We start from the raw sequence: 57671 nt of genomic DNA, 5'->3' as shown, positions 1-57671 counted from the left end.
ATGTTGGTTTCGGCGATGTAGTAATAGGCGACGATCGTGGTGAACGCAAAGAACAGCAGGGCGATGGCGACGAACAGGGAGCCGAAGCCCGGCAGGATGTTTTCCAGCGCGGTCTGCACATAGCCCGGGCCGGCGGCCACGCCCTGGATGCCGGTAAACATCGGGCTGCCGTCCGGCGCCTGCACGTTGTACTGGCCGGTGATCAGGAGCATGAAGGCAGTGGCCGAGCATACGAACAGGGTGTCGACATACACCGAGAAGCCCTGCACCAGGCCCTGCTTGGCCGGGTGGCTCACTTCCGCGGCCGAGGACGCGTGCGGGCCGGTACCCTGGCCGGCTTCGTTCGAGTACACGCCGCGCTTGACGCCCCACTGGATCGCCAGCCCCAGGATGGCGCCGAAACCGGCTTCCAGGCCGAAGGCCGACTTGAAGATCAGCACCAGCACCGACGGCAGCTGCTCGATGTGCAGGGCGACGATGATGCAGGCCACCACGATGTAGCCGAGCGCCATGAAGGGCACGACATATTCGGCGAAGGTGGCGATGCGCTTGACGCCGCCGAAGATGATGAAGGCCAGTGCGATGGCGAGCAGTACGCCGGTGATGGTGGTGTCGACGCCGGCCGCGGTCTTCAGGCTTTCGGCGATCGAGTTGGCCTGCACGCCCGGCAGCAGCAGGCCGGTGGCGAAGATGGTGACGAAGGCGAACAGCAGGGCATACCACTTCATGCCCAGGCCCTTCTCGATGTAGAAGGCGGGGCCGCCGCGGTACTGCCCGTTGATCGATTCCTTGTAGACCTGGCCCAGGGTGGATTCGACGAAGGCCGAGCTGGCGCCGAGGAAGGCCACCATCCACATCCAGAACACGGCGCCGGGGCCGCCGAAGGTGATGGCGGTGGCGACGCCGGCGATGTTGCCGGTGCCGACGCGGCCGGCCAGGGTCATGGTCAGGGCCTGGAAGGAAGAGACACCCTGGTCGGAGCTTTTCCCGTCCATCATGAGGCGCGTCATTTCGCGCAGGTGGCGCACTTGCAGGAAGCGCGAGCGGATGGAGAAATACAGGCCGGTGCCCAGGCACAGCGCAATCAGTGCCGTGCTCCAGACATATTCATTCAAGGTGTTGACCAACTCGTTCATGTACTTGGTTCCCCGTAGCTAGGAGACGCGGGCCGTGCGGCCCCGCTTTCGTGTTGTGGACACGGCCGGAAACGCTGCCCGGCCTCTCGTGGATAGCAAAGATACATGAAGCCTTGGGCGATTCCTACCGTTATTTTTGGAGCGGTCAGGCAGGCTTCGCCATGGTGCGCGCAGTGCCTCAATGCAGTGCAATCGGCGCCACCGTCGTGCCATCGCGCACCTCGATGGCGGCCTCCTCGAATTCCGGCGGCCCGAAGCGGCCGACGGCATCGCGGCTGAAGCCGTAGTTTTCGGTGGGAATGCCGATGAAGTTGCGGTCGAGCTGCCTGTTCTCGTTCCCGTCCTGGTAAGCCAGCACGGCCCAGGTGCCGGGCGGGATGTCCTTCAGGGTGACGGTGGTCTGGCCGGCCTGGGGCGCGACCGAGGCGCTGTAGGGGCAGGTCTTGAGGTAGCGCTCGCGGTCGCACACGGCGACCCTGAGGGTTCCCTTGGCGCCGACATTGGTGACCCGCACCTCGATGGTGGCCGCGTTGGCGGCGCCAAGGGGCAAGGCCGCCAGCAGCAGGGCGCAGGAAAGCAGGAGGTGACGCATGGATGTCCTTTCGTTGATGTGATGTCGATCGTTGCTGTGTACCGCCGCTGAACCGCGCCCGGGCGGTCTGCGCGCCCGTGCGGCCCTTGCGTGGCGGGCCGCCTGTGGTAGTCTCGGCGTATTCCGTTTACCGTGCACCCGCCATGCTGCTCAATGCCTTCATCGTCCTGCTCACCGTCGTGCTGATGGAAGTGTTTTCCATTCTCGCGCACAAGTACGTGATGCATGGCTTCGGCTGGGGCTGGCATCGCTCGCACCATGAGCCGCGCACCGGCTGGTTCGAGAAGAACGACCTGTACGCCGTGGTGTTCGCGGGCGTGGCGATCGCCCTGATCTGGTTCGGCACCGAGGGCGCCTGGCCGCTGCAGTGGATCGGCGCCGGCATGACCGCCTACGGCGCCCTGTACTTCGTCGCCCACGACGGCCTGGTGCACGGGCGCTGGCCCTTGCGCTACACGCCGCGCAGCGGCTACCTCAAGCGCCTGTACCAGGCCCACCGGATGCACCATGCGGTCGAGGGCAAGGAGGGTGCCGTGTCCTTCGGTTTCCTGTATGCGCCCCCGGTCGCCCGGCTCAAGCAGCAGTTGCATGCGCTGCACGGTGGCCGCCCGCTGCGCCGTCGGGACGCCGCCACAGGGCCGGATCACGCTCCTGCCCGGCAGGATCACGCCCACTGAAACGCGAGCCGAGCGCCATCCCGGCGCCCCGCGCGAGCAACAGCAGTTTGGCCGCCTTGCTGGTGCCGGCGCGCGTATCCCAGGCATGGGCGCCGCGCCGTTTCACTTCGATGCCGATCTGGCGATACACATTGCGCGCGCTGGCGATGGCCCAGGCCGAGCGCAGCGGCAGGGCCGCGATGCCGGCGGCGGCCGAGTCGTAGTACGGTTCCGCATGGTCCACCAGGCGCGCCGCCAGCGTCGCCAGCTGCGCGCGGTGGCGCGGCTCGGCCAGTTCCTGCGCGGGAATGCCGGCCTCGCGCAGCCACTGGGCCGGCAGGTAGCAGCGGCCCATGCGGGCATCCTCGACGATGTCGCGTGCGATGTTAGTCAGCTGGAAGGCCAGGCCGAGGTCGCAGGCGCGGTCCAGCACGCGCGGGTCCTGGGCGCCCATGATCGAGGCCATCATCAGGCCGACCACGCCCGCCACGTGGTAGCAGTAGCGCAGCGTATCGTCGATGGTCTCGTAACGGGTTTCCCGCACGTCCATGGCGAAGCCGGCCAGGTGGTCGAGCGCGTAGCGCGGCGCGATGCGGTGGCGCAGCGCCACTTCCTGGAAGGCGGCGAAGGCCGGGTCCTGCATCGGCTCGCCCGCGTAGGCGCGCCGGGTCTGTTCTTCCAGCACGGACAGCTTGGCGGCGGCGTCGCGCGGCGCGCCGGCCGCGGTATTGAAGCCGAGTTCCTGGCCGTCGACCACGTCGTCGCAGTGGCGGCACCAGGCATACAGCATCAGCACGCTGCGCCGCGTGGCCGGGTCGAACAGGCGCGCCGCCGCGGCGAAGCTTTTCGACCCGACCTCGATGCTGCGGGTGGCGTGCTCCATCAGCGCTTCGCTCATGCGCGCAGCTCCTGCACCGACGGGGAGAACGCGGGCGCCTGCGCGGCCGTGCCGAGCATCAGTCCGGCGGTCGCCTTGGCCGAGCCGATCACGCCCGGCACGCCGGCGCCGGGGTGGGTGCCAGCGCCCACCAGGTAGAGGTTGGACAGTTCGCTGTCGCGATTGTGCGGGCGGAACCAGGCGCTCTGGGTCAGGACCGGTTCGAGCGAGAAGGCCGAGCCAAGGTGGGCATTGAGCTGGTCGCGGAAGTCCAGCGGCGTGAAGAAGCGCGAGGTGACGAGCTGGCTGCGCAGGCCCGGCATGTAGCGCTGCTCGAGGTAGTCGAGGATGCGGTCGCGGTAGCGTGGACCTTCCACCGTCCAGTCGATCGGCGCATTGCCCAGGTGCGGCACCGGCGCCAGCACGTAGTGGCTGCCGCAGCCGGGCGGCGCCAGCGACGGATCGGTGACGCAGGGCGCGTGCAGGTAGAGCGAGAAATCCTCGGCCAGCTGCTGGCCCTGGAAGATGTCCTTGATCAGCTCGCGGTAGCGCGGGCCGAAGCACACCGTGTGGTGCTGCAGCTGTTCATGGTGCTTGTCCAGGCCGAAGTAGAGCACGAACAGCGAATTGCTGAAGCGTTTCTTTTGCAGCGCCGCGCCTTCGGCCCGGCCGCGCGGATGCTGGGCCAGCAGCTTGTCGTAGGTGTGCACCACGTCGGCGTTGGAGGCCACCGCGTCGGCCGCGAACAGGCGTCCGTCCTCGACCCGCACACCAGTGACGCGCTTGCCGGATGCCTCGATCTGCGCCACCGGGGCGTTCAGCTCGATGCGCCCGCCCAGGTCCTGGAACAGTTGCACCAGGCCGCGCACCAGGGCGCCGGTACCGCCGCGCGGGAACCACACGCCCCACTGGCGTTCCAGCGCATGGATCAGGGTGTAGATCGAGCTGGTCGCGAACGGGTTGCCGCCCACCAGCAGCGAATGGAAGGAAAAGGCCTGGCGCAGCTGCTCGTCCTCGATGAAGCGCGCCACCATGCCGTACACGCTGCGCCAGGCCTGCAGCCGGGCCAGCTGCGGGCCGGCCGCGATCATGTCGCGAAAAGAGAGGAAAGGCACGGCGCCCAGCTTCAGGTAGCCCTCGTCGAACACCGCCTTCGAATAGGCGAGGAAGCGACGGTAGCCTTCGACGTCGCGCGGGTTGCGCGCATGGATCTGGCGGTCCAGCGCCTCCTGGTCGTTGGCGTAGTCGAAATGGCTGCCGTCTTCCCAGCACAGGCGGTAGAAGGGCGCGACCGGCAGCAGCTCGACGTAGTCGCGCATGCGCTTGCCGGCCACCGTGAACAGCTCCTGGATACAGGACGGATCGGTGATCACGGTGGGGCCGGCGTCGAACACGAAGCCCTGGTCTTCGTAGACGTAGGCGCGGCCGCCCGGCTTGTCGCGCTTTTCCAGCAGCGTCACCTGGCGGCCGGCAGCCTGCAGGCGGATGGCAAGCGCCAGGCCGCCGAAGCCGGCGCCGATCACGACTGCCTGTTGTTGTTGCGAAGTGGACGGGTTCATGCGGGTTTCCTGATCTGGTCGGGGTGGATCTTGCATGCCGCTGCCATGGCTTGCGCCACCGGCACCGGCGGTTTGCCGCTGAGCAGGCGCGCCTTGTCGAGCAGGCCCAGCTGGCCAGCATAGAAGCGCGCGATCAAGGGCGCGGGCAGGCCGTAGAAGCGCTGCATCACGCGCCAGCGCCGGTCCGGCTCGCCGGCCAGGAACAGCATGCGGTTCAGCAGCCGGAAGAAGCGCTGCGCGCGCCAGGCGCTGCTCGCCTCGGCGCGGATCGCGGCGAACAGCGGCGCTGCATCGAGCCCGGGCAGGGCGGCCACGCGGTCGGCCAGGCGCACCGCGTGCGGCAGCGAATAGCCGGTGGTCGGGTGGAACAGGCCGGCCCGCAGGCCGCTGCTGGGCTGGCCGTGCAGCTCGTCCCAGAAGGCCTCGAACTCGCCGGCCAGCACGATCGGCAGCGAGCCCTGTTCTTCGCGCAGCACTTCGCTTACCCGCCAGCCGCGCTCCTGGACATAAGCGGCGATGTTGGCGCGCAGGCGCTCGGGTTGCCAGGCCGGGCTGTCCACGTAATGCGTGTCCTCGACCAGGATCCGGTCGGGCCCGAAGGGCAGCAGGTAGACGAAGCGGTAGCCGCCCTGCTGGGCGACGGTGGCATCCATGATCACCGGGCAGTCCAGGCCGTGCGGCGCGGCCAGCCGCAGTTCCTGGCCGAGGAAGGTCTGGTAGCCGAGCGAGAGGCGGCTGCTGTGCCGCATGCCGCGCCCGTCGATGACGGCGCGCGCGCGCAGGGTCGCGCCGTCGTGCAGGCGTACCGTGGTCGGGCCGAGGCTGTCGATGCGGGCATGGGTGCGCAGGGCGGCGCCGAGCGCGCCCTCGATCACGCGCGCGAAGTCGTTCGATGCGATGCTGGCGTAGCCGCCTTCGAGCGTGCGTGCGCGCTCCGGAAAGGCGACCTGGTAGCGTGGCCAGCGGTGTGACACCAGCGGCGCGATCCAGGCGCGCTGGGCGGGCGTGAGGTCGCTGTCATGGAAGGACCAGGTATGGTTGCCGCCGATATGCTCGCCGCCCTCCAGCAGCAGGATGCGCAGTTCCGGCCGCAGGCTGCGCAGGCGCCAGGCCAGCAGGCCGTTGGCCAGGCCGCCGCCGGCCAGTACCAGGTCGTAGTCGTACATTGCTTTATCCAAGGGCGTAGGCGGCCCGGGCGGCCTTGCTGCCTGGTGCCGGCTGCTGCAGGGGCAGCGCCGCTTCGATGATGTCGGCCGCGCGCCGGGTGCCGCCGGCCTGCGCCACGCCGGAAGACAGTGCTTCCAGCCGCGCGGCGAAGCGGTCCTCGTCGAGCAGGCGGCGCAGCAGGCTGGCGATGCGGGCGCTGCCGGCGAAGCGGGCCGACGCCTTCAGGCCGATGCCGGCATGGACCACGCGCGCCGCGATGCCCGGCTGGTCGAAGGCGATCGGCAGCGCCAGGATCGGGGTGCGGGCGGCGATCGCGTCCATGACCGTGTTCGAGCCGGCGTGCGAGACCACGGCGTCGGCGCGCGCCAGCACCGCTTCCTGGTTGGCGAAGGCGCATACCCAGGTGGCGCCGGCTTCCAGCAGCCGTGCTTCCTGGCGCGCATCCAGCCCGCCGCAGTGCGCCACCAGGAGCTGTGCGTCGAGCGCGCGGCAGGCGCGCGCGATGCGCCGGAACAGCCCGAAGCGCCCGCCCTGCATGGTGCCGAGCGAGGCGAACACGAACGGCCGGCCGGCGGCGATGGCGGGCATGCTGCGCCCGTCCGGACCCGGCGGCTGACCGGTCGGACGCAAGGGCCCCACGTGGTGGAAATGCGGCGGCAGCGCGTGGCGCGGGAAGTCGAAGGCCGCCACGGTCTGGCTCACCTGGGCCAGCGGCGACAGGCATTCGTGCAGCCCGTCGCGCGCGCCCAGGCCAAGCCTGCGCGCGTTGGCGGCGATGCTGCGCCGGTGCGGGCCCATCATCCAGTCGTAGACGCGGGTGCTGCCTTCGTACATGTGGCGCGCGCGCTCGTCCCCGGCATAGTCGAAGGGCATCACCGCCAGCGGGATGCCGGGCTCGCGGTTCACCGGCAGCGCGCAGGCCACCGAGACGAAGGGCAGCCCCATGGCTTCGGCGACCAGGCCGCCGGCCGCTTCCATCTGGTCCGCGATGAGGGCGTCGATGCCGAGCGCGGCGATGGCCGGCGGCAGTTCGCGGCACAGCATGTCGGTGCTGCCAGCCATGTCGAGGATCACGCGGCGCAGGCCGAGCAGTCCGCCGGGATTCGCGGCGCGTTCCAGTACGGCCGCCAGCGAGCCAGGGGGATGGCTGGCGGCGCCCACGGTATGAAAGCCGACGCGCGGGTCGCGCACGAAGGCGCCGGCGTCGGGACGGTGCAGGAAGGTGGCGCGGTGCCCGCGCGCCACCAGTTCGCCGGCGAGGGCGCTCAGGGCGCTGAAGTGGCTGTAGAACGCGGGTGCGACGATCCCGAAATGCGCCATGCGAGCGACCTCAGCTTACCAGCAGGGCGCGGCTGTGCGCGTCCTCGGCCGCCAGCACCGGGGCGGCAGGGGCGGCCTCGGCGCGCGCACGGGCCCGGCCCTGCGCGAACAGGCTGTCGAGGAACTGGCGGGTGCCCGAACGCGGGCCGAGCGCCGCGTCAAGGTGGCGCTGCGCATCGGCCAGGTGGCGCGCCAGCTGGTGCTGGGTCTCCTCGAGGCCGAGCGTGGCCAGCAGGGTGGCCTTGCCGAGGTCCTTGTTGCTGTCCTTGCCGCTGGCCGCGCCGGTCAGGACGATGTCCTTGCCGGGCAGGTCGATCAGGTCGTCGCGGATCTGGAAGGCATGGCCGGCCGCCAGCGCGAACGCGCGCAGCGATTGCGCCACGCGCTCGCCGGCATTGGCCACGATGGCGGCCATGTCGGCCGCCACACCGAGCAGCACGCCGGTCTTGAGTTCGTTGGTGGTGGCGATGGCGTCGGGGCTGCGCGCGCCGCCGCGCAGGTCCTGGAACTGGCCGCGCACCAGGCCCTGGCTGCCCACCGTCTCGCTCATGCGCGCCACCAGGCGCGAGCGCGTCACGGGTGCGATGTCGGCGGCGCCGGCCAGCACGCCGAACGCGCGGCTGAGCAGGGCGACGGCGGCCAGGATGGCGACGTCCTCGCCGAACTGCACGTGGATGGTCGGCTGGCCGCGGCGCAGCTGGGCATCGTCCATGCAGGGCAGGTCGTCCAGCACCAGCGAGGCGGCGTGCACCATCTCGACCGCGCAGGCGACGTCCACCAGGCCTGGCGAAGTGCAGCCAAGGTCGCGCGCGACCAGCATCACCAGCATCGGCCGCATGCGCTTGCCCGCGCCGAGCGCGCCAGCGCGCATGGCGGCGGCCAGCAGGTCCTTGCCGTCGCCGGATTCGGCCAGCAGCGCGGCCATGCGCGCTTCGATCAGTGCACGCAGGTCGTCCAGGCCGCCGGCACGCAAGGCGTCGTCGCGCGCCAGTTCGTAGCCATCCATTCCGACGCCGCGTGTCGGGTTGCGCGCTCTATCGAGCCGCCCTGCCATCGTTTTCATGCGCTGCCCCCATTGGTCGAAAGTTGAGAACGAGAATTGCCAGATTTGCCGACGATCATACCGGAAGCAATATTGAGTAATCGCCAATTTTTTCAATCGTGCGCGCCATGGCAATCGACAGCCGCCCGCGCGCCGTTTGCTGGCGCGGGGATCGGCCAAAGGAGGTATTAGACTTGATTATCTGACCATTTTCGCGTGCTGCACGGGAGGCCAGCGGGACAAACTTGGGTCGCGCCCTGCGCGCCGCGGCCGTACCCGGGCGCGATTCAGCTTGTCGCTTCTTCGCCGATCAGGTGGGCGGCCAGCGGCAGCACGATGTCGATGCAGGTGCCGGCATGCCTGCCGCCTTCGCAGCCGATGGCGATTTCGCCGCCCATGCCCCAGACGCGCTCGCGCATGCCGACCAGCCCGAGCGATTCCTTTTTCTCCATGTCTTCGTTGCGGATGCCGCGGCCATCGTCGCTGATGCGCACCTGCAACTGGTCTCCGCTGCGTTCGAGGCTGAGCAGGACCCGGGTCGCGCCGGCGTGGCGCGCGATGTTGGTCAGGGCTTCCTGCACGATGCGGAAGATGGCGGTGCTGGCAGTGTCGTCCAGGCGCAGTCCGGCCTCGTCGGCCAGCAGGGTGCAGGCGATGCCATGGCGCTCGGTGAATTCGTCGCGCAGCACCTGCAGGGCGAAGTACAGGCCGCCCTCGTCGAGGGCGCGCGGACGCAGGTTGGTGGCGATACGGCGCAGCGAGGTGATCGCGGTCAGCAGGTTCGCCTCCATGCCCGCGATCAGGCGCCGGCTCGGTTCGGGCAGGCGGTCGTTTCCTTGCAGCAGGGTGAGATCCATGCGCAGCGAGGCCAGCAGCTGGCCCAGGTCGTCGTGCAGCTCGCGCGCGATATGGGTGCGTTCTTCTTCGCGGATGGTCTGCAGTGCGGCGGACAGCTGGCGCAGCTGGTCGTGCGAGCGCGACAGCTTCTGCTGCACCAGGTGGCGTTCGGAGACGTCGCGCAGGATCACGGTGCACAGCTGGCGTCCGCCATGCTCGATGGTGGAGACCGAGCCTTCGATCGGGAACAGCTGGCCGTTGGCGCGGATGCCGGTGACGGCGTAGTCGGTGGCGCGCCGTCCCGCGCGGCTGCCGCCGGCCGGGAAGTAGTCGTAGGGCGAGCCGGCATTCGCCACCCGTGCCTGGATGAAACGCGCCAGTGGGCTGCCCTGCATCGCCGCCACGCTGCTGGCGAACATGTTGGCCGCGGCCGGGTTGGCGAACAGGATCACGGCCTGTTCGTCGAGCGTCAGGATGGCGTCGCTGGCGCTGTGGACGATGCGGCGGCCGTCGAATTCGCGCACCGGACGGTGCACGCCGCGCACCGGGCGCAAAGCGGCGGCCGCCGCCGCATGGCCGGCGCAATAGCCGCCCAGGAAGGAAAAGACGAGAACCGCCTTGCCGGACCTGCGCCGGCGCTGGCGTCGTTGTGGTGTCATGCGGAAACGCTGGAAGCTGGCCCGTGGGCCGGGAACTCTACATTACGGCCTGGGGCTAGGAGCTGGCTTGAGGCGAGACAAGGAGCGGCCGGCGCCCGGGCGCGCCGGCGTCGCAGCTCAGGAGGCGATGCGAAAGCGCAGACGGTAGTTGTCCAGCGTTCCCGGCAGCCGGGCCGGATCGAGCCGCGGGTCGCTATCGGGCGCCAGTGCGAGCCGGCGACCGTCGACGAGCGCGCCCAGCATCGCGCTGGACAGCATCAGTACCAGGTTGCGCCCCGGGCAGGTGACCGGCCCGTCGCTGAACGGGACCAGCGGCGCGTCCTGCCGCGCGCCATCGTCCAGCCATAGGGAGGGCGTGAAGCGGTCGGCCCAGGGCAGGCGCGCGTCGTCGCGGTGGAAGAAGGGCGCGTGGATCAGGATGCCGGTATCGGCCGGCATGCTGGCCCGGGCCCCGCCGGCATCCCAGCGCGTCTCGGCCGTGCTCTGGCGCAGGATCATCGGCGTGGTTGGCCACAGGCGCAGCGCCTCCAGCACGCAGGCGCGCAGGAAGGGCAGCGGCTGTCCTTGCTCCTGCTGCGGCAGCGCGCGCGTGGCCGCTTCCGCCTGCGCATGCCGCGCGTGCTCGGGATGGCTGGCAAGCAGGGCAAGGGCCCGAAAGCCGGCGATCGCGGCGGCGTCGAAGGCGAACAGCCACTGCGGCACCTGCTGCTGCGGCAAGGTCGTGGCGCTGCGCGGGATGGTGGCCATGTGGCCGGCCAGGCTGCCAGGCTCGGCGCGCTCGAGATAGGCCGCGATGCGCGTCAGGAAGCGGGCCCGCGTGGCCCGCATCCTGGGGTGGAAGCCGGCCCAGTTGGCGGCGCCGCGCAGGCGCACCAACATGTCCTGCAGTGCATGGTCCTCGGCGGCGCCGTCGCCCAGCACCACGCGCCGGACCAGCCGGTACCAGCCCTGGGAGTACAGCTCCCAGTCGAGCGCGCCGCGTTCACGGGCGCCATCGAGCATGCGCGCCGCTTCTTCCTCGACCAGCGGCAGGAAGCGCGCGGCGAGCCGGTGCATCGGATGCGCGCTGTCGAGCGCCGCCTCGTTGTAGCGGCGCCGCTCGGCGCGCCGGGCGCCGGTCGACAGCAGCACCCCTTCCGGCTCGAAATGCGAGAGCGCCGCGCGCTTCTCGGTGCTGGCCGCGGAGAACGGTTCGGGCGAAGCGTCCAGTACGCGCCGCACGTGGCCGGGGTCGAGCAGGACGGCCTGCTTGCGCAGCGGCAGCGGCAGCATCAGGGGACCGGCGCCATAGCGGTCGCGCAGTTTCTGCAGGCGGCGCACGGCGCGCCGGTCGAGGTCGAAGCGCTCGGCCAGCGCCACCAGCGGCGGACGGCGGATGATGACGCCCTGGGCCACGACCGGTGCGAACACCTCGAGTCCCAGGGCGAGCGTGTCGAGCAGGCTGGCGCGCGGCAGGCCGCCCTCGGTGACGCCGGGCCTGGCGGCCCGGCCGATGGCCTTGCCGGCCGCCACTCCGGCCCCAAAAGCGCCGAGCACGCCGGCCAGCAGCAGGGTATGTTTGCGCGTGTCCTTCATGGTGGTCCGTCCAGTGCAATGAAAACCCGACTGTACGGCCAGCGGCGCAAACGCCGCGCACGACTCTTCTACATCCCGCCTACATCTGCTTGAACAGGTGCAGGAAGCTGCGGCTTACTTCGAGCTTTTCCGGACGGCCCTTGACCAGGACCAGGTGACGGCCACGGATGTCGCGCGTCACGCCCTCGATCGCGTTGACGTTGACCAGGGTGGCGCGGTGGATCTGCCAGAACAGGGAAGGATCGAGTTCCTCGGCCAGGTCGCGCACCGGCTTGCGGATCAGGGCCTCGAAGCTGGCCGTCTGCACGCAGGTGTACTTTTCGTCGGAACGGAAGAACAGGATGTCTTCCACCGGGATCATGCGCAGGTCCTGGCCGATGCTGGCCTGGATCCACTGCAGGTGCTTCGGCTTGGGCGCGGCGATCTTCTCGGCCAGCTGCGACAGCATGGCCTGCACGCTGTCGTTGACCTTCTCGGCCGGGCGTTCCAGGCGCGCCTTGAGACGGTCCACGGTGACTTTCAGGCGCTCCGGCTCGGTGGGCTTGAGCACGTAGTCGATCGCGCCGCGCTCGAAGGCTTCCACCGCGTACTGGTCGTAGGCGGTGACGAACACGATCTGGCTGCGCTCGCCGATGTCGCGCGCCGCTTCCATCCCGGTCTTGCCCGGCATGCGGATGTCGAGGAAGGTCAGGTCCGGCTTGAGCTGCTCGACCAGTTCCACCGCTTCCTCGCCGTTCTTGGCTTCGCCCAGGATCTGCAGTTCCGGCCACACTTCGGACAGGCGCAGGCGCAGCTGGTCGCGCATCAGTCTTTCGTCGTCGGCAATGATCGCGGTCGGTGCGGCGTTCGGCATGGGCGTCTCGGTCAGGTTGAAAGGTGGAGGACTTTAATAATTATTCAATGAAACTGCGCGGCAGGCAAGCTGCGGCGCTTCACTTCGACAGCTGGTAGGGCACCTCGATCATCGCGATCACGCCGCTCGGGCTGTTGGCCGCGATGTGCAGCTGGCCGGCGTCGCCGTGCAGCAGCTTGAGACGGTCGCGGATGGTCTGCAGTCCCAGGCCGGTGCCGTCGCTCGGGACCACGCCAAAACCGACGCCGTCGTCGGTGACGGTCACGCGCAGCTTGTTGTCGGCCACGTCGGCATGGATCTTCAGGGTGCCGCCCTCCGGCTTGCATTCGAGGCCATGCTTGATGGCGTTTTCGACCATGGACTGCAGCATCATCGGCGGGAAGGCCGCGCTGCGCAGGCCGTCCGGCACCTCCATCACGACCGTCAGGCGTTCCTCCATGCGCATCTTGAGCAGGTTCAGGTAGGCCGTGACCATGTCCACTTCACGCCCGAGGCCGGTGACGACGGCGTTGTCGCGCATCTGCGGCAACACCGCGCGCAGGTACTGGATCAGGCTGCGCTGCATGGCCGAGGCGCGTGGCGGATCGACCTGGATCAGGTGCTCGACCGAGGCCAGGGTATTGAACAGGAAGTGCGGTTCCACCTGGGCTTGCATCATCTGCATCTTCGTTTCCGACAGCTGGCGCTGCATCGCCTCGCGTTCGGCGGCCGCGTTGGCCATCTGCGATTGCGCTTCCGCGCGCTTCTTGCCGCCGACCAGGGCCTTGGTGCCGAACAGGGCGAGCACGAACAGCACCACGAAGTTCATGAACCAGGTCGAGGCCTGCTTGTGGTAGCGCGAGACCTTCTGCTCGGCCGCGTCTTCCACCGCCGCTTCGATGGCATTCGACAATTCCTCGCCGATCTGCGGCGGCAGTTCGATGTGCACGGATTCGCCGCTGGCGCCGACGGCCGGCGGGGCGGATGGCGCCGGGGGTGCCGGGGGCACCGGCGTGGCCGGCGCATCCGGTGCATCGGGCGCGCCGTCCACGGGCGGCGGGTCGGCCGGGACGGGGCCAGGGGCGACAGCACCGCGCGGGCGGTTGCGCGGATGGAAGCGGATGCCGCTCTCGTCGATCAGGATCGCGGCCTCGCCGCGCCGGCCCGCCTCACGTTCGGCGCGGCTGATCTCTTCCTCGGCGGGGCCGGAAAACAGCTCTTCCTGCAGGATTGCGCCAGCCATCAGGGTCAGGATGGCAAACAGGAAAAACTTCCACCACGAGAGCTGGGTTACCCAGGTCGCCACGGCGTCGAAGCCGCGGTAAAGCCACGACAGGACGCTCGACAGAAAGTGGGGGCTGGTGTTCCTTGCTTGCATGGTCATTCGTTTCGCTCTCGGTGCAAGCGGCGAGTGTACCGCGCCGCTGCCTGTTCATGCCTGGAATACAAGATCCCTGGCAAAATGACTGTTGGGATGATGCAACTTTACCCTGTGCGCATCCCGGCGGCCAGTCGGCTGCGACAGCCTGCACGATTGGAGGTATGGATTGCGTCCTGCCGGGCCAGGGCAACTCTCCCAGGGCGTGCTGCCTAGACGTGGTGGCGCTGGTCGAGCATCTGGCGCACCGCGTCGGGCGCGAGCGGCTCGCTGAACCATTGTCCCTGCAGCTGGTCGCAGCCGTGCGAGCGCAGGAAGTCCACTTGCGCCTCGGTCTCGACGGCTTCGCCGACCACCGCCAGGTCGAGGTTGTGGCCGAGGTCGATCAGGGTCTTGGCCAGCGGGCTGCCGCTGCCCTCGGCGGCGATCTCGTGCACCGCCGCCTTCGACAGCTTCACCTGGCGCACCGACAATTGGCGCAGGAAGGCAATGTCGGACATCCCCTTGCCGAACTCGTCGAGCGAGAGCGCCACCCCGACCTCGCGCAGCTGCGTGGACAGCTCGCGGCCCAGAACCGGATTGCGGATCAGGTCGCCTTCGGGAATCTCGATTTCCAGGCTGCCCGGGGCCAGCCCGTAGCGCGCGATGCGGGCGGCAATGCCGGAAACGAAGCCGTGCTGGCTGTATTCGCGGTGCGACACGTTGACCGATACCGGCAGGCCGGTATAGCCGAGCTGGCGCAGCTCGCGCAGGAAGGCGCAGGCCTGGTCCAGCACCCAGTTGCCGATGTCGATCATCTTGCCTGATTCCTCGGCCTCGGCCAGGAAGGCGGCCGGCAGCATGATTCCGTGGCGCGGGTGGCGCCAGCGCAGCAGGGCCTCGAAGCCGCGCACCTGGCCGCCGAGCGCATCCATGCGTGGCTGGAACAGCAGGAACAGTTCGTCGTGCTCGAGCGCGCTGCGGATGCCGTCGGCCAGGGCGGCGCGCTGCTCGCTGGCCCTGCGCATCTCGGCCGAATAGAAATGCACGCCGCCGCCATTGCCCTTGGCGTGGTACATCGCCATGTCGGCGCAACGCACCAGCTCGGCTCCGACGGTTCCGTCCTGGGGGAAGACGGCCACCCCGAGGCTGGCGCCGACCGGGATCTCGTTGCCGCCGAAGGACACCGGCATGACGAGCGCCTGGCGCAGGCGCTCGGCCATGCGCAGGGTGAAGCGCACCGAGGGCTGGTCGACCAGCACCAGCACGAACTCGTCGCCCGACATGCGCGCCACCGTGTCGCTGTCGCGCACCGCGGCCTGCAGGCGGCGTGCCACCACCTTGAGCACCACGTCGCCGGCCTCGTGGCCGAAGGTGTCGTTGATGGCCTTGAAATTGTCGAGGTCGACCAGGATCACCGCCACCATCGCGCCGTGGCGCTGGGCCAGGTGCACCGCATGGTCGAGCCGGTCCCACAGCAGGTTGCGGTTGGCCAGGCCGGTCAGGGGGTCGTGATTGACCTCGTGCTCGAGGTGCTCGGTGCGCTGCTTAATCGCGGTCACGTCCTGCAGGATGCCGATGAAGTGGGTGACCTCCCCATGCTCGTCGCGCACCGGCGTGATGCGCAGGTCGTTCCAGAAGATCTCGCCGCTCTTGCGCATGTTGCGGAACACCACGCTGACCTGGCGTCGCTCGGCGATCGCCTGGCGTACCTGGCTGCGCTCGTGGGCGTCAAAGCCGGGGGCGGCCATGAAGCGCGGATCGCGCCCGATCGCTTCGTCGGCCGCATAACCGGCGATGTGCTCGAAGGCCGGGTTGACGTATTCGATGATGTTGTCGCGCCCGCTGCAGCGGGTGATCACGATGCCGTTGCTGGCCGCGTGCAGCGCCCGCTCGCTCAGGCGCAGCTGGCGCTCCTTCTCGCGGCGCCGGCTGATGTCGATGCCCATGCCGAACAGGTAGTGGTCGCCGTTGCAGGCCACGCGCGCGCCGCCCAGTACGGTCGGGGTTTCGCGTCCGCTGCGCGACACGCAGCTGATCTCCATCGACACCTCCGCGCCCTCGTGGAATACGCGGCGGATGTTCTCCAGCGCCTGCGCGCGCTCGCGCGGCTCGAGCATGTCGGTGACCCGGGCCGCGGCCAGCTCGTCCGGCGTCATTTCGGTGAGGCGTTCGAGGTTGTGGTTCCAGAGCAGCAGGCGGCCTTCGCGGTTGAGCGCATAGAAGGTGCCGGGCAGCAGGTCCACCACCTCGGCCAGCGGGGTGTTGCCGATGCGTTCGGCTTCGGACAGGGAATCGGCGGGGGCGATGGCGATGCTGGCGCTCCAGCCCTGCGGCGCGCCGCCGGCGCCGTACTGGCGCAGCAGGCCGAGGGTGGCGTCGGCTTCGCGTCCACCGGCAAAGCGCATCCGCAGGCGTCCGCCGCCAGTGGCGGCCAGGGCGGGCCAGCGGGCCTCGCCGGCCACCAGTTCCGTCAGGAGGCGCCCCGGCGCGCTCTCCGGCGTCCAGCCGAACAGGTCGGCGCAGGCGGGATTCCAGGTCACGACCTTGCCCTCGTCATCGGTCAGGAAGCACGCCTGCGCGGACGGTTCGATGGTGGACATGCCGGCACCCTTCGCGAAAAAAAGCGCTCGTCGAGATACGTCGGGCTTTTAGCTTACACGGGTTCGGCTACGGCAGGCGCAGCACAAAAAAGCCACGGCGAACCGTGGCTTCGGGGATACGGAACAGTTACGTGCCCACGCCTCAGGCGGCGGTTTCCTGCTTCGGCGGCAGCGCGATCGCGTTGTCCACGCTGAACTGGTAGTCCTCGAACACGTGCTGGGCCGACAGGATCTGGTAGCTGCCGTCGGCCAGGCGGTGGGTCGTGTCCTTCAGGCGGTAGGTGGTGTGGCCGCAGGTCCAGCAGTTGAAGTTGCGCATGTGGGTGCACAGGCAGGTCTTGTCGAACACGGCGATGTTCTTGCCGTCCGGGCTGGCCTGCACTTCGCGGTTGTACGAGTTGATGTAGGCGCAGTTGCCGGTCGCGTCCAGCAGGTAGCCATAGGACTCGCAGCCCGGGCGGATGCCGGAACCGATCGCCGGCGTGCTTTTCAGCATGCGCATCGGATAGCCGGTGGGCGAGACGCCGTTGACGATGATGTCTTCCTCGCTGGCGCGGAAGTATTCCTGCTTGACGTGGTCCGGCATGCCGCACTCGTGGGTGACGGTGAAGCGGGTCGCCACCTGCACGCCGCCGGCGCCTTTTTCCAGGAAGCCGACCGCGTCCGAACCGGTGAAGATGCCGCCCGCGGCGATCACCGGAATGTCCAACCCCTGCGCACGCATGAAGACGTGGATCTCGTCCATGATGGTGTGCAGGTCGTACTGCTTCCAGTCGTCGATGCCGAAGCCCAGGTGGCCGCCGGCCAGCGGGCCTTCGACGATGATGTAGTCGGGCAGGCGGTCCAGGCGCGAGACTTTCTTGAGGAAGAGCTGCAGCGCGCGCACCGAGGACACGATGATGCCCAGCTTGGTATCGCGGAAGCGCGGGTGGTCCTTGATCAGCTCGAACGAACCCAGGTGCAGGCCGGCCGACATCGTGATGCCGTCGATGCCGGCGTCCATCGCGGCCGACAGGCGGGTGCGCAGGGTTTCCTTGGGCGCGTTCATGGTCAGCTTTTCCATGCAGTTCACGAAGATCAGGCCATCGCCCTTCTTCGCTTCCATGGTCGAGCCCACGTGCAGGCGGGTCGCCTCGGCCAGGCGGTCGAGGTCGAACTGGACCACCGCCTTGTTCATGTTGTTGATGTTGAACTTGTAGAGCTTGGTCTTGTCCTTGACGAAGGTGGTATCGAACTTGCGGTCCGAGACGTCCTGCACCATGGCGTCGGAGATATGGCCGATGCCGCCCAGGCGCGCCGCCTCGAGCGCCAGTTCCGAGGTCGAGATGTCCACGCCCATCCCGCCGATCATGATAGGCACGTATTCCTTGTTGCCCAGCTTCAGGCGGAAATCATCAACACGTTTCATTGCAATCCTTAAACCGCGGTAGTTCCCTACGCGTACAAATGCACTGACAGGCCGTAGTGCACGGCCGTCATTCTACTCCCAGGCGCGGCCGCAGCCACGCCACATTGGATCATGGCGCGCCAGGCGCTCCTGTCAGTCCCGGAAATTATTGAAGGCGAGCGGCAGGTCCTGGATGTCCTTGCGCAGCAGGGTCATGGCGGCCTGCAGGTCGTCGCGCTTGGCGCCCGTCACGCGCACGGATTCGCCCTGGATGCTGGCCTGGACCTTCATCTTGCTTTCCTTGATGGCCTTGGTGATCTTCTTGGCGTCCTCGGTCTCGATGCCGTTGCGCACCTTGATCACCTGCTTGACCTTGTCGCCGCCGATCTTCTCGACCTTGCCTTCGTCGAGGAAGCGCACATCGACCTTGCGCTTCGCCATTTTGTTGATGAGCACGTCCTTGACCTGGCCGAGCTGGAAGTCGGAATCGGCAAACAGGGTCAGTTCCTTGTCCTTTTGCTCGACGTTGGCGGAGCTGCCCTTGAAGTCGAAGCGGGTGGTGATTTCCTTGTTCGATTGCTCAACGGCATTCTTGACTTCGACCATGTCTGCTTCGCAGACAACATCAAACGATGGCATGGCTATTTCCTTTTTCTGATGATGCTTATAGATGAATTCCTCTATTTTAACGGACAACGCCCCAAGGGGGATATCCGATGTGCCGGAAAGGCAAGCCGCCGCCCGGGCCCGCGGCCGGGGCCTGTTACTATAGCGGCCAACAACTCCTTCACGCCATGCCAGCTACGCTCCCCATCCTCCACGATTTCCCCCTCGCTTCCCTCAACACCTTCCGCCTGCCGGCGCGCGCCCGGCATTATCTGCGGGTGGAGGGGGCGGCCGAGCTGGAAGCGCTGCGGCGCCATCCGTCCCTGGCCGCACTGCCGCGCCTGGTGCTGGGCGGGGGCAGCAACCTGGTGCTGACGCGCGACGTCGACGGCATCGTGCTGCACATGGCCGGGCAGGGCAGGGAAGTGCTGGGCCGCCAGGACGGACGCATCCTGGTGCGTGCCCGCGCCGGCGAGAACTGGCATGGCTTCGTGGGCTGGACCCTGGCGCAGGGGCTGGGCGGGCTGGAAAACCTGTCCCTGATCCCCGGCACCGTGGGCGCCGCGCCGATCCAGAACGTGGGCGCCTACGGCACCGAGACGCGCGACGTGTTCCACTCCCTGAGCGCCTTCGACATGGCCAGCGGCGCACTCCACACGCTCACCGCGGCCGACTGCCGCTTCGGCTACCGCGACAGCCTGTTCAAGCAGCCGGAAGGACGCGCGCTGGTGGTACTGGACGTCACCTTCTCGCTGCCGGCCGACTGGCAGCCGAACCTGCGCTACGCCGAACTGGCCAGGGCGGTGGAGGCTGCCGGCCTGGCTGCGCCAACGCCGCGCGACATCGGCGCGATCGTCGAGGCGATCCGGCGCCGCAAGCTGCCCGATCCGGCCGAGATCGGCAACGCGGGGAGCTTCTTCAAGAACCCGGTGGTGAGCCGGGAACAGTGCGCGCAGCTGCTGGCGCGCCATCCCGACATGGTGCACCACGCGCAGCCGGACGGCAGCGAGAAGCTGGCGGCCGGCTGGCTGATCGACCAGTGCGGCTGGAAGGGGCGGGCGCTGGGCGCCGCCGGCGTCTATCCGAAGCAGGCCCTGGTGCTGGTCAACCTGGGCGGGGCCACGGGCGAGGACGTGCTGCGGCTGGCGCGCGCGATCCAGGCCGACGTGGCGGCGAAGTTCGGCGTCGCGCTGGAACCGGAGCCGGTATTCATCTGAACGAACAAGGGGAGGCAGGCATGATCAAGGCAGTCGTGACGGGCCATTCGCGTGGCCTGGGCGCCGCGGTCGCGGCGGAACTGATGGCGCGCGGCATCCCGGTACTGGGCGTGGCGCGCGGCCATGCGCAGGCCTGCGAAGGCATGGAGCAGGCGGTGGTCGACCTGGGCAATGGCGCGGCGCTCGGTGCCTGGCTGGCCGGGCCGGCGCTGCGCAGCTTCCTGGCCGGCTGCGACACCGCGCTGCTGGTCAACAATGCCGGCATGGTGACGCCGGTCGGTCCGCTGGCCGGCCAGGATCCGCTAGCCGTCCTGGCCGCGGCCACCCTGAACGTGGCCGCGCCGCTGGCCCTGTCGGCCGCGTTCGCGCAGGCGGCGCCGCAGGCCGAGCGGCGCATCCTGCACATCTCGAGCGGCGCCGGGCGCAGCGCCTATCCGGGCTGGAGCGTGTACTGCGCCACCAAGGCGGCGCTCGACCAGCACGCGCGCGCGGTGGCGCTCGATGGCGATGCGCGGGTGAAGTGCGTCAGCCTGGCGCCGGGCGTGATCGATACCGACATGCAGGCCGAGATCCGCGCGACGCCCGACAGCAAGTTCCCGCTGCGGCAGCGCTTCGTGGACCTGAAGGAGGGGGGCGTGCTGGTGGCGCCGCGCGATTGCGCGGTGGCGCTGGTGGACTGCCTGCTGGCGCGGGGCTTCGGGCGGGAACCGGTGTCCGACCTGCGCAGTCCGCGGGCCTGAGGGCGGGGCGGCCCCGCCGCGCCGCCGCCTGTCGATTCCTTATTTCCTTGCCAGCCGCTCTTCGACGCGGCGCGCGCGCGAAGCCGGATCCGGGTGGCTCGCCATCAGCGAGTTGCCGCCACCCCCGCCGTCCCTGGCCAGCTTGCGGAAGGCCGTGGCCAGTGCCGCCGGATCGTGCTTGTACTTGCGCATGAATTCGAAGCCATAGTCATCGGACGCGATTTCATCCTTCTGCGAGAACTGGGCGTTGGCGAAGGCCTCGATGGTCTCGGCATTGGCTGCCACCGCCTTGCCGACCGCGCTGTTGGTGGCGCCAGCCGCCTTGGTGCCGGCCGACATCAGGAGCGCGCTCTTCATCTGCGACTTGCTGTGCCCGAGCTTCGCATGGCCGATCTCGTGGCCGATGACGCCGCGCAGTTCGTCGTCCGTCATCATGTCCATCAGCCCCTTGAACACGCGCACGCTGCCGTCGGGCGTGGCGAAGGCGTTGACCTCGTCCACCATATAGACGGCGAAGTTCAGCTTGAGTCCATCCTCGTTTTCCAGGCCCCTGGTCAGCCGGGCCAGGCGCTTGGCGTAGTCGCTGCCGGGCGGGGCGACCGGGTTCATCTCGTCCATTTGCACCATCATGTCGCGCGAGCCGGCGATGATGTCGGCATCGCTCAGCGAGGCGGCCTTGGCCAGGTCGGCGCCGGCGCCGAGCAGGCCTTTCAGGTCGACGGCCTGGGCCAGGCTGGCGGAAGCGGAGAACGCCGCGATCACGGCGAATTTCGTGAGAGTTTTCATGTTGTCATCCTGAAAGAGAACGTTGGAAAAACGTCGCTAGGATGGCATGAAGAAAGGAGGCAGGATCGGGGGAACGATGCCTTCTTGACAGTCGTCAAGCAGGGACGGGCGCTTCTGTCGGGTGGGCAGATCCCGCCCACCCGACACGCCAGCTGGCTTACTGGCCGCGCTTGGCGCGCGCCTTGGCGGCGATGCGCATGCGCAGTGCGTTCAGCTTGATGAAGCCGCCCGCATCGGCCTGGTTGTAGGCGCCGCCGTCTTCGTCGAAGGTGGCGATGTTCATGTCGAACAGCGAATCGGTCTTCGAATCGCGCGACACCACGATCACGTTGCCCTTGTACAGCTTGACGCGCACCCAGCCGTTCACGGTCTGCTGGGTATGGTCGATCAGGGTCTGCAGCGCGACGCGCTCCGGCGCCCACCAGTAACCGTTATAAATCAGGCTGGCGTAGCGCGGCATCAGGTCGTCCTTCAGGTGCGCCACTTCGCGGTCCAGCGTGATCGATTCGATCGCGCGGTGCGCGCGCAGCATGATGGTACCGCCCGGGGTCTCGTAGCAGCCGCGCGACTTCATGCCAACGTAGCGATTCTCAACCAGGTCGAGCCGGCCGATGCCGTGCTTGCCGCCCAGGCGGTTCAGCTCCGTGAGGACTTCGGCAGGGCTCATGCGCTTGCCGTTCAGGGCCACGATGTCGCCCTTTTCGTATTCGATGTCGAGGTACTCGGCTTCGTTCGGCGCTGCTTCGGGCGACACGGTCCAGCGCCACATCGATTCCTCGGCTTCGGCGCTCGGGTTTTCCAGGTGGCGGCCTTCGAAGGAGATGTGCAGCAGGTTGGCGTCCATCGAGTAGGGCGCGCCGCCGTTCTTGTGCTTCATGTCGATCTCGATGCCGGCGTCTTCCGCGTACTTCAGCAGCTTCTCGCGCGACAGCAGGTCCCACTCGCGCCACGGGGCGATGATCTTGACGTCGGGTTTCAGCGCATAGGCGCCCAGCTCGAAGCGCACCTGGTCGTTGCCCTTGCCGGTCGCGCCGTGCGACACGGCGTCGGCGCCGGTTGCGTTGGCGATCTCGATCAGGCGCTTGGCGATCAGGGGACGCGCGATCGAGGTGCCCAGCAGGTACTCGCCTTCGTACACGGTGTTGGCACGGAACATCGGGAACACGAAGTCGCGCACGAATTCCTCGCGCACGTCGTCGATGTAGATGTTTTCCGGCTTGATGCCGAACTTCAGCGCCTTGGCGCGCGCCGGTTCCAGCTCTTCGCCCTGACCGAGGTCGGCGGTGAAGGTGACGATCTCGCAGTTGTAGTGGTCTTGCAGCCACTTCAGAATGACGGAGGTGTCGAGGCCGCCGGAGTAGGCGAGGACTACTTTTTTAATGTCGCTCATGGATGTTCCAGTGAAGGGGGAGGTGGGGAACTAAATGGTCAGCCGGCCCATGGGGAGTCCATCACGGCAAGGCCAGGGTGGACGGGTCGACGATCAAACATAGGATGGGTGCTTCGGGTAATTAATAAATACGATTGAACGGGCAGCTTAACCGGGTACGCGGCAAACGGCCTCGATATTGTGGCCGTCCGGGTCGAGCACGAAGGCGCCGTAGTAATCAGGATGGTAATGCGGGCGCGGACCGGGTGCGCCGTTGTCGCGCCCACCCGCCGCCAGCGCGGCCTCGTAGAAGGCGTCGACCAGCACACGGCTGTTTACGCGAAAGGCCACGTGTACCGGCGGATGGTTCACCGGCCGCGTCGCACTCGCGCCTGCGATCCAGAAGTCTGGCAAGGGCGGCTCGCCGAAGCCCGCCGCGTCGGTGCTGCCCGTCAGGGCCGCCGGGACTTCGACCAGCAGGCGATAGCCGATCGGCGCCAGCGCCCGGGTGTAGAAAGCGCGGCTGCGGTCGAAATCGGAAACGTTCAGGCCAGTGTGGTCGATCATTCACTGATCCTGGATGCGTCCGAGCAGCAGGTACTCGATCAAGGCCTTCTGCACGTGCAGGCGGTTCTCGGCCTCGTCCCAGACCACCGACTGCGGCCCGTCGATGACGTCGGCGGACACTTCCTCGCCGCGGTGGGCGGGCAGGCAGTGCATGAACAGGGCGCTAGGTGCGGCGCGCGCCATCTTGGCGGCGTCGACGATGAAGCCGTCGAAGGCCTTCATGCGCTCGGCGTTTTCCTTCTCGTAGCCCATGCTGGTCCAGACGTCGGTGCTGACCAGGTGCGCGCCCGCGCAAGCGTCCGACGGATTGTCGAACAGCGTGTAGCGCTGGGTGGACACCAGCTTCGGATCGAGTTCGTAGCCCTTGGGCGTCGACACGTTCAGGTGGAAGCCGAACACCTCGGCCGCCTGCAGCCACGAATACAGCATGTTGTTGGCGTCGCCGATCCAGGCCACCGTCTTGCCGGCGATCGGGCCGCGGTGCTCGTAGAAGGTAAAGATGTCGGCCAGCACCTGGCAGGGATGGTGTTCGTTGGTCAGGCCGTTGATCACCGGGACGCGCGAGTTCGCGGCGAAGCGCTCGATGATCTCCTGCCCGAAGGTGCGCACCATGATGATGTCGCACATGCGCGACATGACCTGGCCCGCGTCTTCGACCGGCTCGCCGCGGCCCAGCTGGCTGTCGCGGGTATTCAGGTAGATCGCGGCGCCGCCCAGCTGGTGCATGCCGGCCTCGAAACTGAGGCGGGTACGGGTCGAGCTCTTCTCGAACACCATCACCAGGGTACGGTCGACCAGCGGGTGATACACCTCGTAGGCCTTGAACTTGCGCTTGATGACCTTGGCACGCTCGATGACGTATTCGAATTCGTCCAGCGAGAAGTCGGAGAACTGCAGGAAATGCTTGATGGGCTTTGCGACTGGCATATCGTCTTTGCGTCTTTGCTGAATGTGTTATCCCTTGAATTATAAGGGTTTTTGCTTGACGTTAGGGAAGGCGCGGTTTTGTAGGGTGGGCGGCTATGCCGCCCACGCGTTCGACTCACGGCTGCGCTGCCTTAGGGCGGCACCATGTGAACGCGTGGGCGGGTGACCCGCCCACCCTACGCCAACGCCACGTTCCTGGTCAATACAGCGTCTGCGCGGACTCGTGCAGCAGCTGACCGTACAGCGCATGCCGCATCTTCGCGATCCGGCCTTCCTCGACCGCGGCCAGCACCGCGCACTGCGGCTCGGCCAGGTGGCGGCAGTTGTAGTACTTGCAGCCGCCGAGGTAGGGCTTGAACTCGACAAACGCGCGCTCGAGCATCCCTTCCGTCAGGTGGTACAGCCCGAATTCCTGGAAGCCCGGCGAATCGATGATCGAGGCCCGGCCGGACGACCCGCCGGGCAGCCAGTACAGGCGCGTGAAGGTGGTCGTGTGCTTGCCGGTGTCGAGCGCTTCCGAGATCTCGCGCACGGCGATGTCGGCATCCGGCACCAGGAGGTTGATCAGGGACGACTTGCCCATGCCCGACTGCCCGATGAAGATCGAGGACTGGCCCGACAGCAGCGGGATTAGGGTCTCGACCGCCTGTTCGGGGCATGCGCGCGCCGACAGTTCGTGCACCGGATAGCCGAGCGCGCCGTACAGGCCGGCCCGTTCGCGCGCGCGCGCCAGCGGTTCCTCGACGTCCACCTTGTTCAGGATGATGTGCGCTTCGATCCCGGCCGCTTCGGCCGCCACCAGCGCGCGCGAGACCAGGTCGTCGGCGAAGCTCGGTTCGGTGGCGACCACGATGAACAGACGCGAGATGTTCGCCGCCAGCAGTTTCGACTTGTACTGGTCCGAGCGGTAGAGCAGGGTGCTGCGTTCGGCGATCGTTTCGATCACGGCCTGGTCGTTCGAGGTACGCGCCAGGTGCACGACGTCGCCCACGGCCACGTTGGTCTTCTTGCCGCGCGTGACGCACTGCAGCTTCTCGCCGTCGGCATCGGCCAGGTAGTGGCGGCCATGGGCGGCGATGATGGTGGCGGTGAGCTGGTCCCCCTGCGCCTTCTTGCTGCCCTTCATGCGGCCTGTCCTTTCGCGTAGAGCGCGTCGGCCCGGGCCGCGCAGATGAAATCGTTGTCGGTCAGCGCGCCGCCGGCCGAATGGGTGGCGTAGGCGAGCGTACAGCGCCGGTAGCCGACCCGCATGTCGGGATGGTGGTCCTGGGCCTCGGCCATGTCCGCCACCGCGTTGACGAAGGCGATGGTGGCGCGGTAGTCGGGGAAGGCGTATTCGCGCGTCAGCGCGCCATCGGCCGCCTGCCAGTGCGGCAGCTGCGCCAGGCGCGCGCGCAGCGCATCCGGGTCCAGCGCCACGGCGCCCGCGCGGCACTGCGCCTGGGTCAGGGCGAGCGCCATCATGCGGCCGCCATGTTCAGGTGCTTCACCCGCACCGAAGCCGGCGGGTGCGAATCGTAGAAGGCCGAATGCAAGGGGTCCGGCGTCAGGGTCGACGCGTTGTCCTCGTACATCTTGACCAGGGCCGAGACCAGGTGGCCGCTATCGGTATGGCGCGCCGCGAAGGCGTCCGCCTCGAACTCGTGCTTGCGCGAGGTGATCGAGCCGAGCGGCGACAGCACGAAGCTGAATACCGGCAGCACCAGCGCGAACAGGATCAGGGCCATGCCGTCGTTCGGCGCGTCCATCATCGGAAGCACGCCCAGGCCTGTGTAGAACCAGGCCTGGGTCTTCAGGTAGCCGAGCAGAGCCAGCAGGCCAAGCGAGATGGCGAACAGTACGGCAATGCGCTTGACGATGTGGCGCAGCTTGAAGTGGCCCAGTTCATGCGCCAGCACGGCCTCGATCTCGTGCGGTTCGAGGCGCGTCAACAGGGTGTCGAAGAAGACGATGCGCTTGTTGCTGCCGAAGCCGGAAAAATAGGCATTGCCGTGCGCGCTGCGCTTGCTGCCGTCCATCACGAACAGGCCCTTCGAGGCGAAGCCGACGCGCGCCATCAGGCCTTCGATGCGTTCCTTCAGGCGGGCATCCTCGAGCGGCGTGAACTTGTTGAACAGCGGCGCGAAGACGGTTGGATAGAGCACCATCATCAGGAGCTGGAAGCCGCTCCACACGCACCAGGCCCACAGCCACCACAGGTCGCCGCTTTGTTCCATCAGGGCCAGGATCACCCACAGCAGCGGCAGGCCGATAACCGCGCCCACCAGCGCGCCCTTGGCCATGTCGGCCAGCCACAGGCCGGGCGTCATCTTGTTGAAGCCGAAGCGTTCTTCCAGTACGAACTGGCGGTACCAGTCGAAGGGCAGGTCGAGCAGGCTGGACAGCACGGCAAAGGCCGCCACCAGCGCGATCTGGTGCGCCATGCCTGGCCCGGTCAGGCCGAGCAGGGCGACGGACAGCGCCTGCAGGCCGCCCAGCAGGGTGAAGCCGATCAGCACCAGGCCGCCCCACAGCATGGCGGCGACGCCGAAACGGGTGCGCGCCACGGTGTAGTCAGCCGCTTTCTGGTGCGCCGCCAGCGCTACCTTGGGCGCAAACTCGGCCGGCACGCTGGCGCGGTGGCGCAGCACGTGACGGATGTGGCGGCTGGCCAGCCAGAAACGCACGCCCAGCGTCAGCGCGAAGAAAACCACGAACAAGACCGAAAACCCGAGTGAAGACATGCTGTGCCTGTGAGAAAATGCAGGATTAGTGCAAAGCAAATGCGCAACAACGAATGCAGCATCCGCATGCTGCACACATAAGCAAAGAGAGAATTATGTCACAAGCTACACAATCCGAAGGCGCAGGCGCGGCCGTGCGTCCGAACGAATTCAACCTGGTCTGGCTGGACATGGAAATGACCGGCCTCGACCCGGACACCGACCGCATCATCGAAGTGGCCGTGGTCGTGACCGACGCCGACCTGAACATCATCGCCGAAGGCCCGGTGTTCGCCATCCACCAGTCTGACGAAACCCTCGACAAGATGGACAACTGGAACAAGGGCACCCATGGCAAGTCGGGCCTGATCGACCGCGTCAAGGCCTCCACGGTGACCGAAGCCCAGGCCGAACAGGAGCTGATCGCCTTCCTGAAAAAATACGTGCCGGCCAGCAAGTCGCCAATGTGCGGCAATTCGATCTGCCAGGACCGCCGCTTCATGGCGCGCGGCATGCCGAAGCTGGAAGCCTTCTTCCATTACCGTAACCTGGACGTGTCGACCCTGAAGGAACTGTGCCGCCGCTGGAAGCCGGAGCTGGCGTCGGGCTTCAAGAAGCACCAGAAGCACACGGCGCTGGCCGACATCGTCGAGTCGATCGAGGAACTGCGCTACTACCGCGAGCACTTCATCAAGCTGTAATGCATCCGGCATAAACCAGCTCCGCCGCCGGAGGCAATTGCACTTTTGCAATATGCTTGATGGGCAACAGGGTATGCGACAATCGGTCCATGGCTCACCTACCGCGCCCCGACGGCGAGACCGCGATGCGTGCGCGCATCCGCCGGCACGACTGGACCCAGACCTCCCTCGGCCCGCCCGAGGGCTGGCCGCCTGCCTTGCGCACCGCGGTCGACATGATGCTGCACTCCGCCTTCCCCATGTTCCTGGCCTGGGGGCCGGACCTGAGTTTCCTCTACAACGACGCCTACGTACCGCTGCTCGGTCATAAGCACGGGCAGGCGCTGGGCGCGCCCTGTCGCGAGCTGTGGGCCGAGGCTTGGCAGGACATGGTGCCGCTGGTCGACCGTGCGCTGTCCGGCAAGCAGGTGTATTTCGAGGACATGCCGATGACCGTCCGGCGGCGCGGCTATCCGGAACGCGCCACCTTCACCTTCTCCTATGCACCCCTGCTCGGCGGCGACGGCGAAGTGGCCGGCATGTTCTGCACCGTGATGGAAACCACGCGCCGCGTCGCCGCCGAACGCCGCGCCGCCTTCGAGCTGACCGTGTCGGATGCGCTGCGCCCGCTCGTCTCGAGCGAGGACGTGATCGCCACCGCCAGCGCGCTGCTGGGCGGCGAGCTGGGCGCCGACCGCGTGCTGTACCTGGAACTGGACCCGGCCAGCGGCCGTCTTGCCCGCCCACGGTGCTGGGCACGCGCCGGCCACCGCGCAGCGGCGCCGGACTTCAGCCTCGAGGCGTTCGGCCCGGCCGTGGCCGCGGCGCTGGACGCCGGCGACGTGGTGCGCATCCATGACACATCGGGCGACGTGCGCACCGCGGGCTGCCGCCCCGCCTGCGCCGCCGCCGCGATCGGCGCGCTGCTGCTGGTGCCGCTGGTGAAGTCGAACCGGCTCACGGCCTGCCTCGGCATCGCATGCCGCCAGGCGCGCCACTGGAGCGAGGACGACGTACAGCTGGCGCGCGACCTGGCCGAACGCACCTGGGCCGCGGCCGGAACCGCGCGTGCCCAGGCCGAGCTGCGCGCCGAGCGCGACCGCAACCGCCACCTGTTCGACACCATCGCCGAAGGCTTCGCGGTATGCGACGCCGGCTGGACCATCGTCGAGATGAATGCCGAAGGCCTGCGCCTGTGCCGCAGCACGGCGGCCGAGGTGATCGGGCGCAGCCACTGGGACGTGTTCCCGGACATGGCGGGCACGGACGCCGGGCGCATGTACCGCGAGGTGATGCGGACCCGGGTTGCGTCGGCGGCGATCCATGCCAGCACCTTCCCCGGCGGCGAGCCGGTCTGGACCGAGGTGCGCGCCTACCCAATGCAGGACGGCGGCATCGCCTCGTTCTTCCGCGACATCACCGACCGCAAGCTGGCCGAGCAGAAACTGGTCGAGGCCGACCGCCGCAAGGACGAGTTCCTGGCCATGCTGGCGCACGAATTGCGCAATCCGCTGGCGCCGATCAGCGCCGCCGCCGAATTGCTGCGCATCGGCCGGCTCGACGATGCGGCCGGCGTGGCGCGCGTGCGCCACAGCAGCAACATCATCGGGCGCCAGGTGCGCCACATGACGCGCCTGGTGGACGACCTGCTGGACGTGTCGCGCGTCACGCGCGGCCTGATCACCCTGGAACGCGCCCCGGTCGGGATGCGCGCCGTGGTGCAGGAAGCGGTGGAGCAGGTGCGCCCGGCGATCGAGGCGCGGCGCCAGAAGCTGGCGGTGCACCTGCCGCCGTCCTGGGCCGCGGTGGAAGGCGACAAGGCGCGCCTGGTGCAGGTGGTCGCGAACGTGCTCGGCAACGCCACCAAGTACACGCCGGAAGCCTGTGCCATCGACCTGCGCGCCGAGGTACGCGGCAAGGGCGAGCGCGGGGCGCTGGTGATCAGCGTGCGCGACGAGGGCATCGGCATGGAGGCCGAACTGACCGGCCGGGTGTTCGACCTGTTCGCCCAGGCGGCGCGCTCGTCCGACCGTTCACAGGGTGGGCTGGGCCTGGGCCTGGCGCTGGTGCGCAACCTGGTCGAGCTGCATGGCGGCGCGGTGGGCTGTTCCAGCCCCGGACCGGGCAAGGGCAGCACCTTCGTGGTCACGCTGCCGCTGCTGGAAGGCGGCGTGCCCGAGGCCACGCCCGCTGGTCCGGCCGGCACGGCGCAGCGGGGCGCCCTGACCGTGCTGATTGTGGACGACAATGTCGATGCGGCCGAAACGCTCGGCCTGCTGCTGGCGGCGCAGGGACATGAAGTCGTGGTCGAGCACGAACCCTTGCGCGCGCTCGAGCGGGCACGCAGCGTCGCGCCGGACGTCTGCCTGCTCGATATCGGCCTGCCCGGGATCGACGGGCGCGAACTGGCGCGGCGCTTGCGCGCGCAGCCGGAGACGGCGGGGGCCTTGCTGGTGGCGGTGACCGGCTATGGGCAGCAGCACGACCGGGACGAGGCGCTGGCGGCTGGGTTTCAGCATCATCTGGTAAAGCCGGTGGATGTCGATGCGCTGCTGCGGGTGCTGGAGGGGGCTGGGACGCAGGGACTGCTGCCGGCGGTGCCGGTTTGAGTTTCAGGCACCGATGATGTCATGTTGTCGCTGCCAGCCCCCGTACCGTACCCGCTTCGTGGGTAGGCCGGCGCATTCTCTATTTGAGCAGCGGTAGAGGCATGCCCCCGTTGCTATCTGTCGAGTCCCGTTTGAACGCAAACGCGTTTAATGAAGAGTGGGTCAGCGAATTTCATCGGGGCCAGCGGCAATGCCGCGTGCAGGCCCGGATATAGAACTGCGACTTTCCCCGCCTGAGCAATGCTGGAAAATTGAAAAAGGAGGCGTCCAAATAGAAGCGCTGATTTTATGCAGTTTTAACACTTTGGTCGGCTGTAAGTCCTTGATATACGAAGAAGGCGTTTTCTACACAGCGATCAAATCAGTGGTTTTCTAAGATCCTGGCGCGTAGCCACCGCCATAACGAGATGCCGGCAACTGTAGAAAAAAGTACTGCAACGAATGCACATCCAAGTGCGATCAGGGTCTCAAGATCACGCAGTTCCTCGCCATTCGTTGAGCCGTACACCTCGACTAACCAGAGCGCCAATGGTTGTGGCAACTGAGGGCCGATATCAGGACGAACGAGCATGAAGTGCGCTAGAGCGACTGTTGCGCCTAGGACCCAGCATGCAAGAACGATTCGCGTGCCGCGGATGTTCACTTGACCGTCACCCGTCCATAAGCTTTCAAGGACGTGCCCGGGACCACAAGTGGACTGCTTCCTTTCAGAAAAGCACGCAAAGTATTGAAGTCAGCAAGTTTGTTCAAAGTGATGCATCCTTGACTAATACCGACTCTTCCTTTCGGGTGGAGTCGAAAACTTCCGCGTTTTACCTTATTGCAAAAGGTTTCATCGTCGACCTTCCCATCAGCCGCATAAAGCGCGAACCATTGCGATTTGTCATTGAATAGATCGCGCAAGGGGCCCAGTAAGCCGCCTGATTGGCGATCGAGAATGTAGTAGGCACCGAGCGGTATTGGCCCAGCGTCCACATGACAGGCAACTCTCGGCGGTTGGCACGGGCCCCCAAGCCCGAAAATGCCGGAAATCGCAGGTTCCTCATTGTTATAAAGCTCATCGGTTTGCCATTGGGTTCGAACGAGCACTCCAGTATGTGTAAACCCTTCAAGAATGTGTTTGCAAAAAGTACATCTTAGGCAGTTGGCAGATCTAAATACTGAGGCTCGACAATGATCTGCGCCGGCCCTAGCGTGATCGTGTAGCGGTCGCTCTATCTCGGCGCAGCAGTATGAATCACCTCTAAGGAAGCGCTGATGTAATCGCCGAGTTCCCTTGGCGGGACGTGCATCTGCCACAATGACGCATCCCACCATTGTGTCGTAGCCGATGAAGCAAACAAGCTTCCGACGCAGAGTTCGTCAGCAAGAAAAAGCTGACGCGGCTCGAGCGCTTCCTGGCCGAGATCGAGGCCATAACGCCGTGGCCGGCGCAGGATGCCGGGCGGCTGACTTATTACCCGAAAGGCGATGGTTGGCCATCCGCCGATGGCTCTGGGGCGCACGCTGCGCATGAACATCGCCCGGTAGTGCTTCGGATTGTCGGACGAGGGGTAAGCGTTCAGCCCATCCACTTATGAGGTAATCCCGAAGACAGGCAGACTCGATGGCTTCTACTTCGAGAATCTCATGACCCGTCAACGCATTCCCGCCTCAACCTGACACGAGCGCGTGGCACACTGGCGCGGCACTGACCTGTCTGCTGAAGCATATTGCCGAGATCACGATATCGGCGTGGAGCGCCTCAAGTACTCGGTATAGCCGAATCGCTTAAGGCGGCATTCTCCTCGCCCCGCTGTCGCGTGTAGAAATAAACTGGAAGAAATATGCCTGGATGGATGGCCATTTATCCAGGTTGAAGCCCTTGTTGCGATTGACAGCCATCAATGGCATTAGGTCACATTAACGTCAGCATTGCAGCTTTGAATTGTCGGAGTTGCAATGTCCCTATCTTCTATCTACGTGCCACAGAACGCCCTGAACGACGCGAACCGTCCACTACGCTTGCGCCTTGCGGGAGAAAAGGGAGCGTTGGCGGAGGTGCTGCTGATCCAACAAGTATCCGGCCACACCTCCATCTGTGGCGGGCTCGAATATCGGCTGCTGTGCGTTGCCACCCGCGCGGGCCTGCCGCTCAAGACCTTCATTGCAGCGTCAGCGGAACTACAATTTGTCACCGACCGTGGTGGGCTGCATTCGGTCTGCGGAATCGTTGCGCATGCAGCCGAAGGCGAGAGCGATGGCGGACTGGCGACTTACCAGCTGGTCATCCGCGATGCGCTGGCCCTAATGGAAGGGCGCACCAATACGCGCGTGTTTCGCGATGCAAGCGAGATCGATATCACGAATACTCTCTTGCGCGAATGCTTGCAGCACAACCCCGTCCTGGCGCGTGCCTTCGATTTTCGCTTCCTGGTAGTGGCATCTTACCCGCACCGTCAGTTCACGATGCAGCACAACGAATCCGATGCCGCCTTTCTGCGCCGATTGTGGAAGCGGCGTGGACTGGCGTGGTTTTTCGAAGCCGATGAACCGCCAGCAAATGGGGCCGTCCGCGGCCACCGGCTGCTGCTGTTCGACGACGCTCGGGCACTGGCGCAGAGCAGCGCGGGTGCGGTGCGTTATCACCGCAACGACGGCACCGAGGCTCGCGACAGCATCACTGCGTGGCATGCGCTACGTTCGCTTACCCCAGGGCAGGTGACGCGCCATAGCTGGGATTACCGGCAGTCTTCAGCACGCGAGATGTCGATCCCTGGTCAGCACGACCAGGGACGCGATGGCAGCCGTTTTGCCGCGCATATTGACGACTATCTGGCGGATGCTCCCCATGTCGGCGACAGTGCCCTGGATTCCCGCGACCTGGCAAGTTTACGCATGCAGCGGCACGAATATCTCGCCAAGTGCTTCGAAGCCGAGAGTGGCGTACGTGATCTCCAGGTCGGTCGATGGTTCACCATCGAGGGGCACCACGAACTCGATGCACACACTCCCGCAGAGCGCGAGTTCGTCCTGACCGAGTTGCGCGTCGAGGCAGAGAACAATCTGCCCACATCCCTGCACGACCGGATCATGCGCCTGTTCGTCCGAAACAAATGGCGGCTGCCCGACGATGGTTTCGGTCATGTGAATGCAGAACGCGGGACCCGTTACGTCAACCGTTTCAGCTGCGTGCGGCGCGGCATTCCCATCGTGCCCGCGTTCGACCCGCGCGTTGATCTGCCGAAGGTGGACGTGCAAAGCGTGATCGTGGTGGCGCCAAGCGAGCAGGAGGTGCATTGCGACCAGCATGGCCGGGTCAAGGTGCGCTTCCCGGCCTGCCGCCCCGCCGATCATGCGCATGCACAGGGTGCGGGTGCGTCGGGCAGCGACACCGACTCGGCTTGGATACGCGTCGCCAGCACCTGGGCTGGCGATCATTGCGGCGCGATCTCGCTGCCGCGCGCGGGCGATGAATGCCTGGTGGCCTTCCTCGGGGGCGACCCGGACAAGCCGGTTATCATCGGGCGCGTACACGGAGGCCGCACGCCGCCACCGGACTTCTCGCATCACGGCAACCTGCCGGGCAACCGCTTCCTATCGGGGATCAAGAGCCGCGAGATCGGGGGGCACCGCTACAACCAGTTGCGCATGGACGATACGCCGTCCCAAATCAGCGTCCAGCTAGCCAGCGAGCACGGCCACAGCGAACTGAACCTTGGGGAGTTGCGCCACGCGCGTACCGACGGCAAGGCGGCCCCGCGCGGTGAAGGCGCGGAGCTGCGCAGTGACGAACACGTGGCCGTGCGCGCGGCCAAGGGGATCCTGCTGAGCGCATGGAAACGCCTGAACGCGGTCGATAGCCAGCTGGCCCGCACAGAATTCCTGGCGCTGATGGAGCAATGCCTGGAGCAGTGCCAGAACCTGGGCAGCTACGCGGCCGAGCACGAGGCCATGCCAATCGATGCCAAACCGCTCGCGCAGCTCAAGGCGCAGCTGGACGGATGGGAGAACGGCAGCAATGTCGCACCAGAAGGAGCAGGAGGTGGCGCCGCGATGATCGGCTTAAGCGCCCCAGAAGGCATCAGCTTCGCTACGTCCAGGGCGATGGTCAGCTACGCGGGCAGCAACCTCGATAGCGTAGCCCAGCAGCATCTCCAGCTCACTGCCGGGCAGCGCTTCAACCTAAATGCCGGCCAGGGCGTGTCGATGTTTGCGCATCACGGCGGCATCCGGGCCATCGCCCACCACGGAAAATTCTTGCTGCAGAGCCAGCACGACGATACCGAGCTCAACTCCGCGAAAAACGTCAGGATCACCGCCACCGACGGCAAGGTCGTCGTAATGGCGCAGGAAATCCAGCTCATCGCCGAAGATGGTTCCTTCATCAAGCTCGGCGGCGGGATTACGCTCGGCACCCAAGGCGACATTCGGCACCATGGCGCGAACTTTCCCTTCGACGGCCCGGCGACGCTGGCCACCGAGCTGCCCGTCTTCGACAGAGGTACACCGGACCAGAAATTCGTGCTCAAGTACGACGCTTATGGAGCGGATCCGGTGCCTGCCGGCAGGCGCCGCTACCAGATCGAGATGAGCGATGGCAGCACCCTGGAGGGTGTCAGCGATGCCGACGGCAAGACCGATTTGCTGGAGCGCGAAGCGATGCACATCGCCCGCATCCGCATCCTGAGCGACGAATTCTGAGGAGAATGTCATGTTATATCCGCGGAAAGCCAGCTGTATCGGAAAGGGGGCGAGCGTGCTCCAGTGCGGCCGCAAGTCCAACAAGACCGTCAATGTCCGGCCCGATCTTCCGTGCAACGTCATCCTGATCCATGGCGTCAACGACGTCGGCACCAGCTTCGGCGCGGTCGAGGAAGGGTTATGCGCCGGGCTCGACGTGCGCCTGCATGGCCGGCCGGGGCGCTTCGTACCGGGCCGCTATCGCCTGCCGACCGCGGCGGACAAGGACGTGCTTCTCCCGGATCCAGATGACGTATTCTTCAAGCGCACCGTTCATGACAAGACGCACAGTCCGGTGATCCCATTCTATTGGGGGTACCGCGAGGAGTTCACGAAAGCTAGTACGAAGAATGGCCAGCGTGTCGACCGCTACGGCAACCGGTTGGACAAGGACCTGTCGAAAGGCGGCGGCCCCTTCGCCAACGCCACCAGCACGCTGCCGGACATGTGGAACCGTGGCATCTGCTCGCCGGCGGACGTGGGTGGCGACCCGGTGCGCCCGGTGTACAGTGCTCCCGGCCGTATGTACATGGTGCTCGCGGCCAAGCGCCTGGCCGCTTTGGTCGCCATGATCCGCGACTATGACGCCAACGAAGCGGTCAACATCGTTGCCCATAGTCAGGGCTGCCTGGTCAGCCTGCTGGCCCAGGCTTTCCTGCTCGACGAGGGTAAGCGCCCGGCCGACACCCTAGTGCTCACCCATCCTCCCTACAGCCTGGAGGAGGAGGCCGGCGCCCTGGTGGACGTGTCGGAAAACTTCAAGAGCGGCACCGACCACCCCATGGAGGGCCATTATGCGGCCCTGCGCTCGCGCCAGACGTTCGACGCGCGCCTGCGCACACTTGCCAACATCGTGCAGGGCGTCGCCGCCAGGAAGCATGCGGCGCCGGCGTTCACGGCGTTGACCGACCATGCGAAATACCACGGGATGGTGGGTTCGACATGGCGCCCCGGAGCCGACCGTGATAACCGCGGCAAGGTCTATCTCTACTTTTGCCCCGAGGACATGACGGTGGCGCTGGACAACATGAAAGGCATCGGCTGGCAGGGCGTGCCCGACTTCATGCGCGGCTCGGCCGTGCCGAAGGAAAGACGGGCCCGGATTTCCGGCTCGGGCAACGTTACCTGGCAGATCGCCACTGAGCAGCAGCAGCGCAAGCCGCTGGCGGAACTGGGCCGCGGCTTCTACCAGCGCGTGTTCACCGCCAAGCGGCGTTACGACCCGGCGAAGAGGGCTGTCGGCCCGGTGCTAGTCGGGCAGGCGCCCCACGACTTCGCCCTGCGCCTCGAGGACGAGGACGACCATGCGCATGTGGCGGCCGCGAACCGGACCTTGCGCGCAAGTCACCCGGAGGTGGCCTGGCCATCCAAGCCAGGCACGCTGGACTTCATGAAGTCGGAGGCTAGCAAGCGCGAAGGGCTGCGCACCATCAACGGCGAAGCCTTGCGCACGCCGGTGCCGGCCGACCTGCGTGGCACCGGCCAGATCGACCCCCGCGATATTCCAAAGACCTCGAAGCAGGCCAAGGTGAAAGCCGAGGACCAGGGGCCGTGCGAAGAGGTCGACCCGATCGACGCGGCGATCGCCATCACCAGCGGCAGGGGGCTCAATTCCATGTACGAGGAATGCCCGGATCCGTCCGGCGCGCCGCGCTACCCGAAGGAGTTCGAGGTCCTGTCGTCGGCCGATTGCAAGCGCATCGAGGAACGCTACAACCGCGATCGCAAGCTCGACGGGGAGGGTGAGGACGGACGGCGCCGGGTGCTGGGGGCAACGCGTCTGTCCAATGGCAAGGTCATGGCCCACATCCAGGAAAGCCCGAATGAGGCGCGCCGGCGCTGGCAGAGCGAGGTCAGCCCGAAATCCTTTCATGGCTCGATTTTCGGCAGCGCGAAGAACCACCGCAACGTGACGGCTTATGACCTGGCCATCGGCGGCGGGCTGGCATCGAGCGATCCAAGGTTCTATGCCTATCTTTGCGCGGTGGCGGATTGGCGACTGCAATCTGATGAGAAAACCGAGCGACGGCGTTCGATCATGCGCTGGACCGAATTCGAGAAGCGTTTCGGCACCTACTGGGCAGCCGAACGTCCGGAACGCAAGGAGCTCATCAAGGGAAATTCGATCTACTACAGCTCGGGCGCGCTTCCTGCTTGTGTCCCCGCCCTGCATGTCGGACTACCAAGACTCGTCATCTGCGAAACGGTGGCTGGCAATCGCGTCAAGGCAATGCCTGTAACAGCGCAGGGCGCCAAAAAGGAGACACGATGACGACTGCTGACACCAAGACCGGGGCTGGCATTTACGTTATCAGGGCCGGCCTGATGCTTGTCATCCTGATTCCCTTGTGGACGCTATTCGTGATGACAGTGATCGAACCGGCAAGTTTAATCATGGAGGAGCAGACGATGGGCAATCGTTTTCTGTGGTGGATATTGGGACCGATAGTGCTGGTAGCAACGGTATTCGGCACGCATTGGGTCAAGGCCGCAAGAAGTGACAAGGACGCGCCGCAACATGATACACCGCAGGCCCAAAAGCCCAGCCTGAGTGAACAGCAGCGGCGCGAATACGTGCTCGAGGTCATCGGGCTCGGCGTTACTCTGGACAAATACCGGCAGGCCAAACTGTGGGAGGCGCTGCAGGCTGGCAATCCTCATGCCACGATCCGTGAGCAGGATCCAAATAAATATCCTTGGAGTGAACTTGACAAAGGTGGGATGAGCGGGGAACGTGGCGGCGATGCCCTCGAAAATGGCGCGTCATTCACGCCGATGTATTTCGCGGTACCAGTGTTCAACGCCGAACCGGAAGCCCACAACGCGGGACGCGCCGATACGCCGGAAAGTCCGACACCAGGCCTGGCTGGCGGCGCCATCGGCGCGGGCATGGCCTGGCATTTGTTCGTGGTCGGCCCGCGCCGCTTCGGCGAGTACCCTGACCGCATCCTGGAAGACGTGTTCGCCTTCTTCGACGCCCATCCGGACGTGCCCTATATCGTGTTGAATTCGGAAGACAGCCTGGGCACGCGCGAAAGCAACAGTCCGGACGGCGCGCCTCCACTACTTCGGGACGGCCACTATGTCACCGAAAAGCCGGACGCTTCCGCCCTGTTCGTGCTGGCCCGGCGCGAGCGCGTCGATCCGGTGCGGCCCTTCGTCTGGGACGATCCTGACAACGAGTTCGTGCAAAACGAATTTCGCTGGATGTATGGCAACATGAGGATTGCCGTTCCCAACTCGCAGCGCAAGCACGCCCTGCAAACCCCTGCGCAGGTTGGCGCCGACATGACGCGCCAGGAACTGCGCATCCAGGGGGAGCGCCAGCCCCTGGTGAGCGAATGGTTGGAGGCTGCCGCCGCTTTTTCCCAGCGCCCCGACCTGCGCGGCACCGGTGTGAGCGGTATGCTGGGTACGATCAATCCTTTCAAGCACTATCCACCAAGGGAATGGAAGCCGACTCCCTGGTTCCCGATTCCCTGGAACCGCGAGCAGCTCGAGACCTTCGACCGTCTGCCCACGCTGGGCTACCTGCACCGCCCGACCTTCGTCCGTCTCACCGACGAGCAGGGCAGGCCCGTGACCAGGCGCGCCGACCGGGAAAAACTGTTGCTGGCGGGATGGCAGGCCGCGCTCCAGACCCTGCCTGAAGCGCGCCGCGCAAGCGCTCCCGCACGTGTGATCGCCGCCACCGGAGGCAATACCGAACGCCTGGTCGCCCTGCATGGCGTGCTCGGTGCCCAGGCGGCGGCCGGCGGCCCCGAACTCGACAGCAGCAAGCCGGGCCAGTTCATCGATACCGACAAGCGCCTGGGCGATACCGGTGCTGCCACCCTGTTCGTGCAGATGGCGATCGGTGTCATGGGCAGCTACCGCGACGGCGGCATCAGCGCGGCGGTCAACTTGCGCAGTCCCAATGAAGCCAGCATCATCCTGATCACTCCGCCGACGGATGAGCAGCGCCGGAACCAGAAGCATCCGCGCGGCGGCGACGTATTCGCGCACCGCGGCACGCCAGTCATCGATCCCGGCAACTACCAGTGAACCATGAGGTCGCATGCGCAAGATCATCCGGCTGGACGACGCCACCAGCCATGGCGGGAAAGTACTCAGCGTCGCCGCGACCCACTTCACGGTGGGTGGTGTCGCCGTCGCCCGGGTGGGCGACCGCATCAGCTGTCCGGTGCATGGACCGGGCAGCATCGTCGAGGGAGAAGCCCGTCACACCGTCGATGGCGTGCCGGTGGCTTACGAGGGCCACAAGACCAGCTGTGGTGCGATGTTGCTGCCATCAGATCCACACCTGACCTGTCCCTAGCGCAGGAATTGCTTAAGTATCTAGTCCCGCCCGTTCATAAACCCGTTTAATTCTGGCCGTTTCTGCTTCCATTCCTTGAGCGCCTGGATGGGCGTCTTGGCGTCGAGTGCATGCTACGGAATGTTGTGGTTGTACATCTTCGAATAGTTCATCAATGTGATCTGCAGGTCGACACGGCTGTCGAAGCGGGTCTGCTGCAGCAACTCGTTGATACGACCGTTGAAGCGTTCGACCATACCGTTCGTTTGCGGATGACGCGGTGGCGTCAGGCGGTGCTCGACAGGCGATGAGGCGCACGCCAGGTCGAACGTGTGCTGGCCGCTGGGCTTCTTGCCCTTGGTGGCGAAACGGTCGGTGAATTGCCAGTCGTTGTTGGTCCGGATCTTGCTGATCTTGATGGGCGAGTCCAGCGTTAAACGGCGCAGGAATTCGACACTGCTCTTGTCGGTCATGTCGCCGTAGATGTGGATGAAGACCAGCGCGTGGCGCGGTCGATGGCGACGAACGAGTAGCGGCGCGAGGTCTCGTCTGGCATCTGCGGCAGGTACTTGATGTCGATATGGATGAAGCCCGGCTCGTAGTCCTTGAAGGTCTTCCTGGGGCTGATATTCTCGCCTTTGGCCTTCGGGATCACGTCTTCAAGGCGCGAGATCCCCTCGCGCCTGAGCAGGCGTGCGATGCCTGTCCGGGAGACGTCTGGATTGATGTGCTGCCGCGTCACGACCAGCAGGTCATCAAGGGGAAGATAGAGCGACTGGCGCAGTACCAGAGCGATCGCTTCCCGGGCTGCGCTCAAGGTCGTATCCAGCGTGTGTGCACGATGGGAACAGTCTTGCACATCCTCGCGCTTGAGCCACTTGCGGTCGGTAGCGCGTCTGATGTTGAAGACACTGGTGGCCTGTCGGTCCGAAAGGCCGAAATCCTTGATCTCCTGCCGGATTTTCGGGGCGGTACGGACTTGCGGGTGAATGCGTGACCTTATGCTGCGAACTGCTGCTGGTGCGATTGAATGCCGGGACTGCTGAACCCAGCAATCAAGTCGCTCAGCATAGCCTTTGCACGGAACAAAGACCAGCTACGACGAAGAATATGATCACACAACACTAAGCAACTATCTCGGCTCATGGTGACGTATATCGTCCCTTTCTGTCCTGTCGTAAAGGTGACGGCTTTCGTGATTCTTGCCTGATGCTTGAGCCTACTGAGGATTCATGAAGATATCTGCTTGAAATAATCGCAGGTTAAACCTCACGCAAACTTGTCCCCAATTAAGTTGCCAAGCATATTCGCTATTGTTTTTATATCTGGAGGACGTCCGACGAGCTTTTTGACGAGATTTGACAGCATGTGATACTCATGTTTAACGCCCTCCACGCTCACGTCGTCCCACGTTTTCATCAGGCTGTCTAGCCGGTGTAATCGCAATTGCTGAATATTCTTTTCTCTTGAGCTAACGGTAACGCTAAAATTTTTGCCGTCCGCCTCTTCTTCGACGTAATAATAAGTGCCGAGAGTATCTCTGCGTTTCTCGATCAGGCCTTCATCGGCAAGTCTACCCAGTTCTACATCAGAAGCGGCGAGAATATTCTTCTCGCGAATATCGACTTTTCCTTCGATAAAATTAATCATGGTGTTGTAATGGAATGATTAGCCTGCTGTTAAAAATCAGCGACGCTTTTTTCTTATTAACATTGCAAACCAATACCCGGCCTCGGCTATGAATTCACTTCTGTTGCATGCAAACGTAAAAACAAGAGCTTTGCTGGCGGCTGTTACGGGCAATAGGCAGCAGCTGAAGTGGTAGGAAGCCAGCATTCCCAGCATCTTTTGATTAGCTGGTGTCGACCCACTGTTGCAGGTGCTCGAAGTGCCCTGATAGGGAGCTAACGGGTATGCCTGTTTGAGGTTTGGACGCTGCGAACGCTAAACTATTCGATCATGCGTTTTGACAAGGATTATTTCAGCTATGCCCGAATTCGACATTCAGGCTGAGATCCCCTTGCTTGGCATCGTAGAAAAAGATGGCTTGTGCAGCTTCGCCAAAGTCTGCAGAAGCGCTGCTTGGATGCTTACTCTTAAACCTGATTTCGAGATCCTTCTCATGCTTTTTGAGAACTGTTGATTCAAGAATACTGGAATCGAAAAATTCAATCGGGTTGAACAGAAACGCTACGGTCCAAAGTTTCGCTTCTCTGACTTCGATGATGCAATCAGCTGGCGATCCACAAACATTGGATTTATTTGATAAACGGAAGTATCTTCGGTCGCCACTTTCATGAATCGGTGGCAGGCAGAGCCTGGTAATCGGCTTGATCAGCATGCCGTTTTTATCCACTGCAATGACTATTCCGTCAATCGAAACTGTGCCGCGTTTTATGTCCAGCTTGATGATGTGCATTATTGTTTTTTCCGTGCTAATGTCACGTTCAGTGTAGACCTGGTTTACGAACGTAAATGCTTTGACTCATAGTTTCGTCTGCACACGAGGACACATCACGCGGGCCGCCAGGTTTGCCGAATGTAGTCGGGCAGCTGCAATGGAGCAGTGACAAAACGCAAGTTCTTGCAAATTCGCACGTTTTGAATGGAGTATTTTGTGAACCACAGAAAAGCGATGCCAGCACGCCGGCGCTGGCAGTGGACGGGCCTTGTATCCAAGGGCAGGCTGGTAACACAGCCGCGAAATATTCAGTCAGTCAGCCTGCAACTCGCTGCAGCCACGGCTGACCCAGGCATCACGCCGCCTGCTTGCAGCCATGCTGCTCCAGCACCCGCAGCGTGGACGCCGGATTGTTCCGCAGCCTGTCCGCCGAGCGCGTGGGACGGGCAACCAGGTCGCCCCCGCAATTCGGGCAGGTATTGCGCAGTACGCCGGTGACGCAATCCCGGCAGAAAGTACATTCGAAAGAACAGATCATGGCCTCCGTCGAATCCGGTGGCAGGTCCTTGTCGCAGCATTCGCAGTTCGGCCGCAGTTGCAGCATGTCTTTCTCCTATCGATACAAAACCTTCAGCGCGACGCCCGTGGAGCGCCGCGCCGCTCACTCAACGCATCTGCGTATAGTTCACCGGCACGAAGCGATACCCTTTGCCCTCCGTGCGCAGGTAACCCACGCCCGGGAACTGCAGGTGGGCCCCGCCGATCAGGTAGCCGCCCTTGGCCGCCGCATCGAACTCCTTCTTGCGCGTAGCGGCTGCGCCCTTCTGGTCGCTGTCGAAGGAGATCGTCACTGCAGGGTTTTCCATCTGCACCGCCGCCACGTGGATGAGGTCGCCGATCACGAGCAGCTTCTGGCCGCCGCTTTCGACCAGGTAGCTGGTGTGGCCGGGCGTATGGCCGCCGCTCGGGTTGGCGCGGATGCCGGGCACCAGTTCGGCGCTGCCTTCGAAGGGCTTGAAGCGGCCCGCTTTCACATACGGGCCGAGCGCAGCCTGGGCCGCCTTGAAGCTGTCCTTGGCCTTGGCCATCGCGTCCTCGCTCAGCCAGTGGTCCATTCCAGCTTGTTGGCGCGCACGATGGCCTTGCTGAACACGGCAGAGGCATCCTTCACCAGGCCGCCCGCGTGGTCGCCATGGAAGTGGGTCAGGTAGATCTCGTCGACCTGCTCAGGGCTGTAGCCGGCGGCCTTCATGTTCGCCACCAGCTTGCCCAGGGTCGGGCCGAAGAAGGAACCCGCGCCGGCGTCGATCAGGACCAGCTTGCTGCCGGTATTGACCAGGTAGGCGTTGTCCGAGGTTTCCAGCATCGGCTTCAGGTGCGCGCGGGCCAGGGCGGCGCGGGTCTTGCCGGCGTCCTGGGCCAGCAGCTTGTCCACCGGCAGGTCGACCGTGCCGTCCGACAGCGGGGTCACTTCGAACTGGCCCAGCATCATGCGCGACCAGCCGGGGGCCGGGGTCTTGGCCATCGGCGCGGCGGCCAGGGCAGGAGCGGCCACGCACAGGGCCAGGGCGGCGGCCAGGGTGGACAGGGTTCGTTGTTGGATGGTCTTGATCGCGGTCCTCGTGCTTGGTTGGCTGCCGCAGGGGAGGGCGGCAGGAGCGTTGCATATCCTACATGATTGCCCTGATGAATGCTTACCGTCGGCGTGGGGGAATACGCGCCTGTCCAGGCTGTGGTGTAATGGCAGGTTCCATTTGTTGCATTGCATATTCATGTTCCCGTCGCTGTTCGAGCGGCTGCGGCGCCTGCGCCCGGCCGGACCCACTTCCCTGACCCGGCAGGTGCCGGCCGCGCTCGGTGCGCTGCTGGTGCTGCTGCTCACCGCCCTCATCAGCCGCAGCATGCTGGGTGCTGCCGCCGTGCGCACGCTGCCCTTCCTGATCGCCCCGATGGCCGCCTCGGCCGTGCTGCTGTTCTGCCTGCCGGCGGCGCCGCTGGCCCAGCCCTGGCCCGTCATCGGCGGTAATGTCGTGTCGGCGCTGGTCGGCGTGGCCTGTGCCCAGGCGGGCGATCCGCTGCTGGCGGCGCCGCTGGCGGGCGGGCTGGCGATCGCCGCGATGGCCTCGCTGCGCTGTCTGCATCCGCCCGGTGGCGCGGTGGCCGTCACCGCCGTGCTGGGAGGGGCCGCGGTGCACGATGCCGGCTTCTGGTTCGCGCTGGCGCCGGTGGGCCTGAACTCGGTGCTGATGGTGCTGGGCGCAGTAGCCTGGAACCGGCTGTCGGGGCATCGCTACCCGCACGCCCAGCCCGCTGTCCGCCCGCCCGAGGCAAAGGCGGGCTTTGCCAGCGAAGACCTGGACGCGGCGCTGGACAGCTACGGCGAAACGCTCGACGTCAGCCGCGACGACCTGGCCTCGATCTTCGCCGAGACCGAGCAGCGCGCGGCCGCGCGCCGGGCGCGCCGGCACCGCTGCGGCGAACTGGCCCATCCGGTACCGGCGAGCCTGGCACCAGGCATGCCACTGGCGGCGGCGCGCGCCCTCCTGGTGCGCCACCGGCTGCCGGCGTTGCCGGTACTGGACGATGCCGGACGCCTGAGCGGGGTGCTGAGCATGGCGCGCCTGGTCGCGGCCGGCGGCAGCGCCAGCCGGCCGCTGCCGGCGCGGGCGCGGCGCGCAACGGCGCTGCTGTTCGGACGCGATACGGCGCCCAGCGTGGGCGAGCTGGCCGAGACGGCGTTCGAGGCGGTCGGCGCGCAGGCGCCGGTCACGGAACTGCTGGCGCGCTTCCACGCGGGCGCGAAACAGGTGTTCGTGACCGACGAGGAGGGGAGGCTGGTGGGAATGGTGCAGCCGGGCGACCTGTTGGCCGGGCTGGAACTGGGATTGATGGACGCGGCGGCCTGAGCCGCCGCGCCTGCCAGGTGCGTCGCCGGCTCAGCCAGCGTCGGCGCCGCAGCACTTCTTGTACTTCTTGCCGCTGCCGCAGGGGCAGTCGTCGTTGCGGCCGACCTTCGGCTCTTCGCGCTTGACGGTCTCGACGGCGCCCTTGCGCAGCGGCAGCCAGTAGCGGTAGATGGCCGGGATGTTCGCCTCGATGTCCAGCGCCAGCTTGTGCGCCTTGTGCGGATCTTCCACTTCCGGCAGTTCCGATTCGTCGATCTCGTCGGCGCCGAGCAGGTAGATGGGGCGCATCAGCTCGGCCACTTCGGAGTCCCAGACAGGGTCCCAGGAGCCGGGACGCAGTTCCATGCCTTCCCAGAAGCCCCAGCACCAGGCCTCGGCGTCGATCAGGGTCTCCTGGCCGATCTCGTGCTCGCAGAACAGCGGCTCGAATTCCTTGGGCGCGGCCTCGAACGTGATCAAGACTTCGTTCATGAAGCGCATGATCAGGTTGATGATGCGCTGCTCTTCCTTCGGGTTCTTCCAGTTCGGCGCCTGCTTGCCGTCCTCGCCCCAGATGCGCGGCAGCCATTCGGCCGGCATGATGGTTTCCGGACCGATCGCGATCGCGGTCAGGTAGCCGTGCAGGGTGTCCATCGTCATCGCATCCTCGGGGGAGCGGTCGGACAGCAGGAACTGGTCTAGTTCGTCGAATTCTTTATCGGTGAGGGGCTCGTCGAGATGCATGGCTGATCTTGTTGCGTGGATGGGGAAAGGCGCCAGTGTAACGCCTGCGCCGCCCGCGGGCACGGATTTCTGGGGCAAGGGCGGCGCGGCGCTTACAATGCGGGGATGGACAACCACGCTACCCCGGCCCCTGCGCCTGCCCATCCGTTCGCGCGCCTCGATCCGCACACCGTACTGGAGGCGCTCGAGAGCGTCGGCCTGTACGGCGACGGGCGCCTGCTGGCGCTGAACAGCTACGAGAACCGGGTGTACCAGGCCGGGCTCGAAGACGGCCCGCCCGTGGTGCTCAAGTTCTATCGTCCGGAGCGCTGGAGCGATGCGGCCATCCTCGAGGAGCACGCCTTCGTGGACGAGCTGGCCGGACACGAGATCCCGGTGGTGCCGGCCACGCCCATCGGCGGGCGCACCCTGCACGAGCATGCGGGCTACCGCTTCGCCGTGTTTCCGCGCCGCGGCGGCCGCGCGCCGGAACTGGGCGACCCCGCCACCCTCGAATGGATCGGCCGCTTCATCGGGCGCATCCACGCGGTCGGCGCGGCCCGGCCCTACGCGTCCCGTCCCGCGCTCGATGCGCACAGCTTCGGCCGCGAACCCTACGATTACCTGCGCAGCCACGGCTTCGTGCCGCCCGAACTGGCCGCCACCTGGGCCAGCGTGGTGGAGCAGGCGCTGGACGGCGTGGCGCGCTGCTACGAGCGCGCCGGCGAGCTGCCGCTGCTGCGCCTGCACGGCGACTGCCACGCCGGCAACGTGCTCTGGACGCCGGATGGCCCGCACTTCGTCGACTTCGACGACAGCCGCATGGGCCCGGCCGTGCAGGACCTGTGGATGCTGCTCTCCGGCGAGCGCCAGGAGATGGTGGGCCAGATGGCCGACGTCCTGGCCGGCTACGAGGATTTCTGCGATTTCCATCCGCGCCAGCTGTACCTGGTCGAGGCCCTGCGCACCCTGCGCCTGATCCACTATTCGGCCTGGCTGGCGATGCGCTGGGACGATCCGGCCTTCCCGGCGGCCTTCCCCTGGTTCAATACCCAGCGCTACTGGCAGGACCGCATCCTCGAGCTGCGCGAGCAGGTGGCGCTCATGGACGAGCCGCCGCTGTGGCCCGTCTAGCCGGGAGCGGCAAGGAATAGGCAGTGTTTTGCTGCCCAGTTCGGCGTGCCACGCGCGCGCGAATTCCCGGATAATCGGCAGGACGCAAGCTGCGTGCGCCAACGAGAACGATCATGGAACCCATCAAGCCCGAATCCGACCCCCGCGACCAGAACGAGTCGACCGACTTCACGATCGACCTGAGTCAGGTGGAGGCCGGGCCCGCGCGCGGCCCGATGGAAATGCGCGACATCCAGGCGGCGATCGCACGGGTGGAAGCCGAGGCCAAGGCCAACGTGGCGGCCGAGAGCCGCGCCCACGCCGAGTCGCGCGCCCGCTCGCTGGCCGAGGAGCGCGCCGCCATGGATGCGGCCGCCACCGCCGCCGCGCTGGCCAATGCGCAGGCCTCGGAAGAAGCCATCGCCGCCGAGCGCGACCGGCTGGCTACCCTGCGCGCCGCGGCCCAGGCGTCCAGCGAGCGCCTGGAGGCGATCCGCCAGGAGACGGCCGAACTGCGCGCCCGGGTGCAGCAGGAAACCGAGACCCGCGTGGCGCTCGAGGCGCGTGCCCGCGCCGAGGAAGACGCGCGGCGCCGCGCCAGCGCCCAGGTCGAGGCGCAGGCCGAGATGGCGGCCCAGGCCGCGCGCGCGGCCGAGGAACTGACGCAGCAGACCGAACAGGCGCGCCTGCAGGCTGCCGAGCGCATGGCGGCGGTGGAGGCGGCGCGCGAAGAGGTGCTGCACAACGCCAGCGCCGACGCGCGCGTGGCGATCCTGGCGCGCGAGCGCGAGCGGGCCGAACGGGCCGCCCGCCACACTGCCGAAAAACTGGAACAGGCGGAAGCCGAGGCGCTCGAACTGAGCCAACAGCGCGAGCGCGCCGACCAGGTGGCGCTGGCGGCCGCCTTTGCCCGCGCCGCGGCCGAGGCGCGGGCGCTGGAAGAAGCGCGCGCCCTAGCCCATATCGAGCAGGAACGCGAGGCGATCGCGCTGGCCCAGGCCGAGTCGGAACGGGTTGCCGCGCAGTCGCTGCGCATGCGCCTGGACACCGAGAAGGAATTGCGCGACGCCGCCACCCACCGCGAACGCCTGGAACAGATGGCGGCGTCCGCGCTCGAAGCGCGGCGCGAGGCCGAGGCGCGCATCCTGGCCGCCACCGAGGCCCGCATTGAGGCCGACCGCCGCCTGCGCCAGGTCGCGGCAGAGCGCGCCCGCAGCGAGGAAGAAGCGAGCCAGGCGGTGGAAGCGCGCCTGGAAGCCGAAGCGCTGGCCGCCAGCGATGCGCGGGAACGCGCCGCCGCCGACGCGGCCGCGGCCGCCGCGGCGCTGCGCCAGGCCGAGGAAGAAGGACGCGCGCGCGTGCTGGCCGAGAAACGCGCGGCCCTGGCCCAGGCGGCGGCCGAGGCCGGGGCCACGCAGAATGCGCTGGAAGACGCCGCCATGGCGGCCCTGCGCGAACACGACGCCGCGCGCCAGCGGGCCCAGGACGCGGCGCGCCAGCGCGCCAGCGAGGCCGAACGCCTGGCCGAGGCCGAAAGCGCACGCGCGCAGGCCGAGGAAGCGGCGCTGGTGCAGGCGCGCGAACGCCAGCAGGCCGAGGAAGAACTGGCCGAGGCCGCCGCCGCGCGCGCCGCGGCCGACCGGGCCGACGCGGCCCGGCTGCGCGAGCAAGCCGAGGCCGAACGCCGCGCCGAGGCTGCGCGCCAGGCCGAACGGGAGGCTGCGCAGGCCGCGGCCGAGGCTGCGCGCGAGGAAGCGCGGCTGGCGGAAGCCGCCGCCACGGCCCAGCAGGCCCGCGCACGGCGGGCCGCCGAACTGGCCGAGGCCCAGGCCGAGCGCGCCGCCATGGAGCAGCGCCAGCACGACCTGCAGGAGGCCGCCATTGCCGAGGAAAGGGCGGCCAGCGAGGCGGCGCGCGAATCGCTGGCACTGCTGGAGCGCAAGCTGGAAGCGCAGCGCCAGCAGGCGGCGGCCGATGCGCGCGCCAACGAGGCGGCCACCGCGCGCCTGGCTTCGGAACAGGCCGCGGCCCAGGCGGCCCTGGCGCGCGCCGCGGCCGAGGAAGAGCAGGCGCGGCTGGCGCGCGAGCGCGAAGCCGCGGAACAGGCGGCGCTGGCGGCCGCCCTCGAAAAACGCGATGCCCAGCGCGCCCTGCTGGAACATGCCCAGCGCCATGCCGAGACCCAGCGCAAGTCGGCCGAGGCGACCAGGCGCATGGCCGAAGCGCGCAAGGAACTGGCGGAGCTGGAAACCCGGCGGCTCGACGAGCAGTCCGCCGAGCTGGCCGCCACCGAGGGGACGCTCGGCGAGCGCAAGGCCGAGGCCGCGCACCGGGCGGTTTCGGTGAACATCACGCGCGAAGTGCTGGGCCGATTCAAGCAGGTACAACCGGCATCGGCCACGCAGGCGGCGACCCGTCTGGCCGACGTGATCGCTAACCAGCGCAAGAACGAGGAATGAGGATGCTAGTGCGATATGCGCCACATATCACGGGCGCATAATTAATATCTCTGACGTATTACTGGGCTTGCCCGGCAGCGCTCGGCGCCACCGGATTGACCGGGCCGGTCACCGCCCTGGTGGCGAAGTATTCAGTTTCGCCAAAGCAGGAAGTCGGCACGCCCACATGCTGCTCGTAGGCGATCTGCACCCGCTGGCCCATCGCCGACTGCAGCTGCTTGACCACCGCCTCGTCGCGCACGGTGAAGGCGAAGCGTTCCGGAATCGCTCCCGGCATGCTCGACAGCAGGATTTCGCCTTCCCAGGTCTTGCACAGCCAGCCCTTCTTCGAGAACTTCTGCAAGTAGCCCGCCCGTTCCCCTTCCGAATACGACCAGCTGAGCGTAAACCACGTGTACAGCGCAAACAGCGCGACAAGGACGGCGAGCAGGGACAGTAGCAGGGTGATGGCGCGTTTCGGCATGGTGGCTGGGCGTGGTCAGGTGGTCGGGTTGCCAGGATGGCAGCATCGCGGCCGCGCCATTCTGCCATGCCCGGGCCGAATCGCAAAGCCGCGCCTGCGCTAGGCGGCGCCCCCGGCCGCCATGCGCCGCCGGTAGCGCACCGAGGACCACAGCGAGACCAGGATGAAGGCCAGTCCCGACAGCCCGGTGAACCATTCCGGAATGTGGTAGTGGACGCTGGCGAACATGATCAGCGCCAGGATCCCGATCGCATAGTGCGCCCCGTGTTCCAGGTAGACGAACTCGTCGAGCGTGCCCTTGTACACCAGGAACACCGTCATCGAGCGCACGAACATGGCGCCGATCGCCAGGCCCAGCATGATGACGACGACGTCGTTGGTGATGGCGAAGGCCCCGATCACGCCGTCGAAGCTGAACGAGGCGTCCAGCACTTCCAGGTAGAGGAAGCCGCCGATGCTGCCCTGGGCGATCATCTTGCCCACCGCCGGGTCTTCTTCTTCCTTCTCGAGCAGGCCGCTGAGCCATTGCACGCCGATATAGATCAGCACCCCGGTGACACCGGCGATCAGCACCGGCAGCTTGCGCGCCGGCTCCATCAGGTACATGGCCCCGCACACGGCCGACAGGGTGAGCAGGATGGCCAGGCCCTCGGTGCCGTACTTGCCGACCTTTTCCTCGATCCAGCCGAGCCAGTGCAGTTCCTTTTCCTCGTCGAACAGGAAGTTCAGGAACACCAGCATCAGGAAGGCGCCGCCGAAGGCCGCCACCTCGGCGTGCTTTTCAGTCAGGTGGCGCGAATATTCGTTCGGGTTGTCGATCGCCATGTGCCATACCTCGACCAGGCCGAGGCCGGTGGCGGCCGAGACGATCACGAGCGGAAACAGCAGGCGCATGCCGAACACGGCCACCAGGATCCCGACCGTGAGGAATAGCTTGCGCCAGAATTCGTTCCAGCCGCGCAGGACGGAGGCGTTGACCACCGCATTGTCGAAAGAAAGCGACACTTCGAGCACGCCGAGGATGGCGGTGATCCAAAGTGCTTGCAGCATGCCCGGAATGCCGCGATGCTCGTAGCCCCACCAGCCCGCGAGCGCCATCAGGATCACCGTGACACCGATCGACAACCGGAAATGCCGCATATCGTCTCCTCATCCAAGTCTGTTGTCCAGAATACTACCGTCCCCGGCAGGGCGGTGGCGCTACGGAGTTCTTTGCCTGCCCGCGTTTTTTATCGCAAGTCCCGACTTGCTTCTGAGATAATGCCGCCTTGCATTATTCTGCATTGTTTACCTGGACTTCGACATGGATCTCGCCTATCTCGCAACACCCGTGCTGACCTGGATGGTGGTCGGCCCAATCAAGTTCCTGATCACCAGCGTGCGCCAGCGCCGCTGGGCCTTCAACCTGGTCGGCAACGGCGGCTTCCCCAGCAACCACAGCTCGGTGGTGACCAGCATGGCCACCCTGATCGCGCTGCGCGAGGGAATCGGCCATCCGGCCTTCGGGGTGGCGGTGACGCTGGCCTTCATCGTGATGATCGATGCCAACAGCCTGCGCCAGCACGTCGGGCGCCAGGCGGCGGCGATCAACCGCCTGGCCTGCGATACCGTGGGCCACAAGGTGCTGCGCGAGCGCATGGGCCACACCCTGGTCGAGATCGGCGGCGGCATCCTGACCGGCATCGGCATGGGCTTCCTGGTGCACGCCCTGTTTGGCGCCGCCTGAGGAGGCGTCCGGGAGCCACATTCCAGTGGTCCGGAATGCAGCTCATCGCCAAATACCGCATTTCATCCCTCGATTTCCGCAGTACGCAGCGTCCTGTCTTGAAGTTGGCAGGGCACTACCTGATACTGCGCGCTGGCTGTCCATATTCGCATTTATACAAGAACAACCACTGAGTCCATTCTCTGGAGAACACAATGCTGCGCAAACCATTACTCGTCCTTGCCATCGCTTCGGCGCTCGTCGCCTGCAGCAAGGAGTCCAAGGAACCTGCCAAGCCGGGCGAACAGACCGCCCAGGCCGGCGCCAAGGGCGGCCCCAAGGACAAGCGCCCGTCGCAGCTGCAGGTCGCACCGGAAGACGTGCTGACGGTCCGGAGCGATACCCTGTCGAGCGGCCCGGTGGTGACCGGCTCGATCCAGCCCGAGCGCAAGGCCGACCTGCGCGCCGAGGTCTCGGCGGTCGTGCTCCAGGTCCTGAAGGAGAATGGCGAGCCGGTCCGGCGCGGCGACGTGCTGGTGCGCCTCGATGAAACCGCGATCCGCGACACCGTGGCGTCCAGCGACGAAGCGGTGCGCGCCGCCAGCCAGGCACTGGACCAGGCCAACCGCCAGCTCGAGCGCATGAAGACCCTGCGCGCCTCCGGCATGACCTCGGCCGTGGGCCTGGACGAAGCCGAAGTGCGCCGCAACAGCGCCCAGAGCGAACTGTCGGCGGCCCGCTCGCGCGCCGCCACCGCGCGCCAGCAGCTGTCGCGCACCGTGGTGCGCGCCCCGTTCGACGGCATCGTTTCCGAGCGCAAGGTCTCGGCCGGCGACACCGCCACCATCGGCAAGGAACTGGTGAAGGTGATCGACCCGAACAGCATGCGCTTCCAGGGCCGCGTCTCGGCCGATTCGATCGCCACCGTGAAGCTGGGCCAGAAGGTGAACTTCCGCGTCAACGGCTACGGCGAACAGCAGTTCGCCGGCGTCGTCAAGCGCATCGACCCGGCCGCCAATCCGGTCACCCGCCAGGTCGAAGTCGTGATCGAACTCGCCGACAGCGCCCAGCCGAAAGTGGCCGGCCTGTACGCCGAAGGCCGCATCGACGCCCAGAGCGCGAGTGCCCTGATGCTGCCGGAAGCAGCGCTCGTGAAGGCCGGCGACAGCGCCTACACCTGGCGCATCAAGGACAAGACCCTGAACAAGGTTGCGCTGGTGGTGGGCGCGCGCGATCCGCGCACCGGCAACGTCGAGGTCAAGCAGGGCCTGGTGGCCGGCGACGTCGTGCTGCGTTCGCCGACCTCGAATCTGAAGGACGGCCAGAAGGTCGAGATGCCGGCGGCGCGGGTGGCCAGCGTGGCCAGCGCCGCCACCGGCGCCGGCGCGGTGCAGGGCAAGTAAGCCCTACCGGGAAATAAGGATAACAACACATGTTCCTCTCTAATTTTAGTGTCAAGCGGCCGGTGGCCACGGTCGTGCTGATCGTGGCGATGATGTGCATCGGCCTGCTCGCCCTGTCCAAGCTGAAGGTCAACCAGAACCCGGACGTCGAGCGTCCTGGCATCACGGTCGACATCCCGTATCCGGGCGCCTCGCCCGAGACCGTCGAGCGCGAGATCACCAACCGCCTGGAAAAGCAGATGCTGGCGATCCAGGGCGTCACCGAGGTCAACTCGAACTCCTACGAAGGCGGCGTCTCGATCTGGATGGAATTCGATTTCGACCGCAACGTCATCGAAGCCTCGGACGACGTGCGCAACGCGATCGCCGCGGTGCGCTACAAGCTGCCGGTCGAGATGCGCGAACCGGTGCTGCGGCGCTGGGACATCAATTCCGAACCGGTGATGCAGCTGGCCCTGTCTTCCAGCAAGCAGTCGCATGCCGAGATCTCGCGCTATGCCGAGGACGTGCTGGCCGACAAGTTCCGCGCCATCGAAGGCGTCTCCACCGTCACCGTCAACGGCGCCCTGCGCCGCGAGCTGTCGGTCCTGCTGCGCGCCGAGAAGCTGCGCGAGTTCGGCGTCTCGGTATCGGAAGTGACGAATGCCCTGCGCACCCAGAACACGAATGCGCCGGTGGGCAAGCTGCGTAGCGAGCTGGACGAGAAGGGCATCCGCCTGGTTGGCCGCATCGAGCGTCCCGAAGACTTCTCGCAGATCGTGGTCAAGCGCAACGGCGACCAGATCGTGCGCCTGAACCAGGTGGCCGAGATCAAGGATGGCTTCGCCGACATCAACAGCCTGTCGATCCGCAGCGGCAACCCGAACGTGGGCCTGAACATCTCGCGTGCCCGCGACGCCTCCACCGTGTCGCTCGCCAAGCGCGTGCACCAGGTGGTCGCCGAAGCCAACAAGGAAATGCCGGAAGGCACCAAGCTGGACGTCGTGCGCGACGGCGGCGAGGACGCCCAGAGCAGCCTGAACAACGTGATCGAAGCCCTGGTGCTGGGCGCGATCCTGACCATCTTCGTGGTCTACGCCTTCCTGAACTCCTGGCGTTCGACCCTGATTACCGCGCTGTCGCTGCCGACCTCGGTGCTGGCCGCCTTCATCGCGGTCTGGCTGTGCGGCTTCACGCTGAACTTCATGACCCTGCTCGGCCTGTCGCTCGCCATCGGCGTGCTGATCGACGACGCGATCGTGGTACGGGAAAACATTGTGCGCCACATGGAAATGGGCTCGGACCGCCGCACCGCCGCGCTCGAAGGCACGGCCGAGATCGGCCTGGCCGTGGCCGCGACCACCTTCTCGATCATGGCCGTGTTCGTGCCGGTGGCCTTCATGCCGGGCGTGTCGGGCGAATGGTTCCGTCCCTTCGCGCTGACCGTGACCTGCTCGGTGATCGTGTCGCTGTTCATCTCCTTCACGCTCGACCCGATGCTGTCGGCCTACTGGGGCGACCCGCCCGACCACGCGCACGCGCCGAAGAAGGGCCTGAGCCTGGTGCTGCAGCGCTTCAACACCTGGTTCGACCACCAGGCCGACCGCTACAGCCGCGTGATCGCCTGGGCACTGCACCACCGCAAGTGGATGGGCGCGATCGCCGTCGCCAGCTTCATCGGCGCCATCGCCCTGCATCACTTCTTTGGCGGCTCGAGCTTCCTGCCGAAGTCGGACTTCGGCACCATCATGGTCGAGATCCGCACCCCGGCGTCGTCGAGCCTGGAATATTCGCGCCGCAAGGTCGAGGCGGCGGCCGAGATCGCCCGCTCGATCAAGGAAACGAAAGACACCAACAGCAGCGTCAACCTGAGCGGCGGCCGCGTCTACGTCGACATCGGCAAGCGTGGCGAGCGCAATCGCAGTGCATCCGAGATCGGCACCGAGCTGCGCGGCAAGATCGCACCGCTGGTGGGCGCCGAGTACACCGTCATCGACGACCTCGGCGGCGGCGGCAAGCCGGTCCAGATCGAGTTCACCGGTCCGGATTCGCGCAAGCTGATGGAACTGACATCCAGCTACATGGAAAAGCTGCGTGAAGTGCCGGGCGCGGTCGACGTCACCCTGTCGGAACAGGATCCGAAGAACGAACTGCAGATCGTGCTCGACCGCGGCCTGGCCAACGCCATGGGCATCTCGGTGGGCGACGCGGCCCAGGCGCTGCGCGTGGCCTTCGCCGGCATCGAGGTAGGCGACTGGGTCGACCCGACCAGCGAAACCCGCGACGTGGCCGTGCGCCTGCATCCGGAAGACCGGATCAACACCGAAAGCATCGAGCGCCTGCCGATCGCGGTGGCCGGCACCGGCATGATGGTGCCGCTCGAGCAGATCGCCACCATCACGATGGGCAAGGGCCCGTCCGGCATCCGCCACAAGGACGGCGAGCGCCTGATCACCGTGTCGGCCAACGCCCAGGGCCGGTCGGCCGGCGAAGTGACCGCCGACGCGCTGAAGCTGGCCAAGAGCTTCGACTTCCCGCCGGGCTATGGCCTGGCACTGGGTGGCCAGGGTGAAGACCAGGCCGAGCTGTTCGCGCAGATGGTGATCTCGCTGCTGTCGGGCATCCTGCTGATGTACCTGATCCTGGTGATGCAGTTCGGTTCCTTCACCGCACCGCTGGGCGTGATGCTGTCGCTGCCGCTGTCGCTGATTGGCGTGGTGCTGGCCCTGATCCTGACCAAGAACACGCTCAACCTGATGAGCATGATCGGGGTCCTGATGCTGATGGGCCTGGTGGCGAAGAACGCGATCCTGCTGCTCGACGCCGCCCGCGAACTCGAAAAGCAGGGCGTCGACCGCGAGGAAGCGCTGATGCAGGCCGGCCGCAAGCGTCTGCGTCCGATCCTGATGACGACCTTCGCGCTGATCGCCGGCATGCTGCCGGTGGCGCTGGCCCTGGGCGACTCGGGCGAGTTCTACCAGCCGCTGGCCATCGCGATCATTGGCGGCACCATCACCTCGACGCTGCTGACCCTGCTGGTCGTGCCGACCTTCTACGACAGCATCGAGATCGCCCGCGACCGCATGTTCGCCAAGTTCGGCCGCCGCGCCAAGCGTTACAACGTGGCCGTGGCCTTCGTGACCATCTTCATCGAGGCGATCCTGACCCTGCTGATGGTGCGCCTGGTATTCCGCGGCATCGTGCGCCTCGGCCGCTTCGTGGCGCGCCGCGGACGCGGCACCCCGCAGCCGGCCTGATCCGGCCAGGCAAGCAGCCTGCGGCATGGGAGCCAGCCTTCGGGCTGGCTCTTTTTTTGCTGTTCAAAAAAATGAAGCCCGCAGCGCGGGCTTCATTGCTTGCCGGGTGATGGGAGAATCAGCCGCCGGTGGTCGGCGGGGTGGTGCCGGTGCCGGTGGTGCCGGTGGTGCCAGTGCCGGTGGTGCCGGTGGCGCCGGTGCCGGTGCCGGTGCCGGTGCCGGTGGTGCCGGTGCCCATGTCGCCGGTTGTGCCGGTGGTGCCGGTGCCGGTGCCCATGTCGCCGGTGGTGCCGGTGGTGCCAGTGCCGGTGGCGCCGGTACCCATGTCGCCTGTGGTGCCGGTGGTACCGGTGGTGCCGGTGCCGGTCGCGCCGGTACCGGTGTCACCCGTGGTACCGGTGGTGCCCGAGGTGCTGGTCGGCGCCGTGGCCGAGGTGTCCGGCGTGGTGGTCGTGGTGTCGGTGGCCGGCTCGTTCTTGCGGCAGGCGCCCAGCAGGGAGGCCAACACGGCAGCTGTCAGCAGGATTTTTGGTGCTTGGGTCAGTGCTTTCATTGTTTAAACTCCTCGTTCACGTCTATCTTGTGCCGCAGGGCCAAGGGAGGCCTTGGTCCTTGCGGCGCCAGGTTAGGTCCTCTGAGGGTTCGGGAACCCAGCAGTGGAACCATCAGGGAACCGACGCAATACGCGGCCCCGGTCAGTGCACGAATCCGACGATTGACGCTCGCAGTCGGGATTGCCGGTTCACCGGATCTGTGCACTGTCGTACTGTGCCCGCAATCGCTTGCGGATTGCCGGGGCGTGCCCGCCTAGGCTGGCGCTCCCCGGCCCACCGGCGCTTGCCGGATGGTTCCGTGTCCGCCGGCATCCTCGCCGGCGATGTCTTCCAAGAGCGCGGGAATCTCTTGCGATATTTCCCGCGCCAGGTATCCGAGTGTGCCCATCCGTGCCGCCAGGCGTTCCCCGGCGCGCGCATGCAGGGCCACGCCCCAGCAGGCCGCCTGGTCGAGCGGGGCGCCGCGCGCCGCCAGCCCGGCGATGATGCCTGCCAGCACGTCTCCGGAACCGGAAATGGCCAGCCCCACATTGCCGCCCTCATGCTGGTACAACGTTCCATCCGGCGTTGCGATGACAGTGCGCGCGCCTTTTAATGCAAGTACCGCGTTCCAGTCGCGCGCCGCGGCGATCGCGCGCGGGTCGGGTACCCCGACGATGCTGGCCTTGTCGATGCCGGTCAGGTGCGCCATCTCGCCCGCGTGCGGGGTCAGCGCGACCGGGCGTTCGAAACGCCAGGGCCGTCCGGCTGGCCAGCCGGCCGGCGGGTGCAGCAAGGCGCCCATGGCGCAGGCGTCCAGTACCACGGCCGAGCCGGCCGCATCCAGGCGCGGCAGCAGGGCGTGCACCAGGGCGGCGGTGGCCGCTTCGTCGCGCATGCCGGGCCCGACCAGTACCGCATCGACCCGGTCGGCCAGCGGGTCGAGCGTGGCGACGGCGTCCAGGCTGAAGCCGGCGCTGTCGTGCTCGGCCAGTCCGATCACGCGCGCCTCGGGCATGGCCAGGGCCACCAGCTGGGCCACGCTGTGGCCGGTGGCGATGGTGAGCTTGCCGGCCCCCGCGCGCAGGGCGGCGGTGGCGGCCAGGATCACGGCGCCCGGCATCTCGCGGGAGCCCCCCAGCACCAGCACGTGGCCGCGGATCTCCTTGTCGCCCTCGAGCGCCGGCATCGGCACCGGCCAGCTGCGCAGCAGGGCGGTGTCGACATCGTGCACGGCGTTCGCGCGGCTGGCGGTGTCCAGGAGTGGTTCCATGAGGGTCGGGGGGCGGGGTCGGGGTTCAGGCCTTCGGTGCCGCAGGCAAGTCCTTGCTGGCGGTGACCGGGGTGCCGGTGGCTTCCAGCGGCGCCACGAAGTTCACCAGGCGCAGCGCCAGGGCGCCGCCTTTGCCCTGCGCCGGATCGTAGGCGTAGGAGGTGACCGAGCAGTTCGGCACGTCCCCGGCGCGGTCGAATGCGAGGATGGTTTTTTCGTCGAGGCGCTCGAACAGGTAGCGGAAGCAGTTGACCGTGACCTGGTGCGCGACGATCAGCACGCGTTCGCGGCAATACTCGCGCTTGAGGGTGTCGGCCACGCTGCGCAGGCGCAGGATGACGTCGCACCAGCTCTCGCCGCCGGGCGGGCGGAAGTAGAACTTGCCGACGTGGTGGCGCTGTTCATACAGGGCCGGATGATGGTGCGCGATGCCATGGGTGGTGAGGCGGTCGAGGATGCCGAATTCCTTCTCGCGCAGGCGCTCGTCGGACTCGACCACCAGCCGCGCCCGGTCGAGGCGCTGCATCAGGATGTTGGCGGTCTCGGCGGCGCGCACATAGGGCGAGTGCAGCACCACGGTGGGCTGCTGCTCGGGCGGCAGGGCCGCGAACCAGGAACCGAGGGCCTGGGACTGGCGTTCGCCGAGCTCGGACAGG

Annotated in this window: 47 protein-coding genes and 2 pseudogenes (2 of these 49 only partly in view); 15 read left to right on the top strand and 34 right to left on the bottom strand. The window is 66.5% G+C overall.

What is annotated here, in order from left to right; translation table 11 throughout:
* Positions 1–1136: the 5' portion of an alanine/glycine:cation symporter family protein gene (locus LE190_RS18325; protein ID WP_225240051.1), read on the bottom strand. The gene continues 352 nt to the left of window position 1, outside the view; 1136 of the gene's 1488 nt are visible here — the first part of the coding sequence; the start codon lies at positions 1134–1136; the stop codon falls past the left edge of the window.
* Between the two features lie 178 nt (positions 1137–1314).
* Complete coding sequence (locus tag LE190_RS18320) at positions 1315–1728, bottom strand: DUF2141 domain-containing protein (protein WP_225240050.1); 414 nt, start codon at positions 1726–1728, stop codon at positions 1315–1317.
* A gap of 143 nt (positions 1729–1871) precedes the next feature.
* On the opposite strand from LE190_RS18320, the gene LE190_RS18315 reads away from it, so the two are divergent.
* Positions 1872–2405, top strand: a complete 534-nt coding sequence (locus LE190_RS18315; protein WP_225240049.1) for a sterol desaturase family protein — start codon at positions 1872–1874, stop codon at positions 2403–2405.
* Here the strand turns inward: LE190_RS18315 and crtB are convergent.
* The 12 genes from crtB to LE190_RS18255 all read right to left on the bottom strand — a co-directional run bounded on the left by crtB (position 2302) and on the right by LE190_RS18255 (position 18238).
* Positions 2302–3282, bottom strand: a complete 981-nt coding sequence (crtB, locus tag LE190_RS18310) for a 15-cis-phytoene synthase CrtB (protein WP_225240048.1) — start codon at positions 3280–3282, stop codon at positions 2302–2304. The two genes, LE190_RS18315 and crtB, sit on opposite strands and share 104 nt — an antisense overlap.
* Entirely contained in the window at positions 3279–4820 is a 1542-nt protein-coding gene (locus LE190_RS18305; RefSeq protein ID WP_225240047.1) for a phytoene desaturase, read from the bottom strand. The genes crtB and LE190_RS18305 overlap by 4 nt, the downstream gene beginning before the upstream one ends.
* On the bottom strand, positions 4817–5986 hold the full coding sequence (crtY, locus tag LE190_RS18300) for a lycopene beta-cyclase CrtY (RefSeq protein WP_225240046.1): 1170 nt from the start codon (positions 5984–5986) through the stop codon (positions 4817–4819). Before crtY ends, LE190_RS18305 begins: the two co-directional genes overlap by 4 nt.
* A 4-nt stretch (positions 5987–5990) precedes the next feature.
* Positions 5991–7307 (bottom strand): glycosyltransferase, encoded by a 1317-nt coding sequence (locus tag LE190_RS18295; protein ID WP_225240045.1) that lies wholly within the window; start codon positions 7305–7307, stop codon positions 5991–5993.
* A 10-nt stretch (positions 7308–7317) separates the two neighbouring features.
* Positions 7318–8370: a polyprenyl synthetase family protein gene (locus LE190_RS18290; RefSeq protein ID WP_225240044.1), complete on the bottom strand. Its 1053-nt coding sequence runs from the start codon at positions 8368–8370 to the stop codon at positions 7318–7320.
* Between the two features lie 266 nt (positions 8371–8636).
* Positions 8637–9845: a PAS domain-containing sensor histidine kinase gene (locus LE190_RS18285; protein WP_225240043.1), complete on the bottom strand. Its 1209-nt coding sequence runs from the start codon at positions 9843–9845 to the stop codon at positions 8637–8639.
* A gap of 117 nt (positions 9846–9962) precedes the next feature.
* Positions 9963–11420 carry a cytochrome P450 gene (locus LE190_RS18280; protein ID WP_225240042.1) on the bottom strand — a complete coding sequence of 486 codons (1458 nt, stop codon included), beginning with the start codon at positions 11418–11420 and terminating at the stop codon, positions 9963–9965.
* Positions 11421–11499: 79 nt separating this feature from the next.
* Positions 11500–12273 carry a LytR/AlgR family response regulator transcription factor gene (locus tag LE190_RS18275; RefSeq protein ID WP_225240041.1) on the bottom strand — a complete coding sequence of 258 codons (774 nt, stop codon included), beginning with the start codon at positions 12271–12273 and terminating at the stop codon, positions 11500–11502.
* A gap of 79 nt (positions 12274–12352) precedes the next feature.
* Positions 12353–13630, bottom strand: a complete 1278-nt coding sequence (locus LE190_RS18270) for a sensor histidine kinase (RefSeq protein WP_225240040.1) — start codon at positions 13628–13630, stop codon at positions 12353–12355.
* A 212-nt stretch (positions 13631–13842) separates the two neighbouring features.
* The gene (locus tag LE190_RS18265; protein WP_225240039.1) at positions 13843–16212 is read right to left on the bottom strand and encodes a sensor domain-containing protein; all 2370 of its coding nucleotides are present in this window, start codon (positions 16210–16212) and stop codon (positions 13843–13845) included.
* Between the two features lie 142 nt (positions 16213–16354).
* Complete coding sequence (locus tag LE190_RS18260) at positions 16355–17620, bottom strand: nitronate monooxygenase (RefSeq protein ID WP_225240038.1); 1266 nt, start codon at positions 17618–17620, stop codon at positions 16355–16357.
* 132 nt (positions 17621–17752) lie between these two features.
* Positions 17753–18238, bottom strand: a complete 486-nt coding sequence (locus tag LE190_RS18255; protein WP_225240037.1) for a YajQ family cyclic di-GMP-binding protein — start codon at positions 18236–18238, stop codon at positions 17753–17755.
* Between the two features lie 155 nt (positions 18239–18393).
* On the opposite strand from LE190_RS18255, the gene murB reads away from it, so the two are divergent.
* Both murB and LE190_RS18245 read left to right on the top strand, forming a co-directional pair.
* Positions 18394–19422, top strand: coding sequence for a UDP-N-acetylmuramate dehydrogenase (gene murB, locus LE190_RS18250; RefSeq protein ID WP_225240036.1), 1029 nt, complete (start codon positions 18394–18396; stop codon positions 19420–19422).
* Positions 19423–19442: 20 nt separating this feature from the next.
* Positions 19443–20162 (top strand): SDR family oxidoreductase, encoded by a 720-nt coding sequence (locus tag LE190_RS18245; protein WP_225240035.1) that lies wholly within the window; start codon positions 19443–19445, stop codon positions 20160–20162.
* A gap of 39 nt (positions 20163–20201) precedes the next feature.
* Here LE190_RS18245 and LE190_RS18240 read toward each other — a convergent pair whose 3' ends face one another.
* From LE190_RS18240 to LE190_RS18210, 7 genes are all read right to left on the bottom strand, one after another.
* The gene (locus LE190_RS18240; RefSeq protein WP_225240034.1) at positions 20202–20948 is read right to left on the bottom strand and encodes a M48 family metallopeptidase; all 747 of its coding nucleotides are present in this window, start codon (positions 20946–20948) and stop codon (positions 20202–20204) included.
* A gap of 157 nt (positions 20949–21105) precedes the next feature.
* Positions 21106–22338 carry an argininosuccinate synthase gene (locus LE190_RS18235; protein WP_225240033.1) on the bottom strand — a complete coding sequence of 411 codons (1233 nt, stop codon included), beginning with the start codon at positions 22336–22338 and terminating at the stop codon, positions 21106–21108.
* Between the two features lie 147 nt (positions 22339–22485).
* Complete coding sequence (locus tag LE190_RS18230) at positions 22486–22884, bottom strand: VOC family protein (protein WP_225240032.1); 399 nt, start codon at positions 22882–22884, stop codon at positions 22486–22488.
* Positions 22885–23811, bottom strand: a complete 927-nt coding sequence (gene argF, locus LE190_RS18225) for an ornithine carbamoyltransferase (protein WP_225240031.1) — start codon at positions 23809–23811, stop codon at positions 22885–22887.
* Between the two features lie 199 nt (positions 23812–24010).
* Complete coding sequence (rsgA, locus tag LE190_RS18220) at positions 24011–24937, bottom strand: ribosome small subunit-dependent GTPase A (protein WP_225240030.1); 927 nt, start codon at positions 24935–24937, stop codon at positions 24011–24013.
* Positions 24934–25275, bottom strand: a complete 342-nt coding sequence (locus tag LE190_RS18215) for a 4a-hydroxytetrahydrobiopterin dehydratase (RefSeq protein WP_225240029.1) — start codon at positions 25273–25275, stop codon at positions 24934–24936. Before LE190_RS18215 ends, rsgA begins: the two co-directional genes overlap by 4 nt.
* On the bottom strand, positions 25272–26534 hold the full coding sequence (locus LE190_RS18210; RefSeq protein WP_225240028.1) for a M48 family metallopeptidase: 1263 nt from the start codon (positions 26532–26534) through the stop codon (positions 25272–25274). The genes LE190_RS18215 and LE190_RS18210 overlap by 4 nt, the downstream gene beginning before the upstream one ends.
* Positions 26535–26629: 95 nt before the next feature.
* Here LE190_RS18210 and orn point away from each other — a divergent pair, with 95 nt between their 5' ends.
* On the top strand, positions 26630–27214 hold the full coding sequence (gene orn / locus LE190_RS18205) for an oligoribonuclease (RefSeq protein ID WP_225240027.1): 585 nt from the start codon (positions 26630–26632) through the stop codon (positions 27212–27214).
* Positions 27215–27303: 89 nt separating this feature from the next.
* The gene (locus tag LE190_RS18200; protein WP_225240026.1) at positions 27304–29802 is read left to right on the top strand and encodes a hybrid sensor histidine kinase/response regulator; all 2499 of its coding nucleotides are present in this window, start codon (positions 27304–27306) and stop codon (positions 29800–29802) included.
* Positions 29803–30441: 639 nt separating this feature from the next.
* On the opposite strand, the pseudogene LE190_RS22160 reads toward LE190_RS18200, so the two are convergent.
* Positions 30442–30863: pseudogene (locus LE190_RS22160) on the bottom strand (DUF2778 domain-containing protein).
* Between the two features lie 880 nt (positions 30864–31743).
* Here LE190_RS22160 and LE190_RS18185 point away from each other — a divergent pair.
* The 4 genes from LE190_RS18185 to LE190_RS18170 are packed head-to-tail and all read left to right on the top strand — an operon-like array spanning position 31744 to position 38842.
* A complete protein-coding gene (locus LE190_RS18185; protein WP_225240025.1) occupies positions 31744–34485 on the top strand; it encodes a type VI secretion system Vgr family protein in 2742 nt (913 codons plus the stop codon).
* A gap of 10 nt (positions 34486–34495) precedes the next feature.
* A complete protein-coding gene (locus LE190_RS18180) occupies positions 34496–36796 on the top strand; it encodes a T6SS effector phospholipase Tle3 domain-containing protein (protein WP_225240024.1) in 2301 nt (766 codons plus the stop codon).
* Positions 36793–38568 (top strand): type VI lipase adapter Tla3 domain-containing protein, encoded by a 1776-nt coding sequence (locus tag LE190_RS18175; protein ID WP_225240023.1) that lies wholly within the window; start codon positions 36793–36795, stop codon positions 38566–38568. Before LE190_RS18180 ends, LE190_RS18175 begins: the two co-directional genes overlap by 4 nt.
* 13 nt (positions 38569–38581) lie before the next feature.
* Complete coding sequence (locus LE190_RS18170) at positions 38582–38842, top strand: PAAR domain-containing protein (protein ID WP_225240022.1); 261 nt, start codon at positions 38582–38584, stop codon at positions 38840–38842.
* Positions 38843–38862: 20 nt separating this feature from the next.
* Here LE190_RS18170 and LE190_RS18165 read toward each other — a convergent pair.
* The 6 genes and pseudogenes from LE190_RS18165 to LE190_RS22040 all read right to left on the bottom strand — a co-directional run bounded on the left by LE190_RS18165 (position 38863) and on the right by LE190_RS22040 (position 42777).
* A pseudogene (locus tag LE190_RS18165) lies at positions 38863–39824 on the bottom strand (integrase core domain-containing protein).
* Between the two features lie 266 nt (positions 39825–40090).
* Positions 40091–40471, bottom strand: a complete 381-nt coding sequence (locus tag LE190_RS18160; RefSeq protein WP_225240021.1) for a hypothetical protein — start codon at positions 40469–40471, stop codon at positions 40091–40093.
* Positions 40472–40802: 331 nt separating this feature from the next.
* On the bottom strand, positions 40803–41240 hold the full coding sequence (locus LE190_RS18155; protein ID WP_225240020.1) for a hypothetical protein: 438 nt from the start codon (positions 41238–41240) through the stop codon (positions 40803–40805).
* Positions 41241–41577: 337 nt separating this feature from the next.
* Positions 41578–41826: a DUF1272 domain-containing protein gene (locus tag LE190_RS18150; RefSeq protein WP_225240019.1), complete on the bottom strand. Its 249-nt coding sequence runs from the start codon at positions 41824–41826 to the stop codon at positions 41578–41580.
* Between the two features lie 61 nt (positions 41827–41887).
* The gene (locus LE190_RS21955) at positions 41888–42337 is read right to left on the bottom strand and encodes an MBL fold metallo-hydrolase (protein ID WP_307734723.1); all 450 of its coding nucleotides are present in this window, start codon (positions 42335–42337) and stop codon (positions 41888–41890) included.
* A complete protein-coding gene (locus LE190_RS22040) occupies positions 42322–42777 on the bottom strand; it encodes an MBL fold metallo-hydrolase (RefSeq protein ID WP_369598439.1) in 456 nt (151 codons plus the stop codon). The genes LE190_RS21955 and LE190_RS22040 overlap by 16 nt, the downstream gene beginning before the upstream one ends.
* Before the next feature lie 217 nt (positions 42778–42994).
* On the opposite strand from LE190_RS22040, the gene LE190_RS18140 reads away from it, so the two are divergent.
* The gene (locus LE190_RS18140; RefSeq protein ID WP_225240018.1) at positions 42995–44128 is read left to right on the top strand and encodes an HPP family protein; all 1134 of its coding nucleotides are present in this window, start codon (positions 42995–42997) and stop codon (positions 44126–44128) included.
* A 30-nt stretch (positions 44129–44158) separates the two neighbouring features.
* Here LE190_RS18140 and LE190_RS18135 read toward each other — a convergent pair whose 3' ends face one another.
* Positions 44159–44851 (bottom strand): UPF0149 family protein, encoded by a 693-nt coding sequence (locus LE190_RS18135; protein ID WP_225240017.1) that lies wholly within the window; start codon positions 44849–44851, stop codon positions 44159–44161.
* Between the two features lie 105 nt (positions 44852–44956).
* Between LE190_RS18135 and LE190_RS18130 the strand changes: the two genes are divergently transcribed.
* Positions 44957–45964 (top strand): serine/threonine protein kinase, encoded by a 1008-nt coding sequence (locus LE190_RS18130; protein WP_225240016.1) that lies wholly within the window; start codon positions 44957–44959, stop codon positions 45962–45964.
* Positions 45965–46077: 113 nt separating this feature from the next.
* The gene (locus tag LE190_RS18125; protein WP_225240015.1) at positions 46078–48402 is read left to right on the top strand and encodes a coiled-coil domain-containing protein; all 2325 of its coding nucleotides are present in this window, start codon (positions 46078–46080) and stop codon (positions 48400–48402) included.
* A 58-nt stretch (positions 48403–48460) separates the two neighbouring features.
* Here LE190_RS18125 and LE190_RS18120 read toward each other — a convergent pair whose 3' ends face one another.
* Both LE190_RS18120 and LE190_RS18115 read right to left on the bottom strand, forming a co-directional pair.
* On the bottom strand, positions 48461–48865 hold the full coding sequence (locus tag LE190_RS18120) for a DUF8785 domain-containing protein (protein ID WP_225240014.1): 405 nt from the start codon (positions 48863–48865) through the stop codon (positions 48461–48463).
* 99 nt (positions 48866–48964) lie between these two features.
* Positions 48965–50005, bottom strand: a complete 1041-nt coding sequence (locus LE190_RS18115) for a DUF475 domain-containing protein (protein WP_225240013.1) — start codon at positions 50003–50005, stop codon at positions 48965–48967.
* A gap of 163 nt (positions 50006–50168) precedes the next feature.
* Here LE190_RS18115 and LE190_RS18110 point away from each other — a divergent pair, with 163 nt between their 5' ends.
* The 3 genes from LE190_RS18110 (at position 50169) to LE190_RS18100 (ending at position 55209) form a co-directional block, all read left to right on the top strand.
* Positions 50169–50591 (top strand): divergent PAP2 family protein, encoded by a 423-nt coding sequence (locus LE190_RS18110; RefSeq protein ID WP_225240012.1) that lies wholly within the window; start codon positions 50169–50171, stop codon positions 50589–50591.
* 194 nt (positions 50592–50785) lie between these two features.
* Positions 50786–51973, top strand: coding sequence for an efflux RND transporter periplasmic adaptor subunit (locus tag LE190_RS18105; RefSeq protein WP_225240011.1), 1188 nt, complete (start codon positions 50786–50788; stop codon positions 51971–51973).
* A 29-nt stretch (positions 51974–52002) separates the two neighbouring features.
* The gene (locus tag LE190_RS18100) at positions 52003–55209 is read left to right on the top strand and encodes an efflux RND transporter permease subunit (RefSeq protein WP_225240010.1); all 3207 of its coding nucleotides are present in this window, start codon (positions 52003–52005) and stop codon (positions 55207–55209) included.
* 118 nt (positions 55210–55327) lie between these two features.
* Here LE190_RS18100 and LE190_RS18095 read toward each other — a convergent pair whose 3' ends face one another.
* From LE190_RS18095 to LE190_RS18085, 3 genes are all read right to left on the bottom strand, one after another.
* Entirely contained in the window at positions 55328–55762 is a 435-nt protein-coding gene (locus LE190_RS18095) for a hypothetical protein (protein WP_225240009.1), read from the bottom strand.
* A gap of 254 nt (positions 55763–56016) precedes the next feature.
* On the bottom strand, positions 56017–57015 hold the full coding sequence (locus LE190_RS18090) for an NAD(P)H-hydrate dehydratase (protein ID WP_225240008.1): 999 nt from the start codon (positions 57013–57015) through the stop codon (positions 56017–56019).
* 25 nt (positions 57016–57040) lie between these two features.
* On the bottom strand, positions 57041–57671 hold the 3' portion of the coding sequence (locus tag LE190_RS18085; protein ID WP_225240007.1) for a histidine phosphatase family protein. 131 nt of this gene lie beyond the right edge of the window; 631 of the gene's 762 nt are visible here — the last part of the coding sequence; its start codon lies beyond the right edge, outside the window — the gene reads right to left on this strand; it ends in the stop codon at positions 57041–57043.

This window comes from Massilia hydrophila (assembly GCF_020208145.1).
Taxonomy (GTDB): domain Bacteria; phylum Pseudomonadota; class Gammaproteobacteria; order Burkholderiales; family Burkholderiaceae_D; genus Telluria; species Telluria hydrophila.
Note: the sequence above shows the minus strand (reverse complement) of the source record. Positions and strands in the feature narration are given on the sequence as shown.

Excerpts from the sequence above, each read along its gene's own strand:
- LE190_RS18255 (WP_225240037.1), bottom strand. The coding sequence starts at position 18,238 with ATGCCATCGTTTGATGTTGTCTGCGAAGCAGACATGGTCGAAGTCAAG.
- LE190_RS18315 (WP_225240049.1), top strand. The coding sequence starts at position 1,872 with ATGCTGCTCAATGCCTTCATCGTCCTGCTCACCGTCGTGCTGATGGAA.
- LE190_RS18110 (WP_225240012.1), top strand. The coding sequence starts at position 50,169 with ATGGATCTCGCCTATCTCGCAACACCCGTGCTGACCTGGATGGTGGTC.
- LE190_RS18180 (WP_225240024.1), top strand. The coding sequence starts at position 34,496 with ATGTTATATCCGCGGAAAGCCAGCTGTATCGGAAAGGGGGCGAGCGTG.
- LE190_RS18120 (WP_225240014.1), bottom strand. The coding sequence starts at position 48,865 with ATGCCGAAACGCGCCATCACCCTGCTACTGTCCCTGCTCGCCGTCCTT.
- LE190_RS18155 (WP_225240020.1), bottom strand. The coding sequence starts at position 41,240 with ATGCACATCATCAAGCTGGACATAAAACGCGGCACAGTTTCGATTGAC.
- LE190_RS18160 (WP_225240021.1), bottom strand. The coding sequence starts at position 40,471 with ATGATTAATTTTATCGAAGGAAAAGTCGATATTCGCGAGAAGAATATT.
- argF (WP_225240031.1), bottom strand. The coding sequence starts at position 23,811 with ATGCCAGTCGCAAAGCCCATCAAGCATTTCCTGCAGTTCTCCGACTTC.
- LE190_RS18265 (WP_225240039.1), bottom strand. The coding sequence starts at position 16,212 with ATGTCCACCATCGAACCGTCCGCGCAGGCGTGCTTCCTGACCGATGAC.
- LE190_RS18185 (WP_225240025.1), top strand. The coding sequence starts at position 31,744 with ATGTCCCTATCTTCTATCTACGTGCCACAGAACGCCCTGAACGACGCG.
- crtY (WP_225240046.1), bottom strand. The coding sequence starts at position 5,986 with ATGTACGACTACGACCTGGTACTGGCCGGCGGCGGCCTGGCCAACGGC.
- LE190_RS18200 (WP_225240026.1), top strand. The coding sequence starts at position 27,304 with ATGGCTCACCTACCGCGCCCCGACGGCGAGACCGCGATGCGTGCGCGC.
- LE190_RS18100 (WP_225240010.1), top strand. The coding sequence starts at position 52,003 with ATGTTCCTCTCTAATTTTAGTGTCAAGCGGCCGGTGGCCACGGTCGTG.
- LE190_RS18295 (WP_225240045.1), bottom strand. The coding sequence starts at position 7,307 with ATGGCGCATTTCGGGATCGTCGCACCCGCGTTCTACAGCCACTTCAGC.
- LE190_RS18105 (WP_225240011.1), top strand. The coding sequence starts at position 50,786 with ATGCTGCGCAAACCATTACTCGTCCTTGCCATCGCTTCGGCGCTCGTC.
- LE190_RS21955 (WP_307734723.1), bottom strand. The coding sequence starts at position 42,337 with ATGGACCACTGGCTGAGCGAGGACGCGATGGCCAAGGCCAAGGACAGC.
- LE190_RS18245 (WP_225240035.1), top strand. The coding sequence starts at position 19,443 with ATGATCAAGGCAGTCGTGACGGGCCATTCGCGTGGCCTGGGCGCCGCG.
- LE190_RS18285 (WP_225240043.1), bottom strand. The coding sequence starts at position 9,845 with ATGACACCACAACGACGCCAGCGCCGGCGCAGGTCCGGCAAGGCGGTT.
- LE190_RS18275 (WP_225240041.1), bottom strand. The coding sequence starts at position 12,273 with ATGCCGAACGCCGCACCGACCGCGATCATTGCCGACGACGAAAGACTG.
- LE190_RS18270 (WP_225240040.1), bottom strand. The coding sequence starts at position 13,630 with ATGCAAGCAAGGAACACCAGCCCCCACTTTCTGTCGAGCGTCCTGTCG.
- murB (WP_225240036.1), top strand. The coding sequence starts at position 18,394 with ATGCCAGCTACGCTCCCCATCCTCCACGATTTCCCCCTCGCTTCCCTC.
- LE190_RS18095 (WP_225240009.1), bottom strand. The coding sequence starts at position 55,762 with ATGAAAGCACTGACCCAAGCACCAAAAATCCTGCTGACAGCTGCCGTG.
- LE190_RS18320 (WP_225240050.1), bottom strand. The coding sequence starts at position 1,728 with ATGCGTCACCTCCTGCTTTCCTGCGCCCTGCTGCTGGCGGCCTTGCCC.
- LE190_RS18115 (WP_225240013.1), bottom strand. The coding sequence starts at position 50,005 with ATGCGGCATTTCCGGTTGTCGATCGGTGTCACGGTGATCCTGATGGCG.
- LE190_RS18210 (WP_225240028.1), bottom strand. The coding sequence starts at position 26,534 with ATGTCTTCACTCGGGTTTTCGGTCTTGTTCGTGGTTTTCTTCGCGCTG.
- LE190_RS18140 (WP_225240018.1), top strand. The coding sequence starts at position 42,995 with ATGTTCCCGTCGCTGTTCGAGCGGCTGCGGCGCCTGCGCCCGGCCGGA.
- LE190_RS18175 (WP_225240023.1), top strand. The coding sequence starts at position 36,793 with ATGACGACTGCTGACACCAAGACCGGGGCTGGCATTTACGTTATCAGG.
- LE190_RS18135 (WP_225240017.1), bottom strand. The coding sequence starts at position 44,851 with ATGCATCTCGACGAGCCCCTCACCGATAAAGAATTCGACGAACTAGAC.
- LE190_RS18125 (WP_225240015.1), top strand. The coding sequence starts at position 46,078 with ATGGAACCCATCAAGCCCGAATCCGACCCCCGCGACCAGAACGAGTCG.
- LE190_RS18215 (WP_225240029.1), bottom strand. The coding sequence starts at position 25,275 with ATGATGGCGCTCGCCCTGACCCAGGCGCAGTGCCGCGCGGGCGCCGTG.
- LE190_RS18290 (WP_225240044.1), bottom strand. The coding sequence starts at position 8,370 with ATGAAAACGATGGCAGGGCGGCTCGATAGAGCGCGCAACCCGACACGC.
- LE190_RS18260 (WP_225240038.1), bottom strand. The coding sequence starts at position 17,620 with ATGAAACGTGTTGATGATTTCCGCCTGAAGCTGGGCAACAAGGAATAC.
- LE190_RS18230 (WP_225240032.1), bottom strand. The coding sequence starts at position 22,884 with ATGATCGACCACACTGGCCTGAACGTTTCCGATTTCGACCGCAGCCGC.
- LE190_RS18170 (WP_225240022.1), top strand. The coding sequence starts at position 38,582 with ATGCGCAAGATCATCCGGCTGGACGACGCCACCAGCCATGGCGGGAAA.
- LE190_RS18090 (WP_225240008.1), bottom strand. The coding sequence starts at position 57,015 with ATGGAACCACTCCTGGACACCGCCAGCCGCGCGAACGCCGTGCACGAT.
- crtB (WP_225240048.1), bottom strand. The coding sequence starts at position 3,282 with ATGAGCGAAGCGCTGATGGAGCACGCCACCCGCAGCATCGAGGTCGGG.
- orn (WP_225240027.1), top strand. The coding sequence starts at position 26,630 with ATGTCACAAGCTACACAATCCGAAGGCGCAGGCGCGGCCGTGCGTCCG.
- LE190_RS18280 (WP_225240042.1), bottom strand. The coding sequence starts at position 11,420 with ATGAAGGACACGCGCAAACATACCCTGCTGCTGGCCGGCGTGCTCGGC.
- rsgA (WP_225240030.1), bottom strand. The coding sequence starts at position 24,937 with ATGAAGGGCAGCAAGAAGGCGCAGGGGGACCAGCTCACCGCCACCATC.
- LE190_RS18235 (WP_225240033.1), bottom strand. The coding sequence starts at position 22,338 with ATGAGCGACATTAAAAAAGTAGTCCTCGCCTACTCCGGCGGCCTCGAC.
- LE190_RS18305 (WP_225240047.1), bottom strand. The coding sequence starts at position 4,820 with ATGAACCCGTCCACTTCGCAACAACAACAGGCAGTCGTGATCGGCGCC.
- LE190_RS18130 (WP_225240016.1), top strand. The coding sequence starts at position 44,957 with ATGGACAACCACGCTACCCCGGCCCCTGCGCCTGCCCATCCGTTCGCG.
- LE190_RS18240 (WP_225240034.1), bottom strand. The coding sequence starts at position 20,948 with ATGAAAACTCTCACGAAATTCGCCGTGATCGCGGCGTTCTCCGCTTCC.
- LE190_RS18150 (WP_225240019.1), bottom strand. The coding sequence starts at position 41,826 with ATGCTGCAACTGCGGCCGAACTGCGAATGCTGCGACAAGGACCTGCCA.